We start from the raw sequence: 57671 nt of genomic DNA on the forward strand, positions 1-57671 counted from the left end.
GTAACGATCTGCTGGCAGCAGTGAACCGCGCCAGCGCCCTTGGCGTCGCGCCGCTGCGTATGGAAGCCACCGGGCAGGACGGCACCGTGCACGCGCGCTACGCCATCAACGAAGTCTCGCTTTTGCGCGAGACCCGTCAAACCGCGAAGATCGAGGTTACGGTCAGGGGTAAGGTCCGGATCGAGGAACTGGTATGCGACGGGGTTCTGGTCTGCACGCCGGCAGGCTCCACCGCTTACAACCTTTCGGCCAATGGTCCGATCCTACCTCTCGATTCGCAGCTCATTGCGCTGACCCCGATCAGCGCCTTCCGCCCTCGTCGCTGGCGCGGTGCCGTACTGCCCGAAAGCAGCTTGGTGGGATTCCGCGTGCTGGAGCCCGACAAGCGGCCGGTTGCGGTGGTTGCCGATCAGACCGAATTCCGTGACATCGCCGAGGTAGCGATCGCCATTTCGCGCGATCAGGAGCTCACTTTGCTGTTCGACAAGGGGCACTCGCTCGACGAACGCATCGTGGCGGAGCAATTCGTCACTTAGCGGCTTGCATTCGCTGGAACGCGCCCATATAGGCGCACCCCTGCCGTACCGGCTGCTCCCCGATAGCTCAGCGGTAGAGTAGGTGACTGTTAATCACTTGGTCGTTGGTTCGAATCCAACTCGGGGAGCCATTCTTTTTCATCCGCCTCCGCCACTGCTACAGGTGGCTCCTTGTTCGGTTTGCCGGTGAGCACGGAGGGTGCGAAGCGGGCGATGAGCAAGAGCAGGGTCGGCAGCGCCATCGTCACCACAACATCCTTGACCCCTTCGCCGAGTTGCATGGCCGGATCGGGCCATACCTGCTGAACGACATCGTTGACTTCGTTGGCGAGCTCGAGCGCGAACACGATGAGCCAGGGCCACACGCTTGCCAGCGAACGCCGCAGGACCAACGCCGCGACCAGTTGCAAACCCACGCCCACCAGAACGTGGATTGCATCGCTATCGATCACCGATGCACGCTCGAACAGCATCTTCTGGTCCATGAAAGCGCGCGCGAACCATTCGACCGGCTGGACCACCGGATTGATCCGCCCGCCCCCGGCAGTTTCTATCAGCGTCCAGGCAAACATATCCGTCATCCCAGCAGCAAGCGTCCCCCGACCCACAGGGTGAGCGCGGCGGTCATCCAGCGAATGATACGCGGACCGAAGAATTTTAGCGCCAGCAGGCTGCCGATCTGTCCCCCAACGACCACCGCGACCATCATCGGCAAACCGTAGGCGACCGCCTCCCCCAGCCTTTCCGGCCCGTTCTTGAGAAGTTGTCCCACGAGCCCGAACAGCGAGTTGACGAGGATGAAGAGGCTGGCGGTAGCGGCGATCGACCGCGCGCCGTCCCACCGTGCGATATGGAGCAACGGAGCGAGAAAAATGCCGCCCCCGATGCCTACCAGACCCGCGACATAACCAAGCGGTGCCGCGATCCAGGGCATGAACCGGGCAAGACGCCCCGGGTGCTCGTCCGTCTCAGAGCGAGGGAGGAGCAGCGCGAGGCCGGCCAGCACTAGGCTAACCCCGAGGAGCACGAAAAAGGAGCGCTCACCGATCGGCGTCAGACCGCCCAGTAGCGCCGCCGGCGCGGCGATACCGGTGAGCAGCAACGCGCCCCGCCATGGGGTGACCCTGGCGCGCGCAAATCGGATGGAGCTGCCGCTGACGACCGCCAGATTGCAACACAGCGACAGCACCGGCAGCATCCGGTAATCGAACCCCGCCAGAGCGAGCAGCGCGCTGTAGGTCGAGCCCCCACCGAACCCGACCGACGCATAGAGCAACGCCGTGACGAAGAACGCGGCGGCGAGCCAGAGCACACCCATCTCGGGGCGCTACCGGCTTAACCCGCGGCGCCGTGGCAATGCTTGTACTTGCTGCCCGACCCGCAGGGACACGGAGCGTTACGGCTGATTTCCATTCCCGCGTACGGATTGTCGTCCTTCCCCGACACGCCGCCGGGGCTCGCTGCCGCTCTGGGTGATCCAGCGAGGGAGCCGAACAGGGCCGCTTGCGCCGCGGAACCGTCGCCGTCGTTAGAATTGTCGAGCCCCGTCAGCGGATCGATATGCCCGGTGAGGAAGTCCGGCAGGTCCGGCAGCGTCTGCTGCGGCGGAGGTGCCATGCGGAACTCGCTCTTGATCAGGATGCCGGTCACGTCCTCGCGCAGCTTGTCCAGCATGCTCTCGAACAGTCCGAACGCCTCCTGCTTGTACTCGTTGATCGGTGTCTTCTGCGCATAGGCGCGCAGGAACACGACTTGGCGCAGCGCATCGAGCGTTGCCAGATGTTCCTTCCAGTGATGATCCAGCCGCTCCAGCAGGATGGATTTTTCGACCCGGCGCCAGATATCCTGATCGGTGTCGGCAAGCTTGCGCTCCATCCGCTCATCCACCAGTTGCTCGACGCGCTGTTCGATCAGCTCGGGTTCGATCGCCTCTTCTTCCAGCCATGCGTCGATCGGCGGCTGCAGCCCAAGAACTTCCTCCAGCCGCTCCTTCAGGCCGGCGACGTTCCACTGTTCCGGATAGGAGCCCGGCGGGCAGAATTCCGCGACCAGCGTGTTGACGGTGTCGTGGCGCATGTCGGCGACCACATCGTCGACCGCCTCGCTGTCCATGATCTCGCTGCGCTGCTCGTAGATGACCTTGCGCTGGTCGTTCATCACGTCGTCGTACTCAACGACCTGCTTGCGGATGTCGTAATTGCGCGCTTCGACCTTCTTCTGTGCGGTCTCAATCGCCTTCGACAGCCATTTCGAGCCGATCGCCTCGCCATCCTCCAGGTTAGAATTCATCATCCGGGCAAACAGCGTGTCCGGCCCGAAGATGCGGAGGAGATCGTCCTCGAGACACAGGTAGAACCGCGACAGGCCCGGGTCGCCCTGACGGCCCGAGCGACCGCGCAGCTGGTTGTCGATCCGGCGGCTCTCATGCCGCTCGGTGCCGAGCACGAACAGGCCGCCCGCCTCCAGCACCTTCTGCCGTTCCTCGGCGATCTCCTGCTTGATCTTCGCGATGGCGGCGGTCTTCTCGGGACCTTCCTCCATGTTGCTGAGTTCGTCCTCGGTGCGGAACTCGAGGTTACCGCCCAGCTGAATGTCGGTACCGCGACCCGCCATGTTGGTGGCGATCGTCACCGCGCCCAGCCGCCCGGCCTGCGCCACGATATGCGCCTCGCTCTCGTGGAAGCGCGCATTGAGGACGGAGTGCTTCACCTTCTCCTGATCCAGGAAGTGGCTGAGCAGCTCGGATTTCTCGATCGTCACCGTGCCGACCAGCACCGGCTGACCGGTGTCGGCCTTCTCCTTGATCGCCTTGGCGATCGCTTTGAACTTGTCCTGCGTATTCTTGTAGAAGACGTCGTCTTCGTCGATCCGCTGGACGGGCACGTTGGTCGGGATCTCGACCACGTTCATCTTGTAGATGTCCCAGAATTCGGGCGCCTCGGTCGCAGCGGTGCCGGTCATGCCCGACAGCTTGGGATACATGCGGAAATAGTTCTGGAACGTGATCGAGGCCATCGTCTGGTTTTCGGGCTCGATCTTCACGCCCTCCTTCGCTTCCACCGCCTGGTGCAACCCGTTGGACCAGCGGCGACCGTCCATCATGCGGCCGGTGAACTCGTCGATGATGACGACCTTGTCGTCTTTCACGATGTAGTCGGTATCGCGCTTGTACATGATGTTGGCGCGCAGCGCCTCGTTCAGGTGGTGCACGACCTGCGTGTTCTCGACATCGTAGAGATTGTCGGTCTCCAGCAGCCCCTTGGAAATCATCAGCTGCTCGATCGCCTCGGTACCATCCTCGGTCCAGGTAATCGTGCGCGCCTTCTCGTCGGCGTCGTACCATTCGGGCTCTACGTTCTTCACCACCTCGTCGATGGCGATGTAGAGGTCGGTCTTGTCCTCGGTCGGGCCGGAAATGATCAGCGGAGTGCGGGCCTCGTCGATCAGGATGGAGTCCACTTCGTCGACGATCGCGTGGCTGAAGGGGCGCTGTACCATCTGGTCGCGCTCGTGCTTCATATTGTCGCGCAGATAGTCGAAGCCGAACTCGTTATTGGTGCCGTAGGTGATATCCGCGGCATAGGCCTCCCGGCGCTGCTGTTCGCCAAGGTTCGGCACGATGACGCCGACGGTCAGGCCCATCCAGCGATAGATTTCCCCCATCCACTCGGCATCGCGCTTGGCCAGGTAGTCGTTCACGGTGACGACATGGACGCCCTTGCCCTCGATCGCATTGAGATAGGTGGCGAGCGTCGCCACCAGCGTCTTGCCTTCGCCCGTACGCATCTCGGCGATCTCGCCACGGTGGAGCACGATGCCACCGATCAGCTGGACATCGAAATGCCGCATGCCGAGCACGCGGACCGAGGCTTCGCGCACGGTCGCGAACGCTTCTGGCAGGATGTCGTCGAGCGTCTTTCCACCCTCGAGTTGTTCACGAAACTTCTGTGTCTGGGCCTTCAGCTCGTCGTCGGTAAGCGCCTGAATCTGCGATTCCAGCGCGTTGATCTGGTCGACGATCTTGGAAAGCGATTTGACATAGCGCTCGTTCGAGGAGCCGAAGATCGCCTTGCCGATATTCTGGAACATGGACATGGATTGGGGGCCTTTGCGGGGCTGGAATTGCGTAAGGAGTAGGCCCGCGCGCAGATTTGCGGCGAGCGAAAAGCGAAGGATCGGTACTAGCTTACCGAAGCGCTATTCGAGAGCGCGGTCGACACCTATGCGAACGCCGGGTGTCGTTGGCGCAGCCATCCCGTCGAAAGCGCTCGATCGCTCGTCCTGAGACTTGCAATCTTCCGGCGCGATTGCGAGACCAGCCGCACGCGTTTCCTGAAGCGCGTGCGTTTCGGCCTGCGCCGCGCAAGCGACCTCCTCCACCTGGACGGGTCGTGCAAACGCAATATCACCGGATGCCGCGAGGCCGGTAATCAGAGCAAGCAGAGTGAAAAGCTGGCGCAGCATGGTGCACGCTAAATAGCGAGCGTAGCCCTAAAGTCCACCGGTCCCGGAGGTTTGAACGTGGATCGTCCGCTTAACGCGCTATGCGCTTTTCTCTACGCGTCGGGATGGTCCAACGAACCATGCACGCGGCCAATTCAGCAGCGATTGCAGGACAAGTCGTCTGCGGTCTAAGGCGGCAGTATGGAACTCGCCCCTTCCCCCCTCGCCCGCCCCTTCCCAGACATCCCCGCCATCGACGGCGTTACCCTGCGCATCGCGCGCGCCCGGTACAAGGATTGGGACCGGTGCGACCTAACCTTGGTAGAGGTAGCCGAAGGGACAGGCGTAGCCGGCGTCTTCACTCGCAACGTCTGCTGTTCGAGCGAGGTCGAACTAGGTCGCCAGCAGGTGAAATCGGGCAAAGCGCGCGCGCTGGTCGTCAATGCGGGTAATTCCAACGCCTTTACCGGGTATCGGGGACGCGAGGCCGTGGAACAGATCATGGGGCAAGTGGCGAGCGGGCTCGGCTGCGCTCCTTCGGAAGTGTTCGTCTCGTCCACAGGCGTCATCGGCGTGCCTCTGCCGAAGGACAAGGCGCGCGCGGGCATCGCCGCGGTCTTAGATGCCCAGCCCTGTTCGTGGGAAGATGGCGCGAACACCATCGCCACCACCGATACCTTCCCCAAGGGTGCTCACGCCGCGGCGATGATCGGCGATGTGCGGGCCGAGGTGGGGGGTATCGTGAAGGGTAGCGGGATGATCGCGCCCGATATGGCGACAATGCTCGGCTACATCTTCACCGACGCGGCGGTCGCACCGGCATTCCTGCAGGAATGTCTTAGCCGCGCTAACGCTGGCACGTTCAACGCTATCACCGTCGATAGCGACACCTCTACAAGCGACACCGTGTTGCTCTTCGCGACCGGGAAGGCGGGCAATAGCGCGCTCCAGAACTGGGACAGCACCGGCGCGGACGCGTTCTACGCCGCTGTCGAGGAAGTATGCCGCGAGCTTGCGCAATTGGTCGTGCGCGACGGGGAAGGCGCACAGAAATTCATCACCGTGCAGGTGTCAGGCGCCGTGTCGGATGAGAGCGCGCACCGTGTCGCGCTTGCCATCGCCAACTCGCCGCTGGTGAAGACTGCGATCGCGGGCGAGGACGCGAACTGGGGCCGCGTGGTCATGGCGGTGGGCAAGGCGGGCGAACCGGCCGACCGCGACCGGCTCTCGATCGGATTCGGCGGGCATTGGGCCGCGCGCGAAGGTCAGCCGGTAAGCGATTACGATGAAGCGCCGGTAGCCGAGCATTTGAAAGGAAGCGAGATCAGCGTCGAGGTCGATCTCGGCCTTGGCGAAGGCAGCGCAACCGTGTGGACCTGCGATCTCACCCACGGTTACATCTCCATCAATGCGGACTACCGGTCGTGAGCGTGCTCGATCGCGAAATCCTCGCGCTGGTGCGGCGTGCCACCGAAGAGGTCATCCTGCCGCATTACCGCAACCTCGGAGAGGCGCAGGTCGAGGAGAAGGCCCCGAACGACCTCGTCACCGCCGCCGACCGCGAAAGCGAGGCATTGCTCGCGGAAGGACTGGCGAAGCTCAATCCGGGCATTGCGATCGTCGGCGAGGAAGCTGCCGACGCCGACCCGGGTGTGATGGACCGGCTCGCAGGCCCATGCTGGATCATCGATCCGATCGACGGCACGAACAACTTCGCGAACGGCCGGGCGCCCTTCGGCATACTCATTGCGCTGGCCGAGGACGGCATCGCGCAATCCGGCTGGATCTACGATTGCCTTACCGGTCGCTTCTGCGCGGCTCATCGGGGAAAAGGTGCCTTCGTGGGAGGCGACCCCATCCAGGCGCGCACCACGGATGAAACGCCACCCGTTGCGGCTATCTCGACCGTTTTCCTCGATATCTCCGAACGTGAGGCCATCCGCGAGCATATCGCGCCGCATTATCGCATGGTCGACATTCCACGCTGCGCTGCCGAGCAATATCCGCGGCTCGCGCTGGGCGAAAACGACGTGTCCGTGTTCAACCGCGCCTTGCCATGGGATCACGCCGCCGGGGCGCTATGGTTGAACGAGGCAGGCGGCATGGTGGCCCGACCCGACGGCGCACCCTATCGGGTGGACGAATGGGAACGGACCGGACTCATCGGAGCCGCCACGCCTGCCCTGTGGGAAGAACTGACCGAGCGGCTCCGTCATATTTCCTAAAGCTGCTGCTCGATCCAGCCCTTCAGCTGGTTTTTCGGGGCGGCACCGCGCATGTTCGCCACGGGCTCTCCATTCTTGAAGAGCAACAGATAGGGGATCGCCTGCACCCCGAAATTGCTGGCGGTGTCGGTGTTGGCCATGATGTCGACCTTCGCGATCGTGACCTGATCGCCAAGTTCTTCGCTAATTTCCTCCAGCGCCGGCGCGATCATCTTGCACGGGCCGCACCAGTCCGCCCAGAAATCGACCAGCACGGGCTTGTCGGATTCTAGGACATCGGTCTGGAAGCTGTCGTCTGTTACGGTCTTGGTCGCCATGGAATATCTCCTTCTACTGCCCAATCTAGGGCCTCGCTCACCCTACTCAAGCGGTTCCTCGGCAAAGGGTTTCTGCTCGTCCGGCAAGCCGGGCTGGTGCGCGGTCAGCATGTCTGCGGGAATAGCGATCAGTCGCGGCGTTTGCGTATAGAGCAGGGCGGCGGCGACCTCACGATCAGGATAGACGACGCGCAGGGCCGCGGCATACGCGCCCATCTGCGCTAAGGTGGCAGCAGGTACGGTTTCGAGCGAAACCGGCGGGCGGCGTGCCGTCTTGAAATCGATCACCGTGACCTCTTCGGCGGTGACCAGCAGGCGATCGGCCGTCCCCGCAATCACCTGCCCGCCTACAACAGCCGCCAAGGGAACCTCGGCGAGAGCATGCGGGCCGAACACGCCGGCGAAGGACGGGTCGTTCAGCACCGTGAGCGCACTCTCGAGAACTTCGGCGCGGACTTCTTCCGACAGGTCGGGTGCCTGGCGCTCCAGCCATTCGGCACCCTTGGGGCGTCGATCGTGGGGAGCGATATCGGGCAGGCGCTCCAGCAGGCGATGAATGACGACACCGCGCCGGGCGGCCATCGCCAGAGCGTCCGCTGGCAGTGGCGGGTCCGAACCTCGATCTTCTCCCGCGCCGGATGGGGCCAGAGGCCGCGGTGGACGCGGTTCGGGACCGATCGGCTTCGTTGCCCATGCGGGCAGGACGATTGGTTCCGCCGCGCTTGCCACGTTGTCGCTTAGCGCCGGAGCCGGAAGAGCGCCCCATTCGCGCCGTGCACCCCAGATCGGATCGGCCAGTTCGTCGCCATCGAACAGCGGGGCGAGCCGGGCATACCAGCTGTCGGGGGCCGGCTCTTTCTCCGTTACCCCCAGCGCGCCCCCGATATAGAGGGCTTCTTCCGCTCGGGTCATGGCGACGTAGAGCAGGCGCCAGTGCTCCTTGCGTTCGGCAGCGCGCGCCGCATCCTCCGCGATTGCGATCGGGCCGACCTTGTGCTCCTTCGACAGCGGGGGCAACGGTACGACCTTTCCGCTCTCCTCCTCGTCCAGCGACAGATCGCGGACCGGGGAGCGGTCGGGATCACCGGTCGCGTCTGCGAGGATGACGATCGGTGCCTGCAGCCCCTTGGACCCATGTACCGTCATCACCCGTACCAGCCCCTCGCTAGCACCGGCCTCGCGCTTCAACTCGCCCTCCCCCGCGTCGAACCGCTGGATGAAGCCCGGCAGGCTGGCGGTGTGGGCGGCGGAATAGGCGAAGGCCGCGTTTATCAACTCGTCGATCGGATCGTTCGCCTCGCGGCCGAGACGCGCGACCAGTTTGCGCCGCCCCTCCCACGGCCCGGTAAGCATCCAGTGCAGCAGCGCCTCAGGCGGTTCGTAATCGACCCGCGCCAGCAAAGCGCGCAATCGCTCGACCGTTTCCGCTACGAAAGGCGAATCGCTGCTGCGCAGGTGACTCCACAGTCGGACATCCTTGTCGCGGCGGACATGGGCGAGCAGGTCCTCCTGTGTCCAACCGCCCAGCGGCGAGACCAGCAGATTGGCGAGACTGAGATCGTCGAGCGGCTGCGCGGCGAAGCGCAGCGCCGCCATCAGGTCCTTGACCGCCAGCGGTGCACCCAACCGCAGCCGGTCGACCCCGGCAACCGGAACGCCCGCCGCATGCAGGCGCGCGACGATCAGCCCGGCCAGAGCCCGGCGCTTGCGCACCAGCACCATTATGTCGCCCGCCTGCGCATTGCGATGTTCGCCCTTCGCCAACGGATGCCCATCGCGCAGCCATGCCTTTAGCTGCGCCGCGATCCGGTCCGCCATCTCGCGTTCGGGAGCCGGTAGCCATTCGTCGGACATGCCATCGGGAGTATCCTCGTCCGGATCGCCGCCTACCTTTACTGGCTGCCAGGCTGCGACCAGACCCGGCCTATCCTCTCCCGAATGCGGTTCGGGAGGCTCGATCAGGCCGAGCTGGTCGCCTCCGATCGCCTCGATCGCGGCATCGACGAAATTCAGCACCGGTTGGGCCGTGCGAAAACTCCGGCCCAGTCCGAAAGCTTGCAGGCTGCGCAGGGCAAGGGGCGGCGCCTCCCGCAACGCGCTCATATTGGCGAGCGCCGCCTCGATCTCGCGCGCGTAGACTTCCTTCTGCGCGGCGAAGTTCTCCGGACTGGTCCCCTGAAAGCCGAAGATGGCCTGCTTGTAATCGCCGACCACGAAAATGGTGCGCAGATCGCCATCTCGCTGGCCCAGCCCGGTGAAGAAGTCGCCCGTAAGCGCGCGCACAATTGCCCATTGTGCTGCGTTGGTATCCTGGGCCTCGTCCACCAGGATATGATCGAACTGGCGATCGAGCTTGTAGCGGATCCAGTCGGCCAGGCCGGACCTCGTCAGCAGCTCCGCCGCGCGGCGGATCTGGTCGTCGAAGTCGATGAAACCCTCCCGCCGCTTCGCCTCGTCCCAGGCCAGCGCGAACCTGCGCCCGAGCGAGAGAGCAGGCACCAGCCATTCCGACAGCGCGAGGAGCGCCATGCGCGAATTGATGGCCTCGATGGCCGCCAGTACCGCAAGGGCGTGGCCTTCATAGGATGGATCGCGCTTGACGATATGGTTGAGGTTCTTGGGCTTCGCTTCCCCGCTTTTCGTGAAGAGCGTACCGTAAAAATCGCCGAGCGTCGCGAGCCGATCCGCCGCGTCCCGCCCCAACCATGCCTCGATCGCCGCGGCACCTTCGCGACCCCCTTTCGTGTCCCATTCGGCCAAGGTCGAAAGGCAGGCCCGCAACGCCCCGCAATCGAAGGTATCGTCCTCGCACATCGCCGCGAGCTGCGCTTCGTCGTAATCGGACGGCAAACCCAGGAGGCGCAGCACGCGCGGGCGCAGGTCGCCCTGCCACCCCGCCGGGCCGGTCCACAAGTCGAGCGCTTCCGCGCACGCCATCAGCCATGCCTTGGCACCATCCGCGCCCAAGCGGATGGACAGCATTGCCAGCGCATCCGTGTCCTCCGGCAACGGTTCGGCCAGCAGCTCGGCCAGAACCTGCCGGGCCAACAGCAGCCGGTCGCGGTCCTCCATCGCGCGGGTACCCGGTTCCAGACCCGCCTCTTCCGGAAAGGCGGCCAGCAGCCATTGCGAGAAAGCATGAATAGTATCGATTCTGAGACCGCCGCCGGGGCAATCGAGCACACGAGCGAAAAGCGTTCGCGCCAGCGCACGCGTCCGCTCGTCGGCAGGCGCGCCGATCGCGAGCAGGTCGCGGCCCAGGGCCGTGTCCCCCATGCGTACCCAGCTCGCCAGCACTTCGTTGACCCGCGTGGCCATCTCGGCGGCACCCGCCTTGGTGAAGGTGAGGCACAGGATCGATTCAGGTGCATTGCCGGCTAGCAACAGGCGCAAAACCCGCGCGGAGAGAACTTGCGTTTTTCCCGTACCGGCGCTGGCCGACAACCAGACGCTGTCCTGCGGATCGACCGCGAGAGCCTGGTTCGCCTTGAGTGGGAAGACCAGTCCCCGGCTCACGCGCGCTCCTCCAGGCCCAGCCATTCCTCCAGCCGCATGAGCTGGTCGTAGGTGTCGTATCCGGCGGCATCCGGGTTCAGGCGAGCGGTGAACGGCTCGGTGCCCAGAATCCAGCGATCGAGCGCGTCGTCCAGAAACTCGGCGGCGCGTGGCAAGAATTCGTCGGGCTCGATTCCGGTGCGCGCCGCGCCGGTTCTTACCGGTGTCTCGATATAACCGAAGCCGGTTTCCGACCGGCCCTTGTAGTCCTTGCCCAGCGACCAGTATTCGAACATTTCGGCGTGACCCTGCACCGCTTGCTCGGCGAAACTGCCCGCTTCCACCATCAGCCCAAGGGTGCCCAGCTGGAGCGCATAGCCGCGCTCGACCTGTGCCTTGGAAGGCGGTCGACCCGTCTTGTAATCGACCACCGCCAGTCCGCCCGACGCCAAGCGGTCGAGCCGGTCGATCCGCCCGAATATCTCGATCCCCTTGCGCTCGAACGAGCCCCATTCCTCGAACAGGACCGGTTTGCGCTCCGGCGTTTCCGCTATCGTACTCTCGATCCACTCGAGCGCCCGGAGCAGGCGCGGTTCCCATAGGGCGCGGGTCAGCGGGTGGTGATCCATGCGCTTCAACTCACGCTGCGCCACATCGAACAGGGCACCTCCCCCCTCGTGCCATTTCTGCAGGATATCGTGCGCGACCTGCCCCTGCCATGCCGGGGTAGGCTCTGCGTCGAGAGTGTCGATCTCCTTCAGGCGCAAGATGGCGGAGGCATAGAACTGATAAGGATCGGATCGCAGCCGATCGAGCGCGGTGACGCTGATCCTTACCCGTCGATCATCTGGGGCGGGGATAGGCGCTGGGCGTGGATAGGGGGGCGCAGGTTCTCCATCATCGACAGCGCGCGCCATCCGGACGAGCGCGGTCTCCTGATGCCGTGGCAGAAGTTCGCCGAGCAAAGCCTTTACGCGAAGAAGAAATCGCGAAGGTATCGTCGGCCCTTCGGTATCGCGCGCTGCGCGGGTGAGCAACACCTGCGGCGCGCCCATCGCAGCGGCGAGGTCGTGCGCGGCCAATCCGATGCGAAAATCCACACCCGGAACGCCCAGAGCACGCAGAACGGGGGGAGCAAGCAGCGGATCGACTGCCGGGCGCCCTGGCCATCGCCCTTCGTTCAGCCCGGCGCAAATAACGAGATCCGCGCGCGTCATCCGGCTTTCCAGTAGGCCGTAGATGGCGATACGCGGATGCCCTCCATAGGGCGGTCGAACCGCGATCGCCTCCATCGCGTCTGCAAGGATCGCGTGCAGGTCGCGCGGATCGACGGTCGTTTGCACCGCTCGCGCCTGGAGCCGCACATCGTCGACGAAGGTAGAGAGTGCCCTGCCGTCCTCGCGCGACCAGAGCACCTCTCCGCACAGATCCTCGCCGACGCTCGCGAGCCGGTCGAGCAGCTCCGCCAGCGGCGCCGGATCTCCGTCCGTGAAGAGCGGAGCCATGATACGCGCAGCCTCCGCCCACCAATCCTGCGTTCCGGAATCGGCGGCAACGGTTTCCAGTACCTGCAGTCCGACTGCCGGCCGGGGGCCGCGCAAGGCGAGTTCGAACCGGCGCAAACGAGCGAGCCATTCTCTCCGCGCTTCCGGATTGCCCCCACGCACCAGCGGATGGCCGAGCAATCCGATCATCGGCACCGGGGCACCGCCCTCCGCCATAGCTTCGGCCATCAGCAGAAAAAGCCGACCCGCCGCGGTCTGCGAAAGCGGGCGCCCAGCACTGTCGTCCGCTTCGATGTTCCATCGCCGCAAATGCTGGACCACGCGCCTCGCCAAGGGGCGATCGGGGGTTACCAGTGCAACCCGCTTCTGCGGCTCTTCCAACGCCTCGCGGATAGCCAGCGCGATTGCCTGCGCTTCTTCCTCCGAAGTTGCAGCCTCCAGAACCCGCACGCCTGCCAGGCGGCGTTTCTCCGCAGCAAGATCGATCCAGCCCTTGCTCGCTTCGGGCGGCAGGAACAGCGCGCTGATCGCATGGCTGCGCTCAGGCGGGGCCGCTCCGGCTCCGCGCCGGTGCCAGGATCTCACTTCCCCCCGCCCAATCCCCATGCGGTTGAGCAGCAGTTTGAGATGATATTGCGGATGCGTCACTGCATCGCCCCGGGCGAACGGTGGATTCCCCGGGCTGGGTGCCTGGCCGGCCTGGCCAAGTTCTGCCCACACCTCGTCGTTCATCGTCAGGTCGAGGTCGGGCAGGATGACGGCTCCATCCGGCAAATCGGCGATTACGCGCAACAGCCGTGCCAGCGCCGGAGCGCTACTGGTGACGCCCGCTGCAACGACCGGCCCAGCGGGCGGATCCGTCTTCCAACGCCGCGCTGCGTGCGCGAACAGCCGATTGCGCCGCTCCGCGGCTTCGATCCGACCTTCCGACTCCAGCCACGAAAGCCAGTGCGCCTGCACGATGGCGAAGCGGCGCAGCGAATCCTGCCAGTGCCCCGCCAGATCCCCCAGCAGGTCCAGCACCGCATCGCCGCGCAACGCCTCCGGCGCGACATTCTCGACCAGCAGGCGGTCCATGACCCGCGCCATGTCGCGCGCAAGCCGGTAGAGCGCGGGGCCCCGAGGTGCATCGTCTCCGAACTCGCGCGCGATGATCTCGGCAAGCATCAGCCAGCGCCGGGTCGGATCAATCGCAGGCGAAATCTCAGTCGCGCCCAGCGGATCGATCAGCGGTCCGAGCGCCTCGTCCAGGTCCAGATCGCCCACCGCGGCCATGCGCGGCAGCAAGGTGCCTTGAGCCCCCTCGTCGGTCAGGTGTCTGATGAAGGCTTCGGTCACGTTGCGGACCGCCCGGCTACTCGGCAGGAGCAGCGTGAGCCGCGCCAGACCAAGATCGGGGTCGCGATAGCGCGGCACCAGGCCGGCCACCAGTGCATCGGCGAATCCCCGGTGCGCGGCAATGGAATAGACGTGCGGATGTGTGGCCTCAGCCACTGGCGAGAACTTCCTCGGTCGGTCGGATCGCATCCGGCGTGCCAACTTCGAACCACAATCCGTTGAAAGGCAGGCCGAACAGCCGCTCTTCCTCGATCGCCCGCTGCCACAAATGCATGGTGCCGAACCGCCCCTCCGGAGCGTCGCGCAAGAGGCGATGGCTGACTATCTGGATGCCCGTATAGATGAACGGCGCGATACGTCCGGGGCGGCGCAAACTGATCTTGCCGCGTGGATCGAGATGAAAATCTCCCGCGCCCTTAAAATTCATCGCACGCGAATGAGGGACCACCAGCAACAGCGCATCCATTAGCTCGGGATCCCACCGCCTGGACAGCTCGGCGAAGGCATTGACCGGCCCGTCGAGCCAGATGTTATCCGAATTCAGACAGAAGAACGGGTCGGGCAGCAAACCTTGCGCCTTTACCATGCCCCCACCTGTTTCGAGCAGTTCCTCCCGCTCGTCCGAGATCAGCACCTCAGGAGTCCGACGCGCGCGAAAATGTGCCTCCAGCGCATCGGCAAGGTAATGGACGTTCACGACGGCCCGCGCCACGCCCGCTTCGGCCAGACGGTCGAGGCCATGATCGATCAAGGATTTTCCGGCGACACGCACCAGCGGCTTGGGCTGCGCCGCTGTGAGCGGGCGCATTCGCTTGCCGAGCCCCGCCGCCATGACCATGGCGGTATCGGAAACGAGTCCGCTCACTGCAGCTCACCGCCGAAATTGTCGCGCAGATAGCGCGGAATATTGGCGTCGAACCAGCGGGCGACAGGCGCAAGCGCGGCATGTTCCAAGTCACGCTCCATCGCTTCCCACACGCGGGGGATCATCGCGAGGTAACGCGCTTTCCCGTCGCGTTTCCAAAGCCGGGTGAATATGCCGACGATCTTGGCGTTCCGCTGCGCACCCAGGATGGCGTAATGGGCAACGAAGTCGTCTCCGGGTGCCGCCGCATTCACGTACCGTTCGAACATCCGCCGCTCGAGGTCCGGCGTGACATCGCGGCGCGCGTCTTGCAGCAGGGATACGAGATCGTAGGCCGGATGGCCGACCCGCGCATCCTGGAAATCGATCAGTCCCTGCGCGCCCCGTCCATCGGGAGCGGGGTCCAGCAGCATGATGTTCTCCGCGTGATAATCGCGCAGGACGGTCACGCCCGGGTGCTGCCGATCACCTAGTGGAGAAAGCACTTCGCGCCACGCTCCGTCGAACCCCTCGCTGTCGACGTCCAGCCCCATGGCCGGGCAATACCATTCGACGAACAGGCGCGATTCGCGCAGATATGTCGCCATGTCGTATGGCCGAAAGGGACCTGCCGGCATGCTCGCCAACGAAACCAGCGTATCGACGGCCGTCGTGTAGGCACCGTTTTCCGCATCGGGGTGGGTATCCAGCCAGTCGCGCATCCGGTCGTTGCCGAAATCCTCGCTCAGGATCCACCCCCCCTGCAGGTCCTCGGCCAGGATGATGGGTGCGCGCAGACCCTGCGCGGAAAGCCATTCGGCCACCGCGAGAAACGGACCGGGATTTTCGCGCGGCGGCGGGGCATGCATCAGCATGGCGCACTCGTGCCCTTTGCGAAGCCGAAAGTAGCGCCGGAAGCTGGCATCTCCGGGAATCGGGTCGACGGCGGCTGCGGCCCACCCGGCCCGGTCCAGGAAGTCGGTGGCACCATTTGGCAACAATACGTGGGATTCGTTCATGGCAGCCGCTCTAGCCAATCACTATTGCCTTCGACAGAGGCGACGCGGCCTTCTTCGGTAAAATCGAGTGTGACGCTGAGGCAGCCCGACTCATGCGTGAAGCCTCCCGCTCGTTCGGGCCATTCGGCCAACAGCACAGCGCCCTGTCGATAATCGTCAAGTCCAATCTCCTCCAACTCACCCGGCGTTTCCAACCGGTAGAAATCCGCGTGCACCGCCGGAATGCGGAGCGCCTCGTACAACTCGACGATGGTAAAGGTAGGTGAGGGTATCTCGCCGCTCTGGCCGAGACATCGCAGGATGAAGCGCGCGAGGGTCGTTTTGCCGGTCCCGAGCGACCCGGAAAGCGCGAGTGCATCGCCCGCGCGCAGCCGCTCGGCAATCCGCCCGGCGAAGCTCTCCATCGCAGCAAGATCGGGCAGCTCGACTTCATAGGAACTCATGTGAGCGAAATTTCCGCTATCGTGCCCGAGCCCTTCTTCGACCGGATTTGGAGCGTTCCGCCTTGCGCTTCGATCAGCTGGCGGGACAGCGGAATGCCCAGCCCCTCCCGTCGCTCCATCCGGCCCTCGTCAGTCGGTGCCAGACCTTCCTGGGCACGGCGCAGCTGGGCCTCGTCCATTCCGGCACCGCGATCGGAAATCGAAATCCGCGTTGCACCCTTTTCTCGACCGATCTCGATCGCGATGCGATCGCCGTGCGAACTGGCCGCGATCGCGTTGTCGAGGAGATGGCCGATCGCGCGGGCAAGTTGTCGCGGATCGGCTTCGACGCGTACTCTAGCCCCGCCAAGCAGGTCCAGCCGCAGCCCCGCCTTGGTGATCGCCTCTTCGCGCTGGCGAACGGTGCGGGCGACCAGCGGCTGCAATTCGACCGTCTGCTTGGAAACCGGAAGCAACCCGGCCTCGCTCTGAGAGAGATCCAGGACGTTTTCGACCTGCTCCGTCAGCCGGGCGACGGAGTCGATGATCGCGGTCACGTATTCGCGCGCCTGCTCGCTCATGTCTCCGGCGACGCCCGATTCCAGTAGCTCGGCGAAACCGCCGATGGACGTCAGCGGCGTGCGAAACTCGTAAGACATATTGGCGAGAAAACGCGTCTTCACCTGGTCCGCCTGCTCCAGCGCTTCTGCCCGCTCGCGCAGCGCGGTCTCTGCCTGCTCGTTCGCGGTCACATCCAGCGTGGTCAGCAGTCCGTTCCCATCGGGCAGTGGAACGCCGGCGAATTCCAGCGTGCGCCCATCCGCCATCTGCACCCGTCCGGCGCGTTCCTTACGGTCCAGCGTGGCGGAACGGATGACCTCTCCGATACCCTCTGCCTGTCTTGGACGCACGAGGCCGCGACCGATCTGTTCCAGCAGCCTATCAGCGGTCGGATGATCGTCCAGCCTGTCGGGCGCGATCCCCCAGGTGGTGGGAAAGCTCCTGTTCCAGAGCTGGAGATGCCCATCGGGCGCGAAAACCGCCAGAGCCTCGAAGAGGCTGTCGACCATCGCGGTTCGCGTGCGCAGCAGCGTATCGCGCGTTGCGGAAAGCGCCAGCTGCTCGGTCCGATCTTCGGCGATAAGAGCCAATCCGCCATCGGGCATCGGCTGGGCGACGACGCGCAAATGCGTGCCATCGGCCAGCGGCCAAGCCTCCTCCTGCGGCTCGCTGGCGGCGAACCATTGCTCGTGTTCCGCCCGCCAGGCCGGAAAATCTCTGACTTCGGGCAAGCGGCCCGCGTCCCGAGCGTCGGAGAGAAAGCGTTTGAAGGAGCTGCCGATGGGTTCCGCACCGCTCGCAAGGGCGAAGGTGCGCCGGAAAGGCTGGTTCGCGAAGGCGAGGCGACGGTCGGAATCGAATTGAGCGACGCCGATCGAAAGCCGGTCCATCATCGAACGTTGCGCCCGGGCATAGGCGCGGTGCGCCCGGCCGCGCTCCTCCATTTCCTCGACGTCGACCGCGTAGCCCGCAATGCCTTCTTCGCCCAGCGGCAGGTCAGACACCCGCAGAGCACGTCTCGCGCCATGGATCGTCGCCTGCACGGTTCGCTTGACCGCTTCGTTACGCTTCGCGGCGTCGAGCGCCACGGAGGCAGCACTCTGCCCTTCGACAGCTTCGACCAGCTCGATCTGGTCTTCCACCACCGCATCCGCGCTTTCAGCCCCCACCGCATCGACATAGGCGCTGTTGACCAGCCGCAGCTTTCCGTTCGTGCCGCGAAACCACATTGGAATTGGCGCCGCCTCTATCAGGCCGACCAGCGCGGCGAAATCGCCCTTCGCCCGAGCGGTTTCGGAGCGCATGCGCGATAGCTCGGTCTCGCTTTCGGAAAAGTCGAACACCCAGACGAGCGCCGCGCCACCCGGCGAGACTTGCGGATCGGCGAGCTGGCCGCGCAGGGCGAGGCTGCGCTGCGATCCGGGCACGGTCAGCGCCATGCGGAAAGGGGTCGCCGTTTTCTGGGTACGCCGGACGTTCTCGGTCAGCTCGGCTAACTGATCATCGGACAGGCCGCGATCGTCACCCGGTGCGAGTTCCCCCAGAAAGTCCGGCAGCCGATCGAGCCCGAACCATCGCGCCAACCGGTCCGAGCCCTCGATCCGGCTGTCCGCGCGCACCAGCAGCGCGATCGCCGGTGCCTCGTCCAGCATCCGCGCCATCCGCCGCGCGGCGGAACGACTTTTGCCCGCCTCGCGCGTCCGGTTGCCCGCGCGGATCATCAGCCATGCGGCCCCCACCGTCCAGGCGGCAAGCAGCAATCCGATCAGGACCAGTGCGGTAGGGGCGATCTCCATCCCGGTTCAGCTATGCCGGTGGCGCGGGCGATGCAACTGGCCCCAAATGAAAAGCCCCCGCAAATGCAGGGGCTTTCCGGACGCATTAACCTTGCGCGCGTTCAGTAACGGTAGTGCTCGGGCTTGAACGGGCCCTCTACAGGCACACCGATATAGTCGGCCTGCTTCTGGCTCAGCTTGGTCAGCTTCACGCCAAGCTTGTCGAGGTGCAGCGCCGCGACCTTCTCGTCGAGATGCTTGGGCAAGACGTAGACGTCGTTCTGATAGGCATCGTCGTTCTTCCACAGTTCTATCTGCGCCAGCGTCTGGTTCGTGAAAGAACAGCTCATCACGAAGCTGGGGTGACCCGTCGCGCAGGCGAGGTTTACAAGACGCCCACGGGCGAGGACGATGATCTCCTTGCCGTCGGGGAACTTAACCACGTCGGTACCGGCCTTCAGTTCCTTCCATTCGTAATTGTCGAGGGCCGAAATCTGGATCTCGGAATCGAAGTGGCCGATATTGCACACGATCGACATCGGCTTCATCGCCTTCATGTGCTCGGCGGTGATGACGTCCTCGTTGCCCGTGGTGGTCACGAAGATGTCGGCGCGCGTCACCGCCTCATCCATCGTCACGACCTCGAAACCTTCCATCGCCGCCTGCAGCGCGCAGATCGGATCGATCTCCGTCACCAGCACGCGCGCCCCGCCATTGCGGAGCGACTGGGCGCTGCCCTTGCCAACATCGCCATAGCCCGCGACGCAGGCAACCTTGCCGGACAGCATCACGTCGGTCGCGCGGCGGATCGCGTCGACCAGCGATTCGCGGCAGCCGTAGAGGTTGTCGAACTTCGACTTGGTCACGGAATCGTTCACGTTGATCGCCGGGAACGGCAGCTTGTCCTGCTTTGCGAGGTGGTAAAGGCGGTGCACGCCGGTGGTGGTTTCCTCCGACACGCCCTTGATCGCCTTCACCGACTTGGTGAGGTAGCCCGGCTTCTCCTTCAGGAAAGCCTTGAGCGCACGCTGCATCTCGATTTCTTCGGCGTTCTGCGGAGCGGGCATTTCCTCGCCCGCCTCGATCCGCGCGCCCCACAGGGCGAACATGGTCGCATCGCCGCCATCGTCCAGGATGAGGTTCGCAGTAAGGTCGGCATCGTCGTCGGTCGACCAGTCGAAGATCTTGCCGACATAGTCCCAGTAATCGGCCAGCGTCTCGCCTTTCACGGCGAAGACCGGAATGCCCTGGTCGGCGATGGCGGCGGCGGCGTGATCCTGCGTCGAGAAGATGTTGCAGGTCGCCCAGCGCACCTCAGCACCCAGCGCCACCAGCGTTTCGATCAGCACCGCGGTCTGGATCGTCATGTGCAGCGAGCCGGTGATGCGCGCGCCCTTCAGCGGCTGCGCCTCGCCATATTCCTCGCGCAGGGACATCAGGCCCGGCATTTCGGTTTCGGCGATGGCGATCTCGTCACGCCCGTACTGGGCGAGGCTGAGGTCCTTGACGATGTAATCCTGCGTGTCGGCCACGAGTGAAACTCCTCGAAAAAATCGTAAGTCGCGAGCGCCGTCGGGGCGCGTTCGCTTGCGGGCCGCGACTTAGCGAGCGTGCTGCGCCAAGGCAAACATAAAGAAAGCTTTATATGATGCGTCGTTGTCTCGTCGCAATTGCCCTCTATATCGGGCGCGAACCGCTAGACCTACGAAAGGAAATTACGCGATGACCATCAGCAAAGGCGACACCATCCCCGACGTGAAAATGGTGAAAGCGACCGAAAGCGGTCCGGAACAGGTCCAGTCGAAGGACTTCTTCGCCGGGCGCAAGGTCGCGCTGTTCGCGGTCCCTGGGGCCTTCACCCCAACCTGCTCCGCCAAGCACCTCCCCGGTTTCGTCGAGAAGGCGGACGAGTTGAAGGCAAAGGGCGTGGACGAAATCGCCTGCACTAGCGTCAACGACGCCTTCGTCATGGGTGCCTGGAACAAGGCGGACGGCGGCGAGAACATTACCATGCTGGCGGACGGCAACGGCGACTTCGCCGAGGCGCTGGGCCTGACCATGGACGGAACCGGGTTCGGCATGGGCCAGCGCAGCCAGCGCTATTCGATGATAGTCGACGACGGCCAGGTCGTCGAAATGAACGTCGAGCAGCCGGGCGATTTCTCGGTCAGCAGTGCGGAGCACATGCTCGGCCAACTCTGAGCTTCAGCGCAATCGAAATCGAGGCCGGGGCGGGAGACCGCTCCGGCCTTTTTCGTGTCCGCAAGAACCGGCGTCAGGGTGACGAAGGTGACAGCGTGTCACTTTCGCTCCTGCTTCGATAAGCGAACAAACTTAATGCTTTACCGCGACGATCGCCGGGCGGACGGACAGGGTGTGCGCGGGGCGAGCGCCGCACGTGAGGGACCGACGATGAAAAAGAGCCGGCTCGAGACTACCTAGCCCGAAACAAGTAGGAAAGTCTGTGCGCTTCGATCCGCGCCAAGCCCCGCCCGACCCTCAATACCCCATCAGCTTCAGCACTTCTTCGCGGCTGCGGTGATCGTCGCGGAAGGCCCCGCGCATTTCGGAGGTGACCATGGTGACGCCAGGGGTGCGCACCCCACGCGCGGTCATGCAGGCGTGGCTCGCCTCTATCACCACGGCGACGCCTTGCGGTTCGAGGTGATCCCAGATGCAGTTCGCCACTTCCGCCGTCAGCCGTTCCTGTACCTGCAGGCGGCGCGCAAAGCCGTGGAGCACACGGGCCAGCTTGGATATGCCCACCACCCGATCGACCGGCAGGTAGGCGATCGCCGCCTTGCCGATGATGGGCGCCATGTGGTGTTCGCAATGGCTCTGGAACGGGATATCCTTCAGCAGCACAATCTCGTCGTAGCCGCCGACTTCCTCGAACACCCGGCGCAGATGGATCGCCGGATCTTCGTCATAGCCCTGGCAATATTCCTTCCACGCCCGCGCCACGCGCGCCGGTGTATCGCGCAAGCCCTCTCGCGCGGAATCGTCCCCTGCCCATTCGATCAGGGTCCGAACTGCATCCTGGACCGCTTCGGGAACAGGCGGTTTCGCCAGGGGATCGTCTTCGTCTGGGCCGACCAGGCTGCTCATTTTCGTTTCCTCTTCAATCGATCGCGTAACCGGCCGAGCCTGCTTCCGTCGCGGAACAGCCCGCCATGCGCATAGGGTTCGAACATATCCTCCGGCTTCTCCGGATCCAACAGCTCCGATCCGGCAAGCGTCTCCTCGATCTCTCCCAATTCGGGAATTTCGAACGGGCGCAATTGCCGCTCCCCGCTACTGCCCAGTTGTGCGATCGCCTGGTGCATCGATCGGGTTTCCGTCAGCCTTCGATCCATCACTTCAGGCTCCACGCCGCAGTGTTCCGCGAGGAGATTTACCCGAATCGTGCGGATACATGTTTCGATATCGCGCCCGGCATTGGCCGGACGTTCGCAATCGATGAACACATCGCATTCGCTATCGAGCCCCAGCGAGCGGTTGTTCATGTTGGCCGAGCCGATCCTCAGGATGCGATCGTCCACGATCATCAGCTTCGCATGGACGTAGATCGGCGTTTCGCCGGCCCACGAGACATACAGCGAAAACCGCTTCTTCGGATCGTTCGCGGCGATCATCCGGGCGAGCGCCGAGCGCGCGTGATCCATCGCCTGCTGCTCCAGCCACCCGTCGGCATGGATGGGATGGACCAGCACGATCTCCGGCGGATCGTCCTCGTCTAGGCGCTCCACGATCGCCTCTGCGATCTTGCGCGAGGTGAAATACTGGTTCTCGATATAGAGGAACTCGCGCGCGCCCGCGATCTCCGCCAGCACCAGCGTCTCGATCTCGTTGATCGGGGTGACGTCGTTGTATTTGGCGCGGGTCCGCGAGATGCCGACTTCGACATCCTCGAAATCCGCGTTCAACTTGTCCGGCCAGATGCTTTCCTGCTCTTCATGGTCGAGTTGCGGATACGGTTTACCGCCTGCGCATTCCCACCGGCTGCGGCACAGATCGGCCAGTGCGCCCGCCACCTCGCCTTCCATCATCATGGTGATGTCGTGCCAGGGCCCGTAAAGGCGGCCGTGGGGCCGACGGCGGCGCTCGTCCTGTTCCCGGTGCTCGCGCGTGTCCCAACGGTCGTGGGTCAGGTCGATACCGCCGCAGACCGCCAGCGAGTCGTCGAGCACCCCGATCTTCTGGTGGTGGCTGCAACCGAGCGGATGCTGCGTATCGAACTTGAAGCTGATCTGCCGCTTTGGCCACATCCGCGCGATGTCCAGCGCCATGGAGCCGCGCGCCGCGAACTGCACGATCGACAGGCCCCATTTGAGCACGAGGATGTCCAGACCGTCGCGGTGGCGCGCCAGCCACAGGAAGAAGCTGCCCAGGCGAGAGGGGTAGGACGAATCCTTCGGTCGTTCGTACCAGCGTCGCCCCTTGGTGAGATGGATGCGGGTGTCGAAGTCCCACCCGATCAGCATGATGCGCCGCCGGGCCTTCAGCATCGCCTGCTGCATGTGCGCGAAATAGGATTCCGCGTCGATGATGACGCTCAGCCGCTCCGCTTGGGCGTACCGCCACACGCCCGGTTCGACCGAACCGTCGCCCTGCGGACCACCCTCGTCCAGGCACGGCTGGCTCATGCGGTGCCTTTGCGACATTCGCGCGGATCGAGGTGCGGGATCGATACGGAGAGGTTTTCCCGCGCTTTCGCCCGAAACTCCGGTCGGCGGCATGGCTGCATCGCGTTCGCTCCCCGCTCCAAACGAAACAGCCCGGCCTCGCACAAGACAAGGCCGGGCTGGTTGTGGTGCGCCCGGAAGGATTCGAACCTCCGACCACCTGATTCGTAGTCAGGTACTCTATCCAGCTGAGCTACGGGCGCCCGTGGAGGGGGGCACATAGGGGGGCATTTCCGGCTTGGCAAGGGCGATCCGCGCTATCTTTGCCGCGCACGGCGCAGCAGGTCGGCGGCCAGCGTCCGATCGGCCGGAGCGAGATCGAGTTGCGGGATAGCGGCAGGGTCGCACCAGCGCAGCGTGCCGCCCTCGCGCGGCTCAGCGATGCCAGTGTAACGCTGGCACGAGAACAGGAGCAGGAGCAGCTGCGGCCGCGCCCTCGCCGTATCCGGGCTAATCAGGGCAAAACCAACCGGCTCCAGCGAATCGGCAGCGAGAGCAAGGCCGGTCTCCTCCATGATCTCGCGGCACAGCGCCTGCTCCACGGTCTCGCCCGGCTCGACCTTGCCGCCGGGAAACTCCCACAGCCCTGCATTGGCCTTACCCGCAGGACGGCGATGCATCAGATATCGGCCCCGGTCGTCCGATATCGCCGCCGCCGCCACAGGCAGTGGCCGATCCTTCGGCAGCGAAGTCATCGCTGTCCCCGAACTTGCACGCTTTCCAACCCGTGGTTTGGTTCCCGACCACTTAGGACTTTCTCAATCAATACTGCGTACTCCTGCGACCACTCGTTCAGGCAGGGGCCTGGTACGGGTCGGGTACCGAAGACTATACCAGGAGACGACACATGAAATTCTTCAACAAGCTGGTCCGCGACGAAGAGGGCGCGACCGCCATCGAGTACGGCCTGATCGCCGCCCTGATCGCGGTTGCCGCGATTGCCGCCATGAACTCGCTCGGCGGCGAGCTGTCCGACACGTTCAACAACGTTTCGGGCCAGCTGGATACGGCACAAGGCAGCACCGGAACCGGTCGCGAAAGCACCAACAACCCGTCTTGATCAGACAAACCGAATTCAGAGGGCGGCGGGAGCGATCCCGCCGCCCTTTTTCGTGCGTGGCCCACGCGCCTAGTTGGCGCGGACGACGATCTTCACCTTCTGCCCGGCGCGCAGGCTGTCGGACTGGCCCAACCCGTTGAGGACGCGGAAGCGCTGCTCCTGCGCATTGCTGTAGGCCATGCGGCGCGCGAGCGATGCGACGCTGTCGCCGCTGCCCACCGTCACCACGTCGATCCGCCGCGGGACGACGTTCGCCGCCTCCTGCGCACTGATCCGGCGCATCGATTCGAACATCGGCGTGAACACCCCGCTTCTCCCGGCGGGCGTGATCGCCTGGAAATGATAGGCGCGGTCGTTGGCGAACTCGTAGGCGAAGACGATCACATCGACCTGGCCGCTCTGGGTGTTTGCACGCGCCACGCCATAAGCGGCGGGGATGCCATTCACCGTCGTGCGCTGGATCGAACTGGGGGCGAGGTTCGTCTGCTGCCCTCCCAGCTTCGCGAATGCGGAGCGGATATAGTTGTCCAGGCTGCCGCTATAGGGCGCGAAAGTGAGCTGCGCCTGCCCGCTTTGCCCGTTGATCGACACCGCCTGCGTGCTGTTGACCATGTAGAACCCGTTCGGCGCGCGGAACGATAGCCGCAGCTCCGGCTGGATGAAGGTGTCGCCTTCGATCACGCCCTGCGCGGGATCGTCGCCATACAGCAGGCCGTCGATGCGGCTGAGAAACGTGTCCCGGTTGGTGATCGTGCCGGGCAGGCCCTGCGCCTGTGCCCGCGCCGCCTGGACGCGGCTGGCGGGATCGGGGTGGGTCGATGCCCATTCCGGAACGGTGGCGTTCTGCCCCTTCAGCGCGGCGTCGAGATTGTTTTGCAACGCCAGGCTGTAGAGCACGGTGCTCATCGCCGTGGGATCATAGCCGGCGCGGCTGAGATAGGTGATGCCGAGCTGGTCCGCCTGCGTTTCCTGCTCGCGCGAATATTTCAGCGTCACCAGCTGCGCGATCTGTTGCGACCCTTGCGACAGAAGTCCCCCCAGCCCGTCGCTACCGAGCAGCACTTGCGAGAGGATAGAACCGACCGCGCCCAGCAGCGCGTTCTGTTGCGCCTTCGCCTGGCGGCGCTGCGAATGCCGCGCTGCGACGTGGCCGACCTCATGGCCCAGGACGCCTGCCAACTCGGCTTCGTTGTTCATCAGGCCGACCAGCTGGCGCGTGGTGTAGATATAGCCGCCGGGAATGGCGAAGGCGTTGTTCACCGAACTGTTGAGCAGCGCGACCGTGAAATCCTCGCGCGCGTTGCCGAGCCCTGAATGCACCGCGATATTCTTGCCCACCCCTTCGACATAGGTGGCGGTCGGGCCGGTCATGCGACCGCCGAACTGTTGCAGAAGCTCCGGATTCGCCTGGGCACCCATCTGCGCCTCTTCGGGCGTGATCGGGGTGGAGGCGCTGGGCACGTTGCCGCCGCCTCCGGGAAGAGCGGCACAGGCGGACAGGGTCGCAGCCAGCGCGACACCCGAAACGGTGGACAGAGTTTTACGAAACGGCATGAATTATCCCCTTGTTACAAGAGGCATCCTAGCCCTGGCGGGCCCCACCGTTCGCCTCTCTCGGGACACAAAGCGTTCGCGACGCGGCAGGGTTCCCGCACTCGACAGGCGAGTGGTTAACCGCCGATGCGCAGAAAGCGCTCCTCGCGGGTCTTTCGCAGATCGGCGGGATCGCGTCCGGCCAGCTGGTCGAGCTCTTCCCCGATGGTGGCAGTCAGCGCCTCGATCGTGCCCTTCGCGTCGCGATGCGCCCCGCCGACGGGTTCGGGCACGATCCGGTCGATCACGCCGAGCTTCTCGAGATCCTGCGCCGTGACCTTCATCGCCTGCGCCGCCTCCGGCGCCTTCTCCGCGGTGCGCCACAGGATCGAGGCGCAGCCTTCGGGAGAGATCACGGAATAGACCGCATGTTCCAGCATCAGGACGCGCTCGGCGCTCGCCAGCGCGACCGCCCCGCCAGATCCGCCTTCGCCCACGATTGTCGCGACCATCGGCACCGGCAGGGCAAGGCATGCCTCCGTGGCGCGCGCGATCGCTTCCGCTTGGCCGCGCTCTTCCGCCTCGACCCCCGGGAACGCGCCCGAGGTATCGACCAATGTCACCACCGGCAGGCCGAACCGCCCTGCCAGTTCCATGAGGCGGATCGCCTTGCGATAGCCCTCCGGCTTGCCCATGCCGAAATTGTGTCGCAGCCGGGTCTCGGTATCGTGCCCCTTCTCGTGCCCGATCAGCATCACGCGGCGACCGCCAAGCGTGGCGAAGCCACCCATGATGGCCTCGTCTTCGCCGAAGTTGCGATCGCCGCCCAGCGGCACGAACTCCTCGAAGCCATGCTCCACGAAATCGCGGAAATGCGGGCGCTTTGGATGTCGCGCGACCTGTGTCTTCTGCCACGGCGTAAGCGAAGCGTAGATGCCGGCGAGCATGTCCGCGCTTTTCAGCTCGAGCCGGCGCAGTTCGTTAGAGATATCGACATCGTCACCTTGTGCCGCGGCGCGCAATTCGGCGAGCCGGGTTTCAAGCTGGGCGACGGGTTTCTCGAAGTCGAGATAGGCGTTCATGCAGTGTCCGCTAACCGCCGGAACCGCGTTCGGCAAGCGGATGTCGCTCGTTCACGAGTGCGACCAGCCGCGCGGCGTCGACATGGATGTATATCTGCGTGGTCGCGATATCGGCGTGGCCAAGCAACGTCTGGAGCAGCCGTAGATCGGCCCCGCCCTCCAGCAGATGGGTTGCGAAGGCGTGGCGCAGGACGTGCGGACTGATCTTCGCCGGATCGATCCCGGCGCGCGCGGCCAGTTCCTTCAATAGCTGGAACAGCCGGACACGCGTCAGATGTTTCTTGCGGGAGGGGAACAGGAAAGGTCCGCTCCCTTTGCGCACCTTCAACCATTCGGAAAGCGCCTGCGTCGCGCGGCGGCTGACCGGCACCATGCGCGCCTGCCCGCCCTTCCCCGTTACTGTCAGGAACGGCGCGTCGCGTGGGACTGCCGCCAGCGGCAGCGACACCAGTTCGGTCGCGCGCAGCCCCGACCCGTAGAGCATTTCCAGCAGGGCGAGCAGCCGGACGGCTCGCGGTTCGCCCGACGCCGCGCTTTCTTCCGCAGTGTGGAAGAGCGCATCGATCTCATCGTGCGAGAGAATGCGGGGCAGCGGTCGACGGATCGCAGGTTGCGGCAGGGCGGCGCTGGGGTCGTCCTCCCGCAGGCGCTCGTCCAGCAGGAAGCCGTAGAACTGGCGCAGCGCCGAGGCCTTGCGCGCCACCGTCGCGGGCGCGAGAGACGCCCAGGCATTGCCCAGCCGCCGCAAATCCTCGCGATCCGCCTGACCCAGCGGACCGACGATCTCCGCGGCACCGGTCAGATCGCGGCGATAGGCGGCGATCGTGTTCGCGGCCGCGCCGCGCTCGGACGCCATCATGGCGAGGAATTCGGCGACCGGATCGGTCCCGCTTGCGGCCTCGCCGGATTTCATCGTCGCACCCGATCAGCCGCGATAGACCGCCTCTGCGGCGATCATGCGGGCCTCCGCGCGCAAGCCGACGCGATCGAGCGCGGCCACGATGTGATAGAGATGCCGCGGCGTCATCTTGTCCCACCCGGTTCCCTGCATGCCCACCCCGGCCAGCAAAGCGACGAGCGCCTGGTTGTCGGCGGCGGCGGCGCTGTCGATCAGACGCGCCCAATGCGTCGCACCGCCCAAGGACATGTTCAGCGTGTCGGAAAGATCGTCGCGCGTGCCCTCGTCGATGCGCCCGAGACCGGCGAGCCCGGCGACGAGGAACTGGCTCCGGCGCTGGCCGCCGCTGTCGTCGTCCTCGACGAAGCTTCGCACTGCGCCGCTGCCGACGGAGTTGTCTCGGTCGAATTGCACTAGCGCGAGAAGCGCCCAGCCGAGGCTGCCTTCGGGCACCACGTTGCCCCATTCCAGCGCGTCGCGGTCCAGCCCAGCCGTCAGCATCGATCCGATCAGCGGCCCGGCGCGATCGCTCAGCGCTTCCGATGGCGGAATACGGGCGGCGGCGTAGGCGGTCAGCACCCGGCTGGCGTAATCCATCTCGCCCGTGCCCCACAGCCGATCGATCGCCGCGACGCGCGCGGCAGGGTCGGCGGCGACATAGGCATTGCGCAATTGCACGGCCCGCGCGCCCAGATCCCCTTCGGTGCCGTTCTCGGCGTAATATTGGGAATACAGGTCTATCAGCGCATTGGCCGAGAAAATCCCGGCCCCGGTTCCGCGCATCATCCCCGGCATTCTGGCCGTTGCCGACAGCGCGGGAGAGATTGCCGAGGCGTACTGGAAGTATGAGTTCTCGTCGTCGGTGAGGCGGTCGGGAATCTCCGCACCCAGCGCACTGGCGAGCGCGAACCGCCACGGCGTCAGCTCCTCGACGCCGTCCCATTCCAGATTGACCGCACCGCGGCTCTGCCCCGCCGCACCGGCGAAGCGTTGCGCCAGCAGCACGTCGATGTTCTCGACCGCATCTCCGCGCCTGATGCGCTTGAGATTCGCCCGAGCTCTTGCCGCTTCACCGGAATAGGCGGCGCAAATGTCGCGCAGCATGCGCCACTGCACGTCGTCGCGCATATCGCGGCTGAACCGGGCGAGCGGGCACGTTCCTAGAATATCGCCGGTGGCGAGGTAAGCGGTGATCGCAGCATCGGCGAGCGCGGGGTTCCAATCCACCGTATCGACATTCTGCACCAACGCGCGCGCGGCGGGATATTCGCCGATGCGGTTCAGCAAACCGGCGCGCAGCGCAACGAATTCGGCCGGGTCCATATCCGCGGGCGCGGACAACCGGCTCGCCAGTACGCGACGCAGCAGGATATGGCCCCAGCGCGACACCAGCGGGCCCTTCGTACCGGTCAGGGCCGCGCGAACCAGCGCCGCCGGCTGGCGTCCCAGCGACCCGGTCGGCACCCCCCCTTCCCCGGGGCCGATAATGCCGACCTCCTCCATGGAGCGGCGGGCGGCGGGCGGAATGTCGGACTTGGGGCGCAGGCCCAGCAGCACATCGAGCTCGTCGGGATCGAGCCGTTCGAGGTCGCGCAGGGTCAGCCCGCCGTTCTCGCTTGCCTGCGGAGCCGGGGTCGTCGCCTGTCCGCTACCGCTTCCGGGCAATTGCTGGATCACCGGCGAAGACGTGGTCGTCGGCGCGGGGTTCGCGCTCGGTCGCGGTGCCGGGGTGGCGGGACGAGGGGCGGGCGTGGGGCTCGGCTTGGGCGCTGGGGTGGGCGTCGCCTGACGATAAGCATCGGGCAGCAGCGATTCGGGCGCATCCTGGGCCAGCACCAGGGTAGAAGTGAGCGCGAGCATGCCCGCGCCAGCGAGCACTAGGGTCTTCATGCGGCCGTTCATGCGTTAGCCTCCGGGACGGGCACCGGCTGGGAGATAGGCCGCAGGGGCTCTTCCCCGCCATCCCACCAGGCCCAGGCCAACAGCGCGACAACCGCCAGCAGCAGGCCGATCGAAAGCTTGCGCCAGCGCATAGGGTAATCCGTTTCCATCGATAGCAGGGCTTTGTTGCGTTTGCCCTAGCGCATCTCTACGCCCGGCGGCAATGGAGCCCGTATCCGCCAAGTTCACCGACCGTGAAATCGCCGCCGTCGCCGGTCGGATCGACCGCCCGATCGTGCTGGTCGGCCTGATGGGCGTGGGCAAGTCCACCGTCGGCAGGAAACTGGCGGAGCTGCTGAACTTCACCTTCGTCGACGCCGACGCCGAGATCGAAGCCGCTTCCCAGCAGACCATCCCGGAAATCTTCGACCAGTTCGGCGAGGATTATTTTCGCGACGGCGAGCGCCGGGTCATCGCGCGGCTGATGGAGGAGGGGCACGGCGTCATCGCCACGGGCGGCGGCGCTTTCGTGAACGACGAAACGCGCGACCTCGTCCTCGAACGCGGGATCGGCGTGTGGATCGACTGCGATGTCGAAACGCTGGTCGAACGCACCGCTCGCCGGTCCAACCGTCCGCTGTTGCAGGACGGCGATCCGGAAGAAATCCTGCGCAGGCTGAGCGATGCCCGCGCGCCGTCCTATGCGAAGGCGCCGATCAAGGTGCAGAGCAAGCCCGGGCCGCATGTCGAAACCGCGCTCGCCATTCTCGGGGCCATCGAACGATGGCTGTGATCCCGGTCGCGCTGGCCGGGCGCGATTACGAGGTTCACGTCGGGCCCGACCTGCTCGACCGGACGATGGAGCTCGCCCGCCCCTTCATCGAAGCGCTCGCCCGGCCCCGCAAGGTGCCGGTCGTCGCGGACCGCGAGGCAAGGCGCTATCACGGCGAGCGGCTGGAACGCTCGCTCGCATCCGGCGGGCGCGAAATCGCCTGGTACGACATCGAACCGGGCGAACGCTCGAAAAGCTGGGCGGAGCTCGAGCGGCTGACCGACTGGCTGCTGTCGCTTGGCGTTACCCGGGGCGAGCATGTCTTCGCACTCGGCGGCGGCGTAGTCGGCGACCTGACGGGATTCGCCTGCGCCATCCTGAAGCGCGGCTGCGGGTTCGTGCAACTGCCAACCACGCTGCTGGCGCAAGTCGACAGCAGCGTCGGCGGCAAGACCGCGATCAACACCGCGGCGGGCAAGAACCTGATCGGCGCTTTCCATCAGGCATCGCTGGTGCTCGCTGACCTTTCAACGCTGGAAACGCTGCCGCCGCGCGAATTGCGAGCCGGCTATGCCGAGGTGCTGAAATACGGCGTTCTTGGCGACACGGCATTCTTCGACTGGCTGGCGGACCACGGTGCCGCCGCCCTGACCTTGGAACCGGAGGCGCTGGAGCACGCCGTCGCGACCAGCGTGGCCGCCAAGGCGCGGATCGTCGCGGAGGACGAGCGCGAGACCACCGGGCGGCGCGCGCTGCTCAATCTCGGCCACACCTTCGGCCACGCGCTGGAGGCGCAGACCGGCTTTTCCGACCGGCTGCTGCATGGCGAGGGCGTCGCGCTCGGCATGGTGCTGGCGGCGCGCTATTCCGCCCGCCGGGGGGATCTGTCGAGTCAGGATGCGGAGCGGATCACCCGCGCCGTCGACGCCGCCGGGCTTCCAGCCGAGATCGCCGCGCTGGGCCTGAACTGCACCGGTGCGGCCTTGGTCGAGCACATGCTCCACGACAAGAAGATGGCGGCGGGCACCCTCCCCTTCATCCTGCTGCGCGGGATCGGCGACGCCTATCTGGCGCGCGACGTCGAACTGAGCGACGTAGCCGCCTTCCTCGACGAGCAGATGCGCGCGCATTGACGCGGTGCGCCCACTCTCGCTGGCGCTAAGGCGGCGAGAAGCGCACGAGACGTCGCCGCCCCACGCAACAGCCCTCAGAACAGGCGCGAGCCGTTGGGTACGGGCGTGTCGGGCGCGAACAGCACGACCTCGCCCGCCTCGTCCGCGAAGCCGAGCGTCAGCACTTCCGACAGCATCGGCCCGATTTGGCGCGGGGGGAAATTGACGACCGCCGCGACCTGCCGCCCGACCAGTTCCTCGCGCGTGTAGTTGGCGGTGATCTGTGCCGAACTCTTGCGCTCGCCGATCGCGGGACCGAAGTCGATCCGCAGGCGATAGGCGGGCTTGCGCGCCTCCCGGAAATCCTCCGCCGCCACGATCGTCCCGATGCGGATGTCCGCCTTCAGGAAGGTCTCGAAATCGGTCTCTGGTGCGGGTGGCGCATCGGGAGCGTGGGAGAGGTGCATCACTCCAGTTCCAGGATTACCTCGTCCACCGCCAGGCTGTCGCCCTCGCCCGCATTTATCTTGGCGATGGTGCCTTCCTTCTCGGCGCGCAGGATGTTCTCCATCTTCATCGCCTCGACGGTGGCGAGCGGCTGGCCGGGCTGAACTTCTTCGCCCTCCTCGACATGCAGCTTCACCAGCAGGCCCGGCATCGGGCAGATCAGCATCTTGGAAAGATCGGGCGGCACCTTTTCGATCATATGATCGGCCAAATGCGCGATGCGGGTCTGGAGGATGCGAAGCTGATGCGTTCGGCCTCGCGTGGTGATGGCGTAACCGGTGCGCGTGGCTTTGAGCTGAAGGGTGAGCACCTCGCCAGTCTCGTCTTCGCCGCCGCCAAGTTCGACCTCGATCATGCTCTCGCCCGGCGTGTATTCCATGTCGAGCGCGACCGGCTCGCCATCGACCGTCACCGCGTCCTCTTCCAGCCGCACGTGATAATCGGTCTTGTCGATCCGCACCGTCCAGTCGCCTGGCGCGTAGAATTCACTGTCGAGCTTCTGGTCGATCCGCCGCGCGCGGTCGGCGTCGGCGGTTGCGATCACCCCGCCCACCGCGGCGAGCCCGCGCTTCAGATCGTCGGACGCGGCCGCGCCCGCGAAACCGTCGGGATATTCCTCCGCGATGAAGCCGGTGGTCAGCTCCCCTGCGCGAAAACGCGGATGCTGCATGATCGCGGACAGGAAGTCGATATTGTGGCCCGGCCCCTCCACGCGGAAGGCGTCGAGCGCCTCCACCTGCAGATCCGCTGCCTCGTCGCGCGTCTCGCCCCAGGTCACCAGCTTGGCGATCATGGGATCGTAGAACATCGAGACTTCGCCGCCTTCGTAAACGCCGTCGTCCACGCGCACGCCGTGTACGCCGCGCCGGCCATTGGCGCTGCCGTCGTCGGTCCAGCCCTCCACCGGCGGGTCATAACGGACCAGCCGCCCGATGCTGGGCAGGAAGCCGCGATAGGGGTCTTCCGCATAGACGCGGTTCTCGATCGCCCAGCCATCCAGCTTGATGTCGTCCTGCCCGAACGGCAGTTCCTCGCCCGCCGCGACGCGGATCATCCATTCGACCAAGTCGATCCCGGTGATCATCTCGGTCACCGGATGTTCCACCTGCAGGCGGGTGTTCATTTCGAGGAAGTAGAAGCTCTCGCCGGTCTCGTCCGCGCCGCTGACGATCAGTTCGACCGTGCCCGCGGAGTGGTAGTCCACCGCGCGCGACAGGGCGACGCACTGTTCGCCCATGGCCTTGCGCATCTTGTCGGTGACGAAGGGTGATGGCGCTTCCTCCACGACCTTCTGATGGCGGCGCTGGATCGAGCATTCGCGCTCGTTGAGATAGAGGATATTGCCGTGCTTGTCGCCGAGGATCTGGATCTCGATATGGCGCGGGTCCTCGATGAATTTCTCGATGAAGACGCGGTCGTCGCCGAAGCTGTTGAGCCCCTCACGCTGGGTCGCCTCGAACCCGTCCTTCACGTCCTGATCGTTCCAGGCGAGGCGCATGCCCTTGCCGCCGCCGCCCGCGCTGGCCTTCATCATGACCGGGTACCCGATCTTGTTGGCCCAGGTGAGTGCGTCCTCGGTGTTCTCGATCGCGCCTTCGGAGCCGGGCACGGTGTTCACCCCGGCCTCGCGCGCCAGTTTCTTCGATTCGATCTTGTCGCCCATCGCCGCAATCGCGGACGCGGGCGGGCCAATGAAGGTGATGTTTTCCTTCGCCAGCGCCTCGACGAAGCTGGCGCGTTCGGAGAGGAAGCCATAGCCCGGATGCACCGCCTCGGCCCCGGTCTGCTTGCACGCAGCGATGATCTTGTCCGCGACGAGGTAGCTTTCGGACGCCTGCGCGGGGCCGATATGCACCGCCTCGTCCGCCATCTTCACGAACGGTGCGCGGGCATCGGCATCGGAATAGACCGCCACCGTCTCGATACCCATCCGGCGCGCGGTCTTGATGACCCGGCAAGCGATTTCGCCGCGATTGGCGATGAGGATTTTCTTGAACATCAGGAAATCGGCCTTTTGCGGAGAATCAGGAGAATTGACGCGATCCATATCGCGAGAGTGACAACGACAATTATCAGCGCGTCATGGAGCTTGTCGGATATGCAAGCGTCGAAACCTGGCCCGAACGGCGGAAGGCACTCAGACATCGCGTTGACACCAAAGGCAGTCAATCCGATGCTTAGGATCACTACTGAGACGAAGAGGAGCTTGAGCCGCCTCACTCAGCCGCCTCCGCCACCCTGCACGCCCGCATCGGCTCCTCGCCCTTGAGCGCGGTCAGGCCCAGCTTCGCGAACAGCGCGCCGTCGCTGTCGTCGCCCGCATTGGGCGCGGTCAGCAGCTTGTCGCCGGTGAAGATCGAGTTTGCACCCGCGAGGAAGCACAACGCCTGTGTCGCCTCGCTCATGCTTTCGCGCCCGGCGGAGAGGCGCACCATGCTCATCGGCATCGCGATCCGCGCGACCGCCACAGTGCGGACGAACTCGATATCGTCGATCTTCGCGAGCGGGGTATCGGCCAGCATATCGCCCAGCACCGTGCCCTTGACCGGGACCAGCGCATTGACCGGCACGCTCTCGGGATGCTGCTCCAGCGTGGCGAGCGTGTGGACGAAGCCGACGCGATCCGCGCGCGTTTCGCCCATGCCCACGATCCCGCCGCTGCACACATTGATCCCCGCCTCGCGCACATTGCTGAGCGTATCGAGCCGGTCCTGATAATTGCGGGTGCTGATCACGCGCTCGTAATATTCGGGGCCGGTGTCGATATTATGGTTGTAATAGTCGAGCCCCGCCTCGGCGAGCATATCCGCCTGCTTGGGCGTCAGCATGCCCAGTGTCATGCAGGTTTCGAGACCCATCTCGCGCACGCCCTGTACGATCTTGACGATCGCAGGCATGTCGCGGTCCTTCGGGTTGCGCCAGGCGGCGCCCATACAGAAGCGCTGCGATCCGGCATCCTTCGCCTGCGCCGCGCGCTGCAGCACGGCCTGCACGTCCATCAGCTTGGTCGCCTCGACCCCGCTGTCGGCATGGACCGACTGACTGCAATAGCCGCAATCCTCCGGGCACCCGCCGGTCTTGATGCTGAGCAGCGTGCACAGCTGGACCTGTTCGGGGGGATGGTTCTCGCGGTGCACGCTGGCGGCGCGGAACAGCAGTTCGGTGAAGGGCAGGTCGAAGAGATCGGCAATCTCCTCGCGGGTCCAGTCTGTGCGGATTTGCGTCATACTGGCTTCCTAGCAAGATACAGGCCGATGGCCATCACCGCGATCCCCACCAGGCGCCTAGGCGTCAGCGAGGTCTGGATCACGCCCAGCAAACCGAAATGGTCGATCGTCGCCGCGGCGATCAACTGGCCGGTCAGAACGAAGAAGATCGCGTTGCCCAGACCGATCTTGGGCGCGGAAAATGCGATTGCGGTGGCGTAGAACAGCATGAAGACCGCCGCCCCATAGTGCCAGGGCTGATCGGTGACGAAAACCGACCGCGCGGGAAAGCCGACGAATGCTAGGATCACTGTGCCGATCGCCAGCCCGACCGCAAAGGTCACCGTAGTCGCCGCGATCGGGCTACCAAGCTGCTGGTTCAACCCCGCATTAAGCGAGGCGAACACGGGTATGCCGAGCCCTGCGGCGAACATCATGGCCGCGATAGGCAGAAACGCGGTGCCGGTCTGGGGCGCGGTCACTCCGCCGCATCCTCGAGTTCCTCATCGGGTGGAGGCATGTTGTGGCCGAGCAGGCGCAGCATGTCGGCCGCGCATTCCACCACGTTGGAGCCGGGGCCGTAGATGCCCTGAACGCCGGCCTCGCGCAGATATTCGTAATCCTTTTGCGGGATCACGCCGCCCGCGACGACCTTGATGTCGCTGCGCCCCGCTTCCTTCAGCAGCTCGATGAGTTCGGGGATCAGCGTCTTGTGCCCTGCAGCCAGACTGGACGCGCCGATCGCGTCGACGTCGTTTTCCAGCGCCATGTCCATCGTTTCGCGCGGGGTCTGGAACAGCGGGCCGGAGAGTACGTCGAAGCCCATGTCGGCAAACGCGCTGGCGATGACGTTGGCCCCGCGATCGTGGCCGTCCTGGCCCATCTTGGCGACGAACACCTTCGGCCTGCGGCCCAGCCGCCGTTCCACCGCCTGCACACCCTGCACCACCTGGGCGTAACGCGAATCGTCGGCATAGGCGCTGGCGTAGACGCCCTTCACCGGCGTCGGCAGCGTGTCGTAGCGGCCGAACACGTCCTCCATCGCCTCGCTGATCTCGCCCAGCGTCGCGTCGTGCCGTGCCGCCTCGACCGCCAGCGCGAGCAGGTTGCCCTCGCGCTGCGCCGCCCCTCGCGAAAGCGCGTCGAGCGCGGCCTTGCAGGCGAACTCGTCGCGGTTGCCGCGCACGTCCTTGAGCCGCGCGATCTGGCTTTCGCGCACCGCGTGGTTGTCGATATCGAGCGTGTCGATCTCGTCTTCTTTGTCGCGGCGGTACTTGTTGACCCCCACGATCACGGTTTCGCCGCGATCGACGCTCGCCTGTTTCGCGGCGGCGGCTTCCTCGATCTGGCGCTTGGGCGCGCCGCTGGCGACATAGGCGGTCATCCCGCCAGCTGCGTCGACTTCCTCGATCAGCGCCCTGGCTTCCTCCACCAGCTTGGCCGTCAGGCTCTCGACGTAATAGCTGCCGCCGAGCGGATCGACGACGTTGGTGATGCCCGTCTCTTCCTCCAGCACCAGCTGCGTGTTGCGCGCGATGCGGGCGGAGAAGTCGGTCGGCAGCGCGATCGCCTCGTCCAGCGCATTGGTGTGGAGCGACTGCGTCCCGCCCAGCACCGCCGCCATCGCTTCCACCGTGGTGCGGATGACGTTGTTGTACGGGTCCTGCTCCTGCAGGGACACACCGCTCGTCTGGCAGTGCGTGCGCAGCATCTTGGACTTGGGATTCTGCGCGCCCAGCCCGTCCATCACGTCGTGCCACAGATGGCGCGCGGCGCGCATCTTCGCCACTTCCATGAAGAAGTTCATGCCGATGCCCCAGAAGAACGACAGGCGCGGCGCGAAGGCATCGATATCGAGCCCGGTTTCCATCGCACGCTGGGCGTATTCCTTGCCGTCGGCGATGGTGAAGGCGAGCTCCTGCACCGCCGTCGCCCCCGCTTCGTGCATGTGATAGCCGCTGATGGAGATGCTGTTGAACCGGGGCATGTGGTCGGATGTGTAGGCGATGATGTCGCTCACGATCCGCATGCTCGGCTCGGGCGGGTAGATGTAGGTGTTGCGGACCATGAACTCCTTCAGGATATCGTTCTGGATGGTCCCCGCCAGCTTGTCCTGCGACACGCCCGCGCGCTCAGCCGCGACGATGTAGAACGCCAGCACCGGGATCACCGCGCCGTTCATCGTCATGGAGACGCTCATCTCGTCGAGCGGGATCTGGTCGAACAGTATCTCCATGTCGCGCACGGTGTCGATCGCGACGCCCGCCTTGCCGACATCGCCGCGCACGCGCGGGTGATCCGAATCGTAGCCGCGATGGGTGGCGAGATCGAACGCGACGCTCAGCCCCTTCTGCCCCGCGGCGAGGTTGCGGCGATAGAAGGCGTTCGATTCCTCCGCAGTGGAGAACCCCGCATATTGGCGGATCGTCCACGGCCGATTGGCATACATGCTGGCGTAGGGCCCGCGTGTGAACGGCGCCACGCCCGGCACGCCCGGGTCGATCCCCTGCGTGTCCTCCGCCGTATAGAGCGGCTTCACGTCGAATCCCTCCGGCGTGTGCCAGGTGAGGTCGCGGCCCTTCACCTCCTTGTCGGCGCGGGCTTTCCAGTCGTCATAGGTCGGTTTTTCGTCTGCCATCTCAGTTTCCGTTAGCACCCAGCCCTTCGGCTCATTTTGAGCCTGTCGAAGGGTCGTCCCTAGCTTCGTGAGACCGGGCTAGAAGAAAGTACGGCCCTTCGACAAGGTCGGGACGGGCGCAAGGGCGATATTCCCCGGGCGATATTGCCCGCGCCGGTCAGGCCGTGGCGCTCTCGCGCTCCGATATGCGCCGGTGCCACGCCGAGAGGTTCTCCAGCCCTTCGGTCGTGTCGAGCCCGATGAAACCGGCGAAGTCGACCGTGGTCAGCAGCAGGATATCGGCTGCGGTGAAGTCCGTCCCGGCAAGATAGTCGCGATCGGCCAGCGACTGCTCGAAGAAATTGAGCGCCTCGGCCACGCGGGGGCGGTTCGCCTCGCCCCACTCCGCGTTGCGGCCGGGCAGCGCGGCGGTGAAGGGATGCGTGTGGACCCACACCTGCGCGACTGGGGGCATCAGGATCATCTCGACCCGGCGGCACCACATCTCGATCTGCGCGATATCGAGCGGGGTGGTGCCGAACAGCGGCGGCTCGGGATGCAGCGCCTCGAGATAGCGCATGATCGCGACGCTCTCGGCAATCACCGTGCCATCGTCCAATTCGAGGATCGGCGTCTGCCCGCGCGGGTTCTTGGTGAGGTATTCGGGCGCTTTCTGTTCGCGCTGCGGGATCGAAACTTCCTTGGAGGGCAGCGCGATGCCCTTTTCGGCAGCGAAGATTCGCACGCGCCGCGGGTTGGGCGCGGGGTTGGGGCTATCGTAGAACAGCATCGGCATCCTCCGTGTTTTTCAGCGCTTGTTCTTGATCCCCGCGAACGCGGGAATCCAGATAAGGGTCTTTATGTTCCGCGAGATGTTCCGCGAGGCAAGCTGCACCCCAGCTTTCGCGGGGGGTGACGAAGGAGGTTGGTGGCGAGCGATAATGTCGCCCGCTTATCAGTGCGCGCCCTCCTTCGGCGTCTCCATGATCTCCGTCAGCTGCCCCATCATGTCCTTGGGGTGGAGGAAGAAGATCGGCGTGCCGTGCGCGCCGATGCGCGTCGGGCCGAGGATGCGCTTGTCCTTCCCCTCGAACCACGCGCGCGCCGCTTCGATGTCGCCCACCTCGTAGCAGACATGGTGCTGGCCACCGGCGGGATTCTTGGCGAGGAAGCCCTTGATCGGGCTCGCCTCGTCGAAGGGCTCGATCAGTTCGATCTGCGTGCCCTTGCCGACTTCGCCCGCGCTGTCGGGCGTATCGACGAAGCAGACCTTCACGCCCTGTTCGGGCAGATCAAACGGCTCGTTGATCCGCACCGCGCCCATCGTGTCGCGGTAATAGGCGATCGAGTCCGCGATCGAAGGCGTCGCGACGCCGATATGGTTGAGACGGCCGAGTTTCATGCGTCTGCTCCTGTCAAGTCGTCATGCTGAACTTGTTTCAGCATCCAGTCTTTCTCATGCAATGCCCGCGCCTTCCCAAAGCTGGACCCTGAAACAAGTTCAGGGTGACGGAATTCGTGCCTCCGGCAGACTCCAGGGAGCGTTGACGCGGAAGACGATCAACGATCGTCTTCATTCAGAAAAGCGGACTCGACTTCGCTTAGCCACTCAGGGCCAAGCGACCGCTCAACCCCTGATGTCGTCATCCCCGGATATCCAAAAAACTGCTTTGCCCCTTCGCGCATCATGTCCGCATCTGTCTCAGTCAGTTCGCTACTCGGATCATCCAGCTTCAGCTTAAGCGCACGATACTCAGCAAACTCGAACCCGGTGATTGCCTGCAATTCGCCGGGCCAATCTGACCATTCGGCGACAATATCCTCAAGCATCGCTCTGGCTACGTCACAACGGGATGTTGTCATGCTTCTTCCACGGGTTGGTCAGCTCTTTCCCGCGCAGCTTGCGCAGGCCCAGCGCGATCCGCCGCCGGGTCGAGTGCGGGTAGATGACTTCGTCGATATAGCCGCGTGAGGCGGCGACGAACGGGTTGGCGAAGCGGTCTTCGTATTCCTTCGTCTTCTGCGCGATCTTCTCGGGATCGTCGCGGTCCTGGCGGAAGATGATCTCCACCGCGCCCTTGGCGCCCATCACCGCGATCTCGGCAGTCGGCCAGGCGTAGTTGAGGTCGCCGCGCAGGTGCTTACTCGCCATCACGTCGTACGCGCCGCCATAGGCCTTGCGCGTGATGACGGTGATCTTGGGCACGGTCGCCTCGGCATAGGCGAACAGCAGCTTCGCGCCGTGCTTGATGATGCCGTTATGCTCCTGCCCCGTGCCGGGGAGGAAGCCGGGCACGTCGACGAAAGTCAGGATCGGGATGTCGAACGCGTCGCAGAACCGCACGAAGCGCGCGGCCTTCTTGCTCGAATTGATGTCGAGCACGCCCGCCAGCACCATCGGCTGGTTCGCGACCACGCCCACGGTGCGGCCCTCGACCCGGCCGAAGCCGCAGATGATGTTGCCCGCATGCGCCGGCTGGATCTCGAAGAACTCGCCTTCGTCCAGCGTCTTACGAATGATCTCCTGCATGTCGTAGGGCTGGTTGGCGTTGTCGGGGATGACCGTATCGAGGCTCGGCTCCTCGCGGTCCCAAGGATCGTCGGTCGGCCGCTCGGGCACGTCCTCGCGGTTCGACAGCGGCAGGTAGTCGATGAAATTGCGTGTCTGGAGCAGCGTCTCGATGTCGTTCTCGAAGGCGAGATCGGCCACGCTGGTCTTGGTCGTGTGCGTCACCGCGCCGCCCAGCTCCTCCTGCGTAACGACTTCGTTGGTGACCGTCTTCACCACGTCCGGCCCGGTCACGAACATGTAGCTGCTGTCCTTCACCATGAAGATGAAGTCGGTCATCGCGGGCGAATAGACCGCCCCGCCCGCGCACGGCCCCATGATCAGGCTGATCTGCGGGACCACGCCGGACGCCAGCACGTTGCGCTGGAACACCTCGGCATAGCCGCCCAGCGAGGCGACCCCTTCCTGGATACGCGCGCCACCGCTGTCGTTGAGGCCGATGACCGGCGCGCCGACCTTCATCGCCATATCCATCACCTTGCAGATTTTCTCCGCATGGCGCTTCGACAGCGAACCGCCGAAGACGGTGAAGTCCTGGCTGAAGACATAGACCAGCCGCCCGTTCACCGTGCCGCTGCCGGTGACGACGCCGTCGCCGGGGATCTTCTGGTCCTCCATCCCGAAATCGGTGCAGTCGTGCTCCACGTACCGGTCCAGCTCCTCGAAGCTGTCCTCGTCCAGCAGCACTTCGAGCCGTTCGCGCGCGGTCAGCTTGCCCTTGGCATGCTGCGCATCGATGCGCTTCTGTCCGCCACCCAGTTCGGCGGCTTCGCGGCGACGTTCCATTTCGGCGATGTTATCGGCGGACATTCCTACCCCTTGTCTGTCTGGCCCCCTGCGTTGCCGCAGCTAGCCCTTACCGTCAACGCGGCTGGCAACACGGATGGCGCGCGCTAGCGCATCAGCACCAGTTCTTCCGCCATGGTGGGATGGATCGCGACAGTAGAGTCGAAATCCGCCTTGGTCAGCCCGGCCTTCACCGCGATTGCCGCCGCCTGCATCATCTCGGGCGCCTCGGGCGCGATCATGTGGATGCCGACGATTTTGCCGCTGTCGCCATCGCAGACCATCTTCATCAGGCTGCGTTCGTTTCGGCCTGCCAGCACGTTCTTCATCGGGCGGAAGTCCGATAGATAGACCTTCACGCTGCCCAGCTTGTTCTTCGCCTCGCCCTCCGTCATGCCGACTGCGGCGATCGGCGGATGGCTGAACACCGCGCTGGGGACGCAGCCGTGGTCGACCGCCACGGGATCGCCCTTACCAAAGACGGTTTCGGCAAAGGCCTGCCCTTCGCGGATCGCCACCGGGGTCAGCTGGACACGATCGGTCACGTCGCCGACCGCATAGATGTGATCGACACTGGTCTTGCTGAACCGGTCGACCTTCACCTCGCCATGCTCGCCCAGTTCGACGCCCGCCTTGTCGAGCCCGAGCCCTTCGGTGTTGGGAATACGACCGACGGCGAACATCACGAGGTCGGCCTTCTCCTCGTCGCAGTCGGACAGCTTCACGAAGTAGCCGCCCTCGTCGCACGGCTTGATATATTCGAAAGTGGTGTTGAAGCGGAACTTGATCCCCTTCGTGGTGGAGATCTGCAGAAGCCGGTCGCGCACCGCCTCGTCATAGCTGCGCAGCAGGCGGTCGCCCCGGTTCACGATGTGAACGTCGCAGCCGAACTCGTTGAAAATTCCGGCAAACTCGTTGGCGATATAGCCGCCCCCCGCGATGATGATCTTCTTGGGGAGCTCGTCGAGATGGAACGCTTCGTTGGACGAGATGGCGTGTTCGGCCCCCTGGCACTCGGGCATGCGCGGGCGCGCGCCGGTCGCGATCAGGATGTGCCTAGCGGTCACCTTCCTGCCGCTGGCCAGCGTGATCTCGTGCCGGCCGGTAATCTCGGCGCGCTCGTTGAAGATCTCGACGTCGTGATTTTCCAGTGTCTCGGTATAGGCACCTTCAAGCCGGGTCACATCGTCTAGCACATTGTCGCGCAACTTGATCCAGTCGAACTTGCGCTCGCCTATCTCCCAGCCGAAGCGCTGACAGTCCTCTAGGTCTTCGGCAAAATGCGCACCGTAGACGAGCATCTTCTTGGGTACGCAGCCACGGATCACGCAGGTACCGCCGATCCGGTGCTCCTCCGCGATGGCGACCTTCGCGCCGAGCGCGGCGGAGACGCGGCTGGCGCGGACACCGCCCGAGCCGGCACCGATGGTAAAGAGGTCATAATCGTATTCGTCGGCCATGAAATTCTCCTGTTCGCGGCCGATATGGCGGGGCCGCCGCGTCTTGCCAACGTTTGCATCCCGGGAACATCCGTGCGCGTGTGCTCCTTTAACCGGGAGGACGAACACGAAAATTCGGGAGAGGTCGCCGGGCTCGCAGCCGAACACCGGGAGACCGCATGACAGACACGATCAGCAATACTCTTCAGCAGCAGACCGCGTTCCTGCCCGATCCATGGGGCTGGGCCGCGATCGCGGGCGGCGCGGTGCTGATCGCGCTGGCGATCCACTGGGTGGTGTTTCGGTTGCTGCGCACGCTTTCGCATCACAGCGACAGCAGGGCGGACAATATCGTCGTCGGCCGGTTGCGGCATCCAACGCGCGCGGCGCTGGTCGGGCTGGCGCTGGTGCTGGTCGCGCGCGAGGTCCCCGCCTTCGACGCGGTGTGGGCCAAGATCGCGAGCTTCGCCATGCCTGCGCTGATCGGCTGGGTCGCGATCGCGATCCTCCACGCGCTGATCGAGGCGATGAAGTTGAAAGCCGACATCACCGTCGCCGACAATCTCGCCGCGCGGCGCAGGCGTACGCGGCTCGCCATGGTGAACCGCATCGCGACCTTCGTGATCGTATTCGTGACCGTGGGGCTGATGCTGCTCTCGATCCCGGGCGTGCGCGATATCGGGGTGACGCTGGTCGCTTCGGCGGGCCTCGCCGGGCTCGCCGTTGGCGCAGCGGCCCAACCCGCGCTCAAATCGCTCATCGCCGGGGTGCAGATGGCGATCACGGAGCCGATCAATATCGACGACGCGGTGGTGGTTGAAGGGGAATGGGGCTGGATCGAGGATATCCGCACCACCTACGTAGTGGTCAAGATCTGGGACGAGCGGCGGCTGGTGCTGCCGACCAGCTATTTCCTGGAACAGCCGTTCCAGAACTGGACCAAGCAGACAGCCAACCTGCTGGGCACCGTGTTCCTCTACCTCGACCCAGCAACGAAGATCGGCCCCATCCGCGCCGAGTTCGAGCGGCAGGTAAAGGCGAACGAGCGCTGGGACGGCCGCGTCCAGGTGGTGCAGGTGACCGAAACCACGCGGGATTCGATCGAGGTACGCCTGCTGATGAGCGCGAAGAACTCGCCCACCCTTTTCGACCTCCGATGCGATATCCGCGAGGGGATGCTGGAATGGCTGGCCGACAATCAGCCGGAAGCGTTCGCGAAGCTGCGGCTTTCCTCGCTGGAACAGAACCCCGGCGGCTAGTGCCGTTCGCCCGGCTCCCCGGCAAAGCCGGAGGAGTCCGAACGAAGGAGAGGGTTCAGGCGAACGCCGGGCGCGCCGTTACATGACGGCGACGACGGATCTGGGCGCCGATGAGGCCGAAACCCAGCAGCATCAGCGCCCACGTAGCAGGCTCCGGAACGCCGCCGGCTGCCGCCGTCGTGTAAAGCACCGCGTTCGAGAAGCCCTTCGCATTCGCGAGCTTGATGCCACTTGCGCCGGTGGTCCCGAAATCGATCAGGTAGAACGAGGTCGAATTGCCATAGCCCGACCCGTTGCCGACATGCATGCCGAAGATGGTCTGGCCATACAGTGTCTTGCCAAAGTTCAGGACATTGCCAGCGCTGAGCGTCGTAATCTTCGTCGCTTCGACGGCGCTCCAATCCCCGTTGAAGACGTAGGAAGAACCAAGGGCTGCGATGCCGGTCTTCTGATCATCGATCTTGGAGTTGTTGAGGATGTTCTTCGAATAGTTGCCCGAGCACTTGGACGCAGCCGGAGTGACGATCGCCGTGCTGCATGAACTCACGACACTCGCCGCGCTAGCTGGAGTCGCGATACTGACAATCGCCGCCGAAAACGCGAGGACAGCCCCCGTAAACCATTTTGATCCCGCCATTTTTTCCTCCATCGACCCGATAGTTGTCCCGAACTGCCACCTCAGTCGATCGCGGTTCCATAATATCTCTAAGAGATGGGGTAAATACCAAGTTCAGGACGGTTTTGGCGGTGTTCTATACTGGTAATCTGGGGTTCGGTACTGCCTTTACAAGTTGCTCAGCAACGTCGCGAAGTTGGCATCCTATTGTAAATATTGCCAATCCGCATGGCACTGCTGTCACCACGAAGGCCAGGACTACCAGTCGTGCATGTCGCTTTCGGCGGGGTCCCACAGCAGCGCGGTCGCGAGGGCAGCGATCGTGAGCGCGCGGGTCGTCGCTTCGTCCGTTCCCGCCGGGAGCACGAGCCGCGGCGAACCGTTGAGGTCTATCCCGCCCAGCGGTCGTCCGCCGCGCAGGAACACATATCCGTTTGGCGCGGCGGTGGGGAGCGCGGTCTCCTGCAGGCGATGTTCGGAGCGGATTTCGAATGCGGCCCCGGCATAACGGAAGGTCCCGTCCCGCTTGTAACCCAGCGATGCCCCGGCGGCCTCGTTCGTCTCGTGCAGGTCGAAGGTGGCGCGGGCCGGCTCACCCCCTTGCGAGAACGTGCAGCGGTAGGACATGGGGGCCGTCAGAACCTCCACCCGCTCCGACTGCACCGATTGCTCGCTCATCACGCAATCGGCCACCAGCGCGGGGGCAATCCCCGGCCCGGTGATGGAAAAGCCGGCGTGCTGGTTCTTCTCCGCGAATGTGCCCAGGATACGCGTACCCGACGCATAGCGGTCGTATCGCCCCGAATATGCCCCGGCGGTGTAGGCCCCGGTCTGCGGTCCCTGCAGGCCGACGAGCTCCATGCGGTCCGGTTCCGGCCCGAATTCCGCTGGCAATCGCGTATGAGCAGCCTGGATTGTCGAACAGGCGGCCGCAGCCGGGAGCAAGGCGATTACGAGCAAATTGCGCATCCCGGACACTCCCTCGGCACGGCACTACGAGCCGACCGAACCGGAATTTGCGCGGCCTTTCCTGAACGGAAGCTGTTTGATCTGACCTGGCGCTATCGCCCGAAAGGACCGTTCAACTGCACGATCTTCCAGTTGAGGATCGCCGCGAAGCTAACCCAGACGAGGTACGGCACGATCAGCCAGCTCGCCAGCACCGAGAATTCGCGCAGGCCGATGCACAGCGCCAGCACCGATGCCCACAGGAACGGGACCTCGACCAGCGCCCAGTCGGGCCGTTTCACCGTGAAGAACAGCGGCGACCAGAGGAGGTGGAACACGAAATTGACCGCGTAGAGCACGATCAGCGGCGTATAGTCGCCCCCGGGCGGAATCGCGTTCCAGCTCAGGACGAAGGCCCAAGCGGCCAGGCCCAGGATCACCGTCCAGGCGGGGCCGAACAACCAGTCGGGCGGTTGCCAGCTCGGCTTGTTGAGAGCGCGATACCACGCGCCGATCTTGGTCAGCAGCCCGCCGCCCACTCCCAGGATGACGGCCCAGGCGATCGCGATGACGACCGGGGTCGACATCTCAGGCGCGCCCCGGCGCAGCGAGCGCGCGGAGAATGTCGAGCGCGCCCACGCGCCGCTCCGCTTCCAGCTGCGCCATCGCAACGTTCTGCAAGGCCTCCGCCACCTTCGGGTCGAGACCCAGCTCGTGCGCGGCGCGTTCCTGCGCGCCGAACTTACGCACGTCGTAGCCGGTGACCTGCGCGAAGACGACCAGCGCTTCCAGATAATACCCTTCCGCGCTGGCGTGATAGTGGTCGTAGCTCCACAGGTCGATCTGGCCGAACGCGCGCCCGTCATAGGGGTTCGGATCGGCCAGCCCGGTCGCGATCGCGCGGTTCCAGGCCTCGCCCACTGGGATCACCGCATCGATCCGGTCCGACGCGGCATCGGCCCGATCGAGCCCGCGCCGCACGTCCAGCGCCATCGCCTCCACCGGCTGGCCGTACCATTTGCCTTCCGGCTTCCATGCCTGATCGGCGCGGGTCCAGGTCGCGGTCAGGTACACTCGCACATCGGGATTGCGGGCGGAGAACAGGTCCGCCAGCAGCGGCGCGTCGCGCACCGTCTCGGCAGCATCGCCCGGCTTCTTCGGGTCGAGAACGGAGTATTGCTGCATCACCACCACGTCCCACGGGCGGTCGATCTGCGCGCGCCGCTCGTTCAGGTGGAAATCCAGCGTCGTGCCGCCGCGCGTTTCGTGGGCGACCGTCCACGGCATCTTCGCCTCTTCCGCAAACTTGGCGAACAGCGCGGGCACGCCGCCCACGCCCTCTCCATTGATGTCCTCTACGCTGTCGGGCCGATAGCGCAGCACGGCAGAGTTCGCGCCCATGGTGAAGCTGTTGCCGACGAACAGGATGCGCTTGGGAGCCTCGGTGGGCTCGACCGTCGTGGCCCCGGTCGCGGATGCCTGCGCCGCAGGTGCCGCCGCAGTTGCAGGAGCTTGCTCCGTCACGACAGGCGCGCATGCCGCCAGGGCGCAGGCCCCGGCGATAGCAGTCAGAAAACGCTTCATTCGCTCAATCCCGCAGCTTGCAGCAGCGCCATGGTGCTGGCGTCGAAATCGTTCTTACCACCCTCGATCTCTTTAGCCATGCGTTTGCCCAGCTCGACGCCGAACTGGTCGAAGGGGTTGATACCCATCAGCACGGCGCTGGCGAAGGTGCGATGTTCGTGGAAAGCGATCAGTGCGCCCAGGGTCGCCGCGTCCAGATCGTCGCACAATATGGTTGCGCTCGGGCGGTCGCCAGGGAAGTTGCGTGCCGGGTCCTCCCCCTTATCGCCCTTCATCAGCGCGGCACCTTGCGCGAAGCAGTTCGTCAGCAGGATGCGGTGGTGCGCGGGATCGAGCGCATCGCCCGGCGCAATGCTGGCGATGAAATCGACCGGCACAACATGCGTCCCCTGATGGAGCAGCTGGAACACAGCATGCTGGGCATCGGTGCCAACCCCACCCCAGGTGATCGGGGCGGTCGGCCCGTCGACCGGCTTGCCGTCGGCGGTCACCCGCTTGCCGTTCGATTCCATCTCGAGCTGCTGGAGATAGTCGGGAAACAGCGCCAGCCGCTCGTCATAGGCGAACACCGCGCGGGTCTGGCACTTCCGGCCACGGGTATAGTACCGGTCGGCAAAGGCGGCGCGCAGCGGCAGGTTGTCCCGCCCTTCGGTCTCCGCGAAATGCCGGTCGACCGCCTGCGCGCCCGCCAGCATCGCCTCGAATTCGTCCCACCCGGCGCCGACCGCCACCGGGAAGCCGATGCTGGACCAGATCGAGTAACGCCCGCCGACGCTTTCCTGGAACGGCAGGACCCGCGTTTCGTCGACGCCCCATTCCACCGCCTTTTCCGGGCTCGCGGTCAGTGCGACCACCCGGCCTGAGGGATCGGCTACCCCGCCCTCCTCTAGCCAGCGCATCACGCTGGCGGCGTTGGTCATGGTCTCGATCGTGGTGAAGGTCTTGCTCGCCACCGCCAGCATCGTCGTCTTTGGGTCGCACGCGGCGAAGGCCTGTTCCAGCGCGACGCCATCGATGTTGGAGACAATATGCACGTCGACCCGGGCCAGGTCGCGGGTCAGCGCGTCGATCGCCAGCGCGGGGCCGAGCGCGCTGCCGCCAATCCCAACATGGATCAGGTGCTTCACCTCGCCCAGCGCGCCGTCGTGGATCGCCACCACCAGCAGGCGCATCCGGTCGCGAAGCGCCGCTGCCTCTTCCACCGAAGCGTCCGCGCCGGTGCCGCGCTGCGCGGTATGTTCGGCGGCGCGGCCTTCCGTCACGTTGACCGTCTCGCCATTCAGCAGCGCGGCACGTTTCGCGGTGAAATCACGCACCCGCGCCAGGCTCTCGAACCGGTCGAGCAGATCGTCGTCGAGATGCGTCTTGGACCAGTCGAATAGCACACCGCCCGCGGTATCGCCCTCCCCCCAGTCGATGCGCGCGGACAATTTGTCGACGCGGGCATCGTCACCGGCGAAGAGTTCGGCGACGGTGCGCCGTTCGCGTGCTTCGATCTCGGTCCAGATCTGATCGGCGGTCTGTTCGCTCACGGGAGAATCCTTTTTGCTTTGCCTTGCGTTGCGCCTAAGCAGCGCGCCGGACGAATGCAAAGGGAACGGTTGGTGGCGGGCGCGAAGGCGACAGCGGGCAAGGACGAAAGCTGGGGAAGTTTCCTGCGATTCTGCCTGCTGGTGATCCTGGCGGCTCTCGCGTTTCGCAGCTTCGTCTTCTCGCTCTTCGTCATTCCCAGCGAGAGCATGCTGCCCGGCCTGATGGACGGGGACTATCTGGCCGCCGCGAAATGGCCCTATGGTTATTCGCGCCATTCGCTGCCGCTCGACGCGCCGCTGATCCCCGGCCGCATCTTCGCACATACGCCCGCGCGGGGCGACGTTGTAATCTTCAAGCATCCGGTCGACGATACGGACTATATCAAGCGCGTCGTAGCCCTTCCGGGGGAAACCGTGGAGGTGCGCGAAGGACAGGTGTTCATCGACGGCACGCCCATCCGGCGCGAGCGGGTGCCCGACGTACTGGTCCCCATGTCCGCCAATACCGATTGCGCCTGGGGCGGCCGGATTGTCGATGTCCCCGCCGCGGGGATGGCCTGCCGCTACACCGCCTATCGCGAGACGATGCCCAATGGCCGCAGCTACGTGACGTTCGATTTCGGCGAAACGCCGCAGGACGATTTCGGGCCGGTGACAGTGCCGGAAGGACGATTGTTCCTGATGGGCGACAACCGCGACAATTCGCAGGACAGCCGGTTCCCCGATGTCGCCGGCGGCGGGGTCGGCTTCGTGCCGCTGGAACGGGTCGTCGGGCGCGCGGAGGCGCTGGTCTGGTCCACCGACGGATCGGCCCGCTGGTTCCTGCCCTGGACATGGTTCACCGCCGCGCGGTGGAACCGGATCGGCGAGACGCTGTGAGCGCGCTGGAACAATCCACCATCGAATGGCTGCGCTCGTGCCACTTCACGGTCGGCGATCCGGCGCTATGGCGCGAGGCGCTGACCCATGGCAGCACCAACGAAGCGATCAGTTACGAGCGGCTCGAATTTCTCGGCGACCGGGTGCTGGGCCTCTCCATCGCGGAATGGCTCTATCGCGAGGACGACCGGGCGGAAGGACAACTGGCCCAGCGGCTGAACGTGCTGGTGAGCAAGGGCAATTGCGCCCAGGTCGCGCGCGGTCTGGGCGTGTCGGACCATGTCCGGCTGGACCGGCAGGCGCGCGAGGACGGGGCGCAGCATGGCGAGAACGTGCTGGGCGACGTGATGGAAGCGCTGCTGGGGGCCAATTTCCTCGAGGCGGGCTTCGATGCGACCCGCGATCTCGTCCACCGGTTGTGGCGCGATCAGGTGGCGGGCGGCGCGGGCCGGTCCAAGCATCCCAAGAGCGCGCTGCAGGAATGGGCGGCGGGGAACCGGCGTCGGCCGCCGCAATACGAACTGGTCGACCGGTCCGGGCCCGACCATGCCGCACGCTTCACCGTTCGCGTGACGGTGGCCAATGTCGGCTCTGCCGAGGCACAGGCGAGCAGCAAGCAGGAGGCGGAAACGCTGGCCGCGAAGAACTTCATGGAGCAATACGGATGACCTCACCCCACTCCCCGGCGGAAGGGCAGACGCGCTGCGGCGTCGTCGCGGTGCTCGGCGCGCCCAATGCAGGCAAGTCGACGCTCGTCAATCAGCTCGTCGGCCAAAAGGTCGCGATCACCAGCGCCAAGGCGCAGACCACGCGCGCGCGGATGCTCGGCATCGCGCTGGATGGCGATACCCAGATGATCCTGGTCGATACGCCCGGCATCTTCGCGCCGCGTCGCCGGCTCGACCGCGCAATGGTGAGCGCCGCATGGGAAGGTGCGGAGGCAGCCGATGCCGTGCTGTTGCTGGTCGATCCGGTCAAGCAGCGGCGGCACGAGCTGGAGCCCCTGCTGGAACAGCTCGCCGGACGGCCGGAGCGCAAGATGCTGGTCTTGAACAAGGTGGACGTGGCGAAGAAGGAGCCCCTGCTCGCGCTGGCCGAGGAGTTGTCGGGCAAGGTCGATTTCGCGGAGATCTACTTCGTGTCCGCCCTGACCGGCGACGGCGTGCCCGAACTCAAGTCCGCACTCGCCGACCTAATGCCGGAGGGGGTGTGGCACTATCCCGAGGACCAGGTGTCGGACGCGTCCGAACGCCTGCTGGCGGCGGAGGTCACGCGCGAACAGCTCTATCGCCAGTTGCACGAGGAGCTGCCCTACGACAGCGCGGTGCGACCCGAACTCTACAAGCACCGACCCGACGGCAGCCTGGAAATCCACCAGCAGATCGTTGTCTCCCGCGAAACCCAGCGCCCCATCGTGCTCGGCAAGGGCGGCCGCATGATCAAGGCGATCGGCGAGGCGGCACGGACCGAACTGACCGAACTGCTCGGCGTGAAGGTCCATCTGTTCCTGCATGTGAAGGTGGAGGAAAACTGGTCCGACAGCCGCGAGCTGTTCGAGGAAATCGGGCTCGACTGGGTGCGATGACCCAGCCCCCGGTCCGCTCCCTGCTGGTCTTTACCCCGGTGTCCCGGCAATGCGCGGCATCCTCGCGCCTGTCCGCCGTCGCCGTCTCCGCCCCCGCGAACTGACCGTAACCGAGGATAGCCGAGCGCATCATGACCTTTCCCCTGATGCGCGACCGGCACCTTGATGCCGAAACCCCGCCACAGACCCGGAGAAACTGGCAGGCGTTTCTGCAACCGCCCGCCCGCCCGTGGTACGCCGACTGGCGGTTGCTGCTGGTGCTGATCGCGTTCACCGCGGTCACCCGCGCCGCCAGTTTCGGCAGCCCGGTGATCTCCAACGACGAGGAGTTCTATCTCCTGGTCGGCTCGCGCATGTTGCATGGCGCCCTGCCCTATATCGACATCTGGGACAGGAAGCCGGTCGGCCTGTTCCTGATCTACGCCTCGACCAGCGCGCTCGGCCCCTTTCAGGTTATCCAGTACCAGATCGCGGCGTGCCTGTCGGCGGGCTGCACCGCCTGGGTGCTCTATCGCATAGCGCGCATGATCGCCCCAGCCGGCGGGGCGCTGATCGCCGCCGCCTGCTATCCCATCATGCTGGCGGGCTTTAGCCAGATCGGTGGGCAGGCACCGGTGTTCTACAATCTGCCGGTCGCCATTGCCGCATGGTGGATCGCCCGGCGCTATCGCGACGGCGACACGCGCAAGCTGTTTGCGGGCGGATGCGGCATCATGCTGCTGCTCGGCATCGCGATGCAGATCAAATACACCGTGATGTTCGAAGGGATGTGCTTCGGCCTCGCACTGATGTGGCTGGCGCATGTGCACGGCCTGCACCGCGGGCGCATCGTTCCGATGGCCGTGGCGTGGGTCGCCTGCGCCCTGCTGCCGACCGCCGCCGCGATGGCGGCCTATGCCGCGATCGGCCATCTGGACGAGTTCGTCTTCGCCAATTTCGTATCGATCTTCTCGCGCGAAAGCGGGATGATGAAAGCGGTGCGCCGGCTAGCGATCCTGACGTTCTTCCTCTCGCCGCTATGGGTGCTGCTGCTGTGGGCCCCGCGCAGACTGGGCCTGAGGGGTAACGGATCGCCCCAACTCGCCTTCATCAAGGCCTGGGCCATCGCTGCCTTTGTCGGTTTCCTGCTGATCGGGACCTATTACGACCACTATGTCGGGCCGCTGCTGGTGCCGTTCCTGGTGCTAGGAGCGCGGGCGCTTGGCTGGCAGGGAGTGCGCCGCCGCTTCGCCATCGGCACGCTCGCCTTCATCACCATCTGCACCGCGATCCATGTCCCGATCCGCATTCACCTGGCCGGCAACCGCGATCAGTTCCGCACCGTGGCCGCGGCGATCGAACGCCAGCTCGGGCCGGACGGGTGCCTCTATATCCACGAGGGCGAACCCGGCCTCTACCACGCGACGGGCGCGTGCACGGTGACGCGCTATCTCTTCACCACCCACCTCAACAGCCTCAAGGAACAGCACGCGCTGGGCATCGATACCGCGGCCGAGATGCGACACATCGTCGCGCAGCGTCCGCAGGTCATCGTGAAGGCGGTGGAGCCGTACTCCGATCCGCCCAACCGCCCCGCCCGCGCGATCATGGACCGGGCGCTGGCCCGCGACTATCGCGAGACCGGGCGTTACCAACTGGGTGTCCACACGCTGGAAATCTGGAGACTGCGCGACCGCTAGGGGCGTACGGTGTCGGGGTGGCGCGGTCGTCGCACCAGGTTCGCGCCCGTCGCGCGGAACCGATAGGCGCTGCAGATCGCGGCGAGCACCGCGAACCCGGCGGAGACCAGCAACGGCGCGGGGCCGAGGCCCATGCCGATGGCGAGGATCACGCCGACCACCGCCGCGCCGGTCGATTGCCCGAACAGCCGCGCGGTCGACAGCAGGCCGCCTGCCGCCGCCGAACGATCCTTCGGCGCCTCACCGATCATCAGTCGCGAATTGGGCGCAAGGAACAGGCCGTAACCGAGCGCGCACAGCGATAGCCGCCAGGCAATCCCGAACGCGCCGGCCTCCTCCGGCATGAAGGTGAGAAGCAGCAACGCGACCACGACGATAAACATGCCCACAACGCCCATGATCGATGGCGAGACATGGTCCGACAGCCAGCCCGCGGCGGGGGCGACGAACAGCATGGTGAGCGGGAACGGCGCGATCAGCAGACCGACCTCGTCCGGCGAATATCCCATACCCTGCTCGAACCGGAACGGCAGCCCGACGATCAGCATCGCCGAACCGATGAAGGCGGCGATCGCGGCCACGACCGACAGCCCGATCGCGGGCTTTCGCATCAGATCGACCGGAAGGACCGGGCGTTGCATCCCACGCTCGCGCCGGTAGAGGAAATACGCGGACGCGATACCGGCCAGGACAGCGGCCCCGCCCAGCACGAGGCGATCGTGGGTGGCGATGGTGAGCCCGCCGATGAGCAGCGCGACGGTGCCTGCATTCCACAACCCGCTAAGCCAGTCGACCTTGCCCGGGCGGGGCTCCGGATCGGGCAGGAAGCGCCCGATCAGGAGCGATAGCAGCGCCAGCGGTGCGGCGGCGACGAAAACCCAGCGCCAGTCGATATGTTCGACGATGAAGCCACCCAGCGTCGGCGCGACTGCGTAGGAAGTGGCGACGATCACGCTGTTGATCCCGAGCCCGCTGCCGAGGCTCTTCGCCGGATAGATGGAGCGCAGCATCGCTGCGGAAACCGACAGCGCGATACCCGCGCCCAGCGCCTGCAGCGCGCGTACGATCATCAGCACCGTGAAGCTGTTTACCAGCAGCGCCGCGGCAGAAGCGAAGAAGAAAAGGACCTGGCCGATCTGGTAGAGATTGCGGTGCCCGATCCGGTCGCCGATCGTGGCGAAGGGCAGCAGCACCATCACCATCACCAGCTGGTACACGGTCACCACGCTGGTCACCGCCCCGTCGCTGACGTTCAGATCGCGCGCGATCGTGGGCAGCGCGACATTGGCGACCGCGCCATCCACCACGAACAACGCGGTGCCGAAACTGATCGCCGCGATCGCCCAGATGCGGCGGGGCATGGGCAGGCCGTCGCCGCTATCGCTCACCACGCACGGCTCGCTCCGATGGCCGGTCCCATCGCTTCTGTTACTCTTCGCAAATGCGGCATGCGGATCCAACGCGCGAGGGGCGGAAAGGTCCCGCCCCACCGGACTACCGCTTCTTGGCGATCGCGATCTTGTTCTTCTTCGCGAAGTCCTTGGTCGACTCCTCGCTCCGCCCGAGCGATTTCGCGATCGCCTTCAGCCCGTGCCCTTTGGCCGCAAGTGTGCGGAGCTGGCCTGCCTCCTCCGCCTTCCACGGCTGCTTGTGGCGCTCGAAATGCTCCTTCGCCATCAGTCGTCCGCGTCCTTCTTTGCAGCCTGCTTGCTTTTCGCCGGGGCCTTTTTCTTCGCGGGTGCCTTCTTCGCAGCGGCTTTCTTCGCCGGAGCCTTCTTCGCAGCCGCCTTCTTCTTCGGCGCAGCCTTCTTGCGCGCCTTCTTCTTCGGTGGACCTTTGGCGGCACGCGCGTCGATCAGCTCGATCGCCTGCGCCTCGGTCACGTCCTCGGGCTTCATGTCCTTCGGGATCGTCGCATTGGTGGTACCGTCGGTGACGTAAGGGCCGTAACGCCCCGGCATCACCTTCATCTCGCCGCCGCTGGTGGGGTGTTCGCCCAGCGTCTTGATCGGTTCCGCCTTCGCCCGGCCCCCGCCCTTGCGATTGGCCGCCTCGGCCAGCAGGGTGACGGCCGCGTTCATGCCCGTGTCGAACACGTCCTGCGTTGTCTGCAGCTTCGCATACTTGCCATCGTGCCGCAGATAAGGGCCGTAACGCCCGATATTCGCCTCGATTTCGTTGCCGGTTTCGGGATGTTCACCCACGATGCGCGGCAGACTCAGCAGCTTTATCGCCCATTCCAGATCGAAGTCGGGCAGATCCTTGGGAATGCTGGCCCGTTTCGCATCCTTGCCCTCCCCCATCTGGACATAGGGGCCGAAGCGACCGGTCTTGCGGTGGATTTCCAGGCCGGTTTCGGGGTGCTTGCCCATGATGCCGTCCTCGGCCGCATCGCCATCGGCACCCGGTTGGGCAAAGCGGCGGGTGTATTTGCACTCGGGATAGTTGGCACAGGCGACGAAGGCGCCGAACTTGCCGCCGCGCAGCGCCAGCCGACCGCCTTCGCGCCCTTCCTGCTCGCACAGCGGGCAGGTGCGCGGGTCCTTCCCGTCCTCGCGCGGGGGGAACAGGAAGTCGGATAGATATTCGTCCAGCACCTCGGTCACTTCCGAGGGCTTGCGATCCATCACCTCTTCGGTCTTCGGCTTGAAGTCGCGCCAGAACTGTTCGAGCAGCGCCTTCCATTCCTCGCGCCCGCCCGACACCTCGTCGAGCTCGTCCTCCATCCCCGCGGTGAAGTCGTAGGCGACGTATCGCTCGAAGAACCGTTCCAGAAACGCCGTCAGCAATCGGCCCGATTCCTCTGCGAAGAAACGGTTTTTTTCCATCCGCACATATTCGCGGTCGCGCAGGGTCTGGATGGTGCTGGCATAGGTCGAGGGACGCCCGATGCCGAGTTCCTCCAACCGCTTGACCAGGCTCGCTTCGGAGAAGCGCGGCGGCGGCTGGGTGAAGTGCTGGTTCGCCTCGACGCCCGTCTTGGCCGGGCAATCGCCCTTGTGCATGACCGGCAGCAGGTTGTCGTCCTCGTCCTCGCTGTCGTCACGACCCTCCTGATAGACCGCGAAGAAGCCGGGGAACTTCACCACCTGGCCGGTCGCGCGCAGCTCGTGCCGGCCGCTCGCGTCGAGCAGGGTGCCGGTGGTACGCTCCAGCCGCGCGGGGGCCATCTGGCTCGCCATCGCGCGCTTGAAGATCAGGTCGTAAAGCTTCGCCTCGTCGCCCGAAGCGGCGCGCGACTGCAGGAAGTTGGTCGGGCGGATCGCCTCGTGCGCTTCCTGAGCATTCTTCGCCTTGGTGCTGTAATGGCGCGGTTTTTCAGGCAGGTAATGCCCGTCATAGCGCTCGCTGATCGCCTTGCGACAGGCGGAGATGGCGCTGCCATCCATCTGCACGCCGTCGGTCCGCATATAGGTGATCGCGCCCGCTTCGTAGAGCGATTGCGCCAGCCGCATCGTGTGACTGGCGGAAAAGCCGAGCTTGCGCGCCGCCTCCTGCTGCAGCGTCGACGTCGTGAACGGTGGCGAGGGATTGCGGGTAAGCGGCTTGGTCTCGATCTCCTGGATCGTGAAGCGGCCCTGCTCGACCGCTTCCTTCGCCTTCATTGCGCTGCCTTCGTTGCCGAGCGTCAGCTTGTCGAGCTTCTCGCCGTCGAAGCGCACCAGCCGCGCGTCGAAGGCGGTGCCGTCCTGCTCCATCTTGGCGACGACCGACCAGTATTCATCCGGCTTGAACGCCTCGATCTCGCGCTCGCGATCGACGATCAGACGCAGCGCGACCGACTGCACGCGGCCCGCGCTCTTCGCGCCGGGCAGACGCCGCCACAGCACCGGCGACAGCGTGAAGCCATAAAGATAGTCGAGCGCCCGGCGCGCGAGGTAAGCGTCGATCAGATCGTGGTCGAGATCGCGCGGACGCCCCATCGCCTCCGTCACCGCGTTCTTGGTGATCGCGTTGAACGTGACCCGCTCGACCTTGGCGGGCAGCGCCTTGCGCTTGCCCAGCAGCTCGCGAACGTGCCACGAAATCGCCTCCCCCTCGCGGTCGGGGTCGGTTGCGAGGACCAGCCGGTCGGCCTTCTTCGCCGCGTCGCTGATCTCCTTGAAGCGGCTCTGCTTGTCGCGATAGAGCTCCCAGTCCATCGCGAAATCCTCGTCCGGGCGCACGCTGCCGTCCTTGGGCGGCAGGTCGCGGACGTGGCCGTAGCTGGCGAGGACCTTGAAGTCCTTGCCCAGATATTTCTCGATGGTTTTCGCCTTGGCCGGCGACTCGACGATAACGAGTTGCATATGTGTGTTTCGCAGTCCCTACGCGTGTACGTGTGTATACGCGCGAATGTGGTGACGGAGTTCGCGGCCCGTCAAGCGGCTTTGCGAAACGGTGTCTAGTCCTGCTGCTCCGCGAAATCGGGCGGCAGCACGCAGCGACCGGCATCGTACTGGCCGACGCTGCGGATGACCTCGCCCTGATCCGGCTCGATCCGGCGGCCCGAGATCTGGCTGTCGATCACGCGGCGCAGCAGCTGGTCGAGCCGGGTGACGAGGTAGCAGTCGATCGCCGGTTCGGCATGAGGGTTACCGATGCCGCTGTCGTCGGTGAGGAAGGTGTAGCGCGACTGGGTGGCGGCGGCCATCGCGCGCATGACGTATTCGGCCATCGGCCCCACGCCCGAGGCCCCGACCGGCACGATATGCACCCGCTTGCCCCGCAGATGCTCGGCGGCGAGCCAGGCGGTACCGATATCGCTATCGTGCGGCGGCGCATCTGCGACCAGCAGCAGCGACTTCACCGCATCGTCGCGCCAATCGAGATTGGCGGCGCGCACCAGCGCATCCTGCATCGCCTCCTCGTAATCGCCGCCACCATTCGCCGATTGCTGCGCCAGCTGGGCCTGCGCCTTCGAGACATCGCCGTCGAGCGGGTAGGTCCGGGTGACGAAATCGTCGCCCCGATCGCGATAGA

50 protein-coding genes and 2 tRNA genes (2 of these 52 running past the window's edge) are annotated in these 57671 nt (G+C 65.2%); 13 read left to right on the forward strand and 39 right to left on the reverse strand.

Features of this window, described 5'->3' with window-relative positions:
- Positions 1 to 536: the 3' portion of an NAD kinase gene (locus MKP08_RS11930; RefSeq protein WP_241554014.1), read on the forward strand. 253 nt of this gene lie to the left of the window's left edge; the window shows 536 of its 789 coding nt (coding positions 254-789); the start codon falls outside the window, past its left edge; it ends in the stop codon at positions 534 to 536.
- A gap of 56 nt (positions 537 to 592) precedes the next feature.
- Positions 593 to 667, forward strand: a tRNA-Asn gene (locus MKP08_RS11935).
- Positions 668 to 1113: 446 nt separating this feature from the next.
- Here MKP08_RS11935 and MKP08_RS11940 read toward each other — a convergent pair.
- The 3 genes from MKP08_RS11940 to MKP08_RS11950 form a co-directional block, all read right to left on the reverse strand.
- Positions 1114 to 1854 (reverse strand): sulfite exporter TauE/SafE family protein, encoded by a 741-nt coding sequence (locus MKP08_RS11940; RefSeq protein ID WP_241554015.1) that lies wholly within the window; start codon positions 1852 to 1854, stop codon positions 1114 to 1116.
- A gap of 17 nt (positions 1855 to 1871) precedes the next feature.
- The gene (gene secA / locus MKP08_RS11945; RefSeq protein ID WP_241555599.1) at positions 1872 to 4625 is read right to left on the reverse strand and encodes a preprotein translocase subunit SecA; all 2754 of its coding nucleotides are present in this window, start codon (positions 4623 to 4625) and stop codon (positions 1872 to 1874) included.
- Between the two features lie 108 nt (positions 4626 to 4733).
- The gene (locus MKP08_RS11950) at positions 4734 to 5000 is read right to left on the reverse strand and encodes a hypothetical protein (protein WP_215227988.1); all 267 of its coding nucleotides are present in this window, start codon (positions 4998 to 5000) and stop codon (positions 4734 to 4736) included.
- A 180-nt stretch (positions 5001 to 5180) separates the two neighbouring features.
- On the opposite strand from MKP08_RS11950, the gene argJ reads away from it, so the two are divergent.
- Together argJ and MKP08_RS11960 are read left to right on the forward strand one after the other, a co-directional pair.
- Positions 5181 to 6407, forward strand: coding sequence for a bifunctional glutamate N-acetyltransferase/amino-acid acetyltransferase ArgJ (gene argJ / locus MKP08_RS11955; RefSeq protein ID WP_241554016.1), 1227 nt, complete (start codon positions 5181 to 5183; stop codon positions 6405 to 6407).
- On the forward strand, positions 6404 to 7204 hold the full coding sequence (locus tag MKP08_RS11960) for an inositol monophosphatase family protein (protein WP_241554017.1): 801 nt from the start codon (positions 6404 to 6406) through the stop codon (positions 7202 to 7204). The genes argJ and MKP08_RS11960 overlap by 4 nt, the downstream gene beginning before the upstream one ends.
- Here MKP08_RS11960 and trxA read toward each other — a convergent pair.
- The 8 genes from trxA to ahcY all read right to left on the reverse strand — a co-directional run bounded on the left by trxA (position 7201) and on the right by ahcY (position 20012).
- Positions 7201 to 7521: a thioredoxin gene (gene trxA / locus MKP08_RS11965; protein WP_215227985.1), complete on the reverse strand. Its 321-nt coding sequence runs from the start codon at positions 7519 to 7521 to the stop codon at positions 7201 to 7203. The two genes, MKP08_RS11960 and trxA, sit on opposite strands and share 4 nt — an antisense overlap.
- A gap of 42 nt (positions 7522 to 7563) precedes the next feature.
- Positions 7564 to 11037, reverse strand: a complete 3474-nt coding sequence (gene addA, locus MKP08_RS11970; protein ID WP_241554018.1) for a double-strand break repair helicase AddA — start codon at positions 11035 to 11037, stop codon at positions 7564 to 7566.
- Positions 11034 to 14015: a double-strand break repair protein AddB gene (gene addB / locus MKP08_RS11975; protein ID WP_373418090.1), complete on the reverse strand. Its 2982-nt coding sequence runs from the start codon at positions 14013 to 14015 to the stop codon at positions 11034 to 11036. Before addB ends, addA begins: the two co-directional genes overlap by 4 nt.
- Entirely contained in the window at positions 14008 to 14724 is a 717-nt protein-coding gene (locus MKP08_RS11980) for a nucleotidyltransferase family protein (RefSeq protein ID WP_241554020.1), read from the reverse strand. Before MKP08_RS11980 ends, addB begins: the two co-directional genes overlap by 8 nt.
- Positions 14721 to 15722, reverse strand: a complete 1002-nt coding sequence (locus tag MKP08_RS11985; protein ID WP_241554021.1) for an aminoglycoside phosphotransferase family protein — start codon at positions 15720 to 15722, stop codon at positions 14721 to 14723. The genes MKP08_RS11980 and MKP08_RS11985 overlap by 4 nt, the downstream gene beginning before the upstream one ends.
- On the reverse strand, positions 15719 to 16165 hold the full coding sequence (gene tsaE / locus MKP08_RS11990) for a tRNA (adenosine(37)-N6)-threonylcarbamoyltransferase complex ATPase subunit type 1 TsaE (RefSeq protein WP_241554022.1): 447 nt from the start codon (positions 16163 to 16165) through the stop codon (positions 15719 to 15721). Before tsaE ends, MKP08_RS11985 begins: the two co-directional genes overlap by 4 nt.
- Positions 16162 to 18501: a PAS domain-containing sensor histidine kinase gene (locus tag MKP08_RS11995; protein ID WP_241554023.1), complete on the reverse strand. Its 2340-nt coding sequence runs from the start codon at positions 18499 to 18501 to the stop codon at positions 16162 to 16164. The genes tsaE and MKP08_RS11995 overlap by 4 nt, the downstream gene beginning before the upstream one ends.
- A 101-nt stretch (positions 18502 to 18602) precedes the next feature.
- Positions 18603 to 20012, reverse strand: coding sequence for an adenosylhomocysteinase (gene ahcY, locus MKP08_RS12000; RefSeq protein ID WP_241554024.1), 1410 nt, complete (start codon positions 20010 to 20012; stop codon positions 18603 to 18605).
- 190 nt (positions 20013 to 20202) lie between these two features.
- Between ahcY and MKP08_RS12005 the strand changes: the two genes are divergently transcribed.
- Entirely contained in the window at positions 20203 to 20682 is a 480-nt protein-coding gene (locus tag MKP08_RS12005) for a peroxiredoxin (protein ID WP_241554025.1), read from the forward strand.
- A 297-nt stretch (positions 20683 to 20979) separates the two neighbouring features.
- On the opposite strand, the gene folE is transcribed toward MKP08_RS12005, so the two are convergent.
- The 4 genes from folE to MKP08_RS12025 all read right to left on the reverse strand — a co-directional run bounded on the left by folE (position 20980) and on the right by MKP08_RS12025 (position 23860).
- Entirely contained in the window at positions 20980 to 21588 is a 609-nt protein-coding gene (gene folE, locus MKP08_RS12010) for a GTP cyclohydrolase I FolE (RefSeq protein ID WP_241554026.1), read from the reverse strand.
- The gene (locus MKP08_RS12015) at positions 21585 to 23126 is read right to left on the reverse strand and encodes a phospholipase D-like domain-containing protein (protein ID WP_241554027.1); all 1542 of its coding nucleotides are present in this window, start codon (positions 23124 to 23126) and stop codon (positions 21585 to 21587) included. The genes folE and MKP08_RS12015 overlap by 4 nt, the downstream gene beginning before the upstream one ends.
- A 165-nt stretch (positions 23127 to 23291) precedes the next feature.
- Positions 23292 to 23368, reverse strand: a tRNA-Arg gene (locus MKP08_RS12020).
- 54 nt (positions 23369 to 23422) lie between these two features.
- Complete coding sequence (locus MKP08_RS12025; protein ID WP_241554028.1) at positions 23423 to 23860, reverse strand: (deoxy)nucleoside triphosphate pyrophosphohydrolase; 438 nt, start codon at positions 23858 to 23860, stop codon at positions 23423 to 23425.
- A 152-nt stretch (positions 23861 to 24012) separates the two neighbouring features.
- Between MKP08_RS12025 and MKP08_RS12030 the strand changes: the two genes are divergently transcribed.
- Positions 24013 to 24225, forward strand: coding sequence for a Flp family type IVb pilin (locus tag MKP08_RS12030; RefSeq protein WP_241554029.1), 213 nt, complete (start codon positions 24013 to 24015; stop codon positions 24223 to 24225).
- 69 nt (positions 24226 to 24294) lie between these two features.
- Here the strand turns inward: MKP08_RS12030 and MKP08_RS12035 are convergent, their stop codons facing one another.
- The 5 genes from MKP08_RS12035 to MKP08_RS12060 all read right to left on the reverse strand — a co-directional run bounded on the left by MKP08_RS12035 (position 24295) and on the right by MKP08_RS12060 (position 29789).
- Positions 24295 to 25779 (reverse strand): M48 family metalloprotease, encoded by a 1485-nt coding sequence (locus tag MKP08_RS12035; RefSeq protein WP_241554030.1) that lies wholly within the window; start codon positions 25777 to 25779, stop codon positions 24295 to 24297.
- A 116-nt stretch (positions 25780 to 25895) separates the two neighbouring features.
- Entirely contained in the window at positions 25896 to 26840 is a 945-nt protein-coding gene (locus tag MKP08_RS12040; protein ID WP_241554031.1) for an acetyl-CoA carboxylase carboxyltransferase subunit alpha, read from the reverse strand.
- A 10-nt stretch (positions 26841 to 26850) separates the two neighbouring features.
- Positions 26851 to 27753: a tyrosine recombinase gene (locus tag MKP08_RS12045; RefSeq protein ID WP_241554032.1), complete on the reverse strand. Its 903-nt coding sequence runs from the start codon at positions 27751 to 27753 to the stop codon at positions 26851 to 26853.
- A 12-nt stretch (positions 27754 to 27765) separates the two neighbouring features.
- The gene (locus MKP08_RS12050) at positions 27766 to 29640 is read right to left on the reverse strand and encodes a hypothetical protein (protein ID WP_306300153.1); all 1875 of its coding nucleotides are present in this window, start codon (positions 29638 to 29640) and stop codon (positions 27766 to 27768) included.
- Positions 29637 to 29789, reverse strand: a complete 153-nt coding sequence (locus MKP08_RS12060; RefSeq protein WP_215227969.1) for a hypothetical protein — start codon at positions 29787 to 29789, stop codon at positions 29637 to 29639. The genes MKP08_RS12050 and MKP08_RS12060 overlap by 4 nt, the downstream gene beginning before the upstream one ends.
- Before the next feature lie 53 nt (positions 29790 to 29842).
- Between MKP08_RS12060 and MKP08_RS12065 the strand changes: the two genes are divergently transcribed.
- Positions 29843 to 30412, forward strand: coding sequence for a shikimate kinase (locus MKP08_RS12065; protein ID WP_241554033.1), 570 nt, complete (start codon positions 29843 to 29845; stop codon positions 30410 to 30412).
- Positions 30403 to 31524, forward strand: a complete 1122-nt coding sequence (gene aroB / locus MKP08_RS12070) for a 3-dehydroquinate synthase (protein ID WP_241554034.1) — start codon at positions 30403 to 30405, stop codon at positions 31522 to 31524. The genes MKP08_RS12065 and aroB overlap by 10 nt, the downstream gene beginning before the upstream one ends.
- Positions 31525 to 31598: 74 nt before the next feature.
- Here aroB and MKP08_RS12075 read toward each other — a convergent pair whose 3' ends face one another.
- The 10 genes from MKP08_RS12075 to gorA form a co-directional block, all read right to left on the reverse strand.
- On the reverse strand, positions 31599 to 31970 hold the full coding sequence (locus tag MKP08_RS12075) for a tRNA-binding protein (RefSeq protein ID WP_241554035.1): 372 nt from the start codon (positions 31968 to 31970) through the stop codon (positions 31599 to 31601).
- The gene (locus MKP08_RS12080; RefSeq protein ID WP_241554036.1) at positions 31970 to 34009 is read right to left on the reverse strand and encodes an acetyl/propionyl/methylcrotonyl-CoA carboxylase subunit alpha; all 2040 of its coding nucleotides are present in this window, start codon (positions 34007 to 34009) and stop codon (positions 31970 to 31972) included. Before MKP08_RS12080 ends, MKP08_RS12075 begins: the two co-directional genes overlap by 1 nt.
- A 217-nt stretch (positions 34010 to 34226) precedes the next feature.
- The gene (gene bioB / locus MKP08_RS12085; RefSeq protein WP_241554037.1) at positions 34227 to 35237 is read right to left on the reverse strand and encodes a biotin synthase BioB; all 1011 of its coding nucleotides are present in this window, start codon (positions 35235 to 35237) and stop codon (positions 34227 to 34229) included.
- The gene (locus MKP08_RS12090) at positions 35234 to 35698 is read right to left on the reverse strand and encodes a DMT family transporter (RefSeq protein WP_241554038.1); all 465 of its coding nucleotides are present in this window, start codon (positions 35696 to 35698) and stop codon (positions 35234 to 35236) included. The genes bioB and MKP08_RS12090 overlap by 4 nt, the downstream gene beginning before the upstream one ends.
- Positions 35695 to 37854 carry a methylmalonyl-CoA mutase gene (gene scpA, locus MKP08_RS12095; protein ID WP_241554039.1) on the reverse strand — a complete coding sequence of 720 codons (2160 nt, stop codon included), beginning with the start codon at positions 37852 to 37854 and terminating at the stop codon, positions 35695 to 35697. Before scpA ends, MKP08_RS12090 begins: the two co-directional genes overlap by 4 nt.
- A 157-nt stretch (positions 37855 to 38011) precedes the next feature.
- Entirely contained in the window at positions 38012 to 38623 is a 612-nt protein-coding gene (locus MKP08_RS12100; RefSeq protein WP_241554040.1) for a glutathione S-transferase family protein, read from the reverse strand.
- A 165-nt stretch (positions 38624 to 38788) separates the two neighbouring features.
- On the reverse strand, positions 38789 to 39235 hold the full coding sequence (gene mce / locus MKP08_RS12105; protein ID WP_241554041.1) for a methylmalonyl-CoA epimerase: 447 nt from the start codon (positions 39233 to 39235) through the stop codon (positions 38789 to 38791).
- Between the two features lie 158 nt (positions 39236 to 39393).
- Positions 39394 to 39663 (reverse strand): hypothetical protein, encoded by a 270-nt coding sequence (locus tag MKP08_RS12110; protein ID WP_241554042.1) that lies wholly within the window; start codon positions 39661 to 39663, stop codon positions 39394 to 39396.
- 13 nt (positions 39664 to 39676) lie between these two features.
- Positions 39677 to 41212, reverse strand: coding sequence for an acyl-CoA carboxylase subunit beta (locus tag MKP08_RS12115; protein WP_241554043.1), 1536 nt, complete (start codon positions 41210 to 41212; stop codon positions 39677 to 39679).
- Positions 41213 to 41295: 83 nt separating this feature from the next.
- On the reverse strand, positions 41296 to 42648 hold the full coding sequence (gene gorA / locus MKP08_RS12120) for a glutathione-disulfide reductase (RefSeq protein ID WP_241554044.1): 1353 nt from the start codon (positions 42646 to 42648) through the stop codon (positions 41296 to 41298).
- A gap of 158 nt (positions 42649 to 42806) precedes the next feature.
- Here gorA and MKP08_RS12125 point away from each other — a divergent pair, with 158 nt between their 5' ends.
- Positions 42807 to 43886: a mechanosensitive ion channel family protein gene (locus MKP08_RS12125; RefSeq protein WP_241554045.1), complete on the forward strand. Its 1080-nt coding sequence runs from the start codon at positions 42807 to 42809 to the stop codon at positions 43884 to 43886.
- 55 nt (positions 43887 to 43941) lie between these two features.
- Here the strand turns inward: MKP08_RS12125 and MKP08_RS12130 are convergent, their stop codons facing one another.
- The 5 genes from MKP08_RS12130 to pgi all read right to left on the reverse strand — a co-directional run bounded on the left by MKP08_RS12130 (position 43942) and on the right by pgi (position 48566).
- Positions 43942 to 44523, reverse strand: coding sequence for a PEPxxWA-CTERM sorting domain-containing protein (locus tag MKP08_RS12130; RefSeq protein WP_241554046.1), 582 nt, complete (start codon positions 44521 to 44523; stop codon positions 43942 to 43944).
- A gap of 237 nt (positions 44524 to 44760) precedes the next feature.
- Positions 44761 to 45471 carry a hypothetical protein gene (locus MKP08_RS12135; protein ID WP_241554047.1) on the reverse strand — a complete coding sequence of 237 codons (711 nt, stop codon included), beginning with the start codon at positions 45469 to 45471 and terminating at the stop codon, positions 44761 to 44763.
- A 92-nt stretch (positions 45472 to 45563) separates the two neighbouring features.
- Complete coding sequence (locus MKP08_RS12140; protein WP_241554048.1) at positions 45564 to 46037, reverse strand: TspO/MBR family protein; 474 nt, start codon at positions 46035 to 46037, stop codon at positions 45564 to 45566.
- 1 nt (position 46038) lies between these two features.
- Complete coding sequence (locus tag MKP08_RS12145; protein ID WP_241554049.1) at positions 46039 to 47034, reverse strand: DUF4886 domain-containing protein; 996 nt, start codon at positions 47032 to 47034, stop codon at positions 46039 to 46041.
- Entirely contained in the window at positions 47031 to 48566 is a 1536-nt protein-coding gene (gene pgi, locus MKP08_RS12150; protein ID WP_241554050.1) for a glucose-6-phosphate isomerase, read from the reverse strand. Before pgi ends, MKP08_RS12145 begins: the two co-directional genes overlap by 4 nt.
- A 72-nt stretch (positions 48567 to 48638) precedes the next feature.
- Between pgi and lepB the strand changes: the two genes are divergently transcribed.
- From lepB to MKP08_RS12170, 4 genes are all read left to right on the forward strand, one after another.
- Entirely contained in the window at positions 48639 to 49445 is an 807-nt protein-coding gene (lepB, locus tag MKP08_RS12155; RefSeq protein ID WP_241554051.1) for a signal peptidase I, read from the forward strand.
- Positions 49442 to 50113, forward strand: coding sequence for a ribonuclease III (gene rnc / locus MKP08_RS12160; protein ID WP_241554052.1), 672 nt, complete (start codon positions 49442 to 49444; stop codon positions 50111 to 50113). Before lepB ends, rnc begins: the two co-directional genes overlap by 4 nt.
- A complete protein-coding gene (gene era, locus MKP08_RS12165) occupies positions 50110 to 51030 on the forward strand; it encodes a GTPase Era (protein WP_241554053.1) in 921 nt (306 codons plus the stop codon). Before rnc ends, era begins: the two co-directional genes overlap by 4 nt.
- Before the next feature lie 131 nt (positions 51031 to 51161).
- Positions 51162 to 52709 (forward strand): glycosyltransferase family 39 protein, encoded by a 1548-nt coding sequence (locus tag MKP08_RS12170; protein ID WP_241554054.1) that lies wholly within the window; start codon positions 51162 to 51164, stop codon positions 52707 to 52709.
- Here MKP08_RS12170 and MKP08_RS12175 read toward each other — a convergent pair.
- The 4 genes from MKP08_RS12175 to MKP08_RS14350 all read right to left on the reverse strand — a co-directional run.
- Positions 52706 to 54097: an MFS transporter gene (locus MKP08_RS12175; RefSeq protein ID WP_241554055.1), complete on the reverse strand. Its 1392-nt coding sequence runs from the start codon at positions 54095 to 54097 to the stop codon at positions 52706 to 52708. The two genes, MKP08_RS12170 and MKP08_RS12175, sit on opposite strands and share 4 nt — an antisense overlap.
- 106 nt (positions 54098 to 54203) lie before the next feature.
- On the reverse strand, positions 54204 to 54386 hold the full coding sequence (locus MKP08_RS12180; protein WP_215227949.1) for a hypothetical protein: 183 nt from the start codon (positions 54384 to 54386) through the stop codon (positions 54204 to 54206).
- Entirely contained in the window at positions 54386 to 56998 is a 2613-nt protein-coding gene (topA, locus tag MKP08_RS12185) for a type I DNA topoisomerase (protein ID WP_241554056.1), read from the reverse strand. Before topA ends, MKP08_RS12180 begins: the two co-directional genes overlap by 1 nt.
- 95 nt (positions 56999 to 57093) lie before the next feature.
- Positions 57094 to 57671 carry the end of a vWA domain-containing protein gene (locus tag MKP08_RS14350; RefSeq protein ID WP_306300155.1) on the reverse strand. 970 nt of this gene lie beyond the right edge of the window, so only the last 578 of its 1548 coding nucleotides appear in the window; the start codon falls outside the window, past its right edge — the gene reads right to left on this strand; the stop codon is at positions 57094 to 57096.

Source organism: Erythrobacter sp. LQ02-29, from assembly GCF_022576075.2.
Lineage (GTDB): Bacteria > Pseudomonadota > Alphaproteobacteria > Sphingomonadales > Sphingomonadaceae > Alteriqipengyuania.

Excerpts from the sequence above, each read along its gene's own strand:
- mce (WP_241554041.1), bottom strand. The coding sequence starts at position 39,235 with ATGAAACTCGGCCGTCTCAACCATATCGGCGTCGCGACGCCTTCGATC.
- MKP08_RS12110 (WP_241554042.1), bottom strand. The coding sequence starts at position 39,663 with ATGCTTGAGGATATTGTCGCCGAATGGTCAGATTGGCCCGGCGAATTG.
- tsaE (WP_241554022.1), bottom strand. The coding sequence starts at position 16,165 with ATGAGTTCCTATGAAGTCGAGCTGCCCGATCTTGCTGCGATGGAGAGC.
- MKP08_RS12030 (WP_241554029.1), top strand. The coding sequence starts at position 24,013 with ATGAAATTCTTCAACAAGCTGGTCCGCGACGAAGAGGGCGCGACCGCC.
- MKP08_RS12140 (WP_241554048.1), bottom strand. The coding sequence starts at position 46,037 with ATGTCGACCCCGGTCGTCATCGCGATCGCCTGGGCCGTCATCCTGGGA.
- MKP08_RS11950 (WP_215227988.1), bottom strand. The coding sequence starts at position 5,000 with ATGCTGCGCCAGCTTTTCACTCTGCTTGCTCTGATTACCGGCCTCGCG.
- MKP08_RS12050 (WP_306300153.1), bottom strand. The coding sequence starts at position 29,640 with ATGAACGGCCGCATGAAGACCCTAGTGCTCGCTGGCGCGGGCATGCTC.
- MKP08_RS12060 (WP_215227969.1), bottom strand. The coding sequence starts at position 29,789 with ATGGAAACGGATTACCCTATGCGCTGGCGCAAGCTTTCGATCGGCCTG.
- MKP08_RS12015 (WP_241554027.1), bottom strand. The coding sequence starts at position 23,126 with ATGAGCCAGCCGTGCCTGGACGAGGGTGGTCCGCAGGGCGACGGTTCG.
- MKP08_RS12040 (WP_241554031.1), bottom strand. The coding sequence starts at position 26,840 with ATGAACGCCTATCTCGACTTCGAGAAACCCGTCGCCCAGCTTGAAACC.
- argJ (WP_241554016.1), top strand. The coding sequence starts at position 5,181 with ATGGAACTCGCCCCTTCCCCCCTCGCCCGCCCCTTCCCAGACATCCCC.
- MKP08_RS12130 (WP_241554046.1), bottom strand. The coding sequence starts at position 44,523 with ATGGCGGGATCAAAATGGTTTACGGGGGCTGTCCTCGCGTTTTCGGCG.
- MKP08_RS12080 (WP_241554036.1), bottom strand. The coding sequence starts at position 34,009 with ATGTTCAAGAAAATCCTCATCGCCAATCGCGGCGAAATCGCTTGCCGG.
- aroB (WP_241554034.1), top strand. The coding sequence starts at position 30,403 with ATGGCTGTGATCCCGGTCGCGCTGGCCGGGCGCGATTACGAGGTTCAC.
- folE (WP_241554026.1), bottom strand. The coding sequence starts at position 21,588 with ATGAGCAGCCTGGTCGGCCCAGACGAAGACGATCCCCTGGCGAAACCG.
- trxA (WP_215227985.1), bottom strand. The coding sequence starts at position 7,521 with ATGGCGACCAAGACCGTAACAGACGACAGCTTCCAGACCGATGTCCTA.
- bioB (WP_241554037.1), bottom strand. The coding sequence starts at position 35,237 with ATGACGCAAATCCGCACAGACTGGACCCGCGAGGAGATTGCCGATCTC.
- MKP08_RS12180 (WP_215227949.1), bottom strand. The coding sequence starts at position 54,386 with ATGGCGAAGGAGCATTTCGAGCGCCACAAGCAGCCGTGGAAGGCGGAG.
- MKP08_RS12125 (WP_241554045.1), top strand. The coding sequence starts at position 42,807 with ATGACAGACACGATCAGCAATACTCTTCAGCAGCAGACCGCGTTCCTG.
- MKP08_RS12025 (WP_241554028.1), bottom strand. The coding sequence starts at position 23,860 with ATGACTTCGCTGCCGAAGGATCGGCCACTGCCTGTGGCGGCGGCGGCG.
- MKP08_RS12115 (WP_241554043.1), bottom strand. The coding sequence starts at position 41,212 with ATGTCCGCCGATAACATCGCCGAAATGGAACGTCGCCGCGAAGCCGCC.
- gorA (WP_241554044.1), bottom strand. The coding sequence starts at position 42,648 with ATGGCCGACGAATACGATTATGACCTCTTTACCATCGGTGCCGGCTCG.
- MKP08_RS12145 (WP_241554049.1), bottom strand. The coding sequence starts at position 47,034 with ATGAAGCGTTTTCTGACTGCTATCGCCGGGGCCTGCGCCCTGGCGGCA.
- MKP08_RS11995 (WP_241554023.1), bottom strand. The coding sequence starts at position 18,501 with ATGGAGATCGCCCCTACCGCACTGGTCCTGATCGGATTGCTGCTTGCC.
- scpA (WP_241554039.1), bottom strand. The coding sequence starts at position 37,854 with ATGGCAGACGAAAAACCGACCTATGACGACTGGAAAGCCCGCGCCGAC.
- era (WP_241554053.1), top strand. The coding sequence starts at position 50,110 with ATGACCTCACCCCACTCCCCGGCGGAAGGGCAGACGCGCTGCGGCGTC.
- secA (WP_241555599.1), bottom strand. The coding sequence starts at position 4,625 with ATGTTCCAGAATATCGGCAAGGCGATCTTCGGCTCCTCGAACGAGCGC.
- MKP08_RS11940 (WP_241554015.1), bottom strand. The coding sequence starts at position 1,854 with ATGGGTGTGCTCTGGCTCGCCGCCGCGTTCTTCGTCACGGCGTTGCTC.
- MKP08_RS12065 (WP_241554033.1), top strand. The coding sequence starts at position 29,843 with ATGGAGCCCGTATCCGCCAAGTTCACCGACCGTGAAATCGCCGCCGTC.
- topA (WP_241554056.1), bottom strand. The coding sequence starts at position 56,998 with ATGCAACTCGTTATCGTCGAGTCGCCGGCCAAGGCGAAAACCATCGAG.
- MKP08_RS12135 (WP_241554047.1), bottom strand. The coding sequence starts at position 45,471 with ATGCGCAATTTGCTCGTAATCGCCTTGCTCCCGGCTGCGGCCGCCTGT.
- MKP08_RS11985 (WP_241554021.1), bottom strand. The coding sequence starts at position 15,722 with ATGAACGAATCCCACGTATTGTTGCCAAATGGTGCCACCGACTTCCTG.
- MKP08_RS12170 (WP_241554054.1), top strand. The coding sequence starts at position 51,162 with ATGACCTTTCCCCTGATGCGCGACCGGCACCTTGATGCCGAAACCCCG.
- MKP08_RS12035 (WP_241554030.1), bottom strand. The coding sequence starts at position 25,779 with ATGCCGTTTCGTAAAACTCTGTCCACCGTTTCGGGTGTCGCGCTGGCT.
- MKP08_RS12100 (WP_241554040.1), bottom strand. The coding sequence starts at position 38,623 with ATGCTGTTCTACGATAGCCCCAACCCCGCGCCCAACCCGCGGCGCGTG.
- MKP08_RS12045 (WP_241554032.1), bottom strand. The coding sequence starts at position 27,753 with ATGAAATCCGGCGAGGCCGCAAGCGGGACCGATCCGGTCGCCGAATTC.
- MKP08_RS12005 (WP_241554025.1), top strand. The coding sequence starts at position 20,203 with ATGACCATCAGCAAAGGCGACACCATCCCCGACGTGAAAATGGTGAAA.
- MKP08_RS12075 (WP_241554035.1), bottom strand. The coding sequence starts at position 31,970 with ATGCACCTCTCCCACGCTCCCGATGCGCCACCCGCACCAGAGACCGAT.